Origin of the sequence: Paenibacillus sp. ATY16, from assembly GCF_003399985.2 — a bacterium.
GTDB lineage: Bacteria > Bacillota > Bacilli > Paenibacillales > Paenibacillaceae > Pristimantibacillus > Pristimantibacillus glycanilyticus.
In genome coordinates, this window is record NZ_NMOK02000053.1 from 57,672 (window position 1) to 115,342 (window position 57,671).

Here is a 57,671-nt window from a genome sequence, read left to right on the forward strand (position 1 = left end):
TCCACTTATAATAAACCGACAACATGCGGAACACGATAACGATAACAAAGAGGAATAATAGCTGTATGGTCGTATGGAACCAGCCTTCGCCTACTGCCAGGCCTGCGAGCATCGCCCATACCGCATAGATTTCATCCTTCAGCACAAGCGGCTTCCTGCCTGCCAGCACATCGCGGATAATGCCGCCCCCGATCCCGGTCAGCATCGCGGCCACTAGAACAGCGCTGATCGGATGGTTCATTTCCGTAGCGTACAATGCACCTTGAATAGCAAATGCGGATAAGCCGATGGCATCAAAAAACGCTTCGCTTTTTTTCCATTTGTTAATCCAGGATACAGGCAGCAGAAACGCAATCGTCATGGCAATAACCGCAATTTCCAGCAAGCTCCCCTGGTTCCATAACGTTGTAACCGGCCGGCCGATGAGCAGATTTCGAATAACCCCGCCCCCAAACGCGGTCACAAGCCCCAGCACGAATACGCCCAGAATGTCATATTCTTCCTCCATGGCAACGATCGCGCCGCTGACCGCAAAGGCAACCGTACCGATAATACTGAAAACGCCAAAGATGTCCAACTCCAAACTCCTCCGCTTCCATGATGACCGTCCATTCGCGCATGCTCCGGCACTCCTGTCGGTATGTCCTTCATCATTTTAGCCGCGGATATCCGGTTTGACAATTGCTACTTTTGCCACTTCTTCTTTCTTTTTTCTCAAAAACCTAGTTTTATGCCCCGGCTTCGCATTATACTGGCTTCAGCACTATGCTGGCAGAAAGGAAGATTAACGATGAACAACCGGATAATGATCTGTACGGGAGGCCGTTTAGGCGAGTGGGTCCGTCCCTATATCCGTCCAGGCGATCGGTTAATAGGAGCTGACCGCGGCGCTTTGTTCCTCGTACAGCACGGATACACGCCGGATCTCGCGCTTGGCGATTTCGATTCCGTGACTCCCGATGAACTTGAGCTTATCCGTGCCGTCAGCCGGGAAACGATCACGTACGACCCGATAGACAAGGATTACACGGATACCGAGCTTGCCTTTCGTTACGCGCTTGAGCAATCTCCTGCCGAGATTCGAATGCTCGGGGCATTGGGGAGCCGGTTTGACCATTCCCTTGCGAATGTCCACCTATTGAAGCTTGCAATCGACCAAGGCATTCCGGCATCCATTACCGATGAGCATAATACGATTTCCCTTGCAGAGGAAGGAACTACCGAGCTGCATCAAAGCGAATACAGTCATATCTCGCTCCTCCCGCTGTCCGAAGAGGTAACCGGGATTACGCTGCGCGGATTCGTCTATCCGCTGCACGAAGCAACGCTGCGGATCGGCCAATCCCTCGGCATTAGCAATATTCTTGCTGAGCCCGCAGGCACCTTGACCGTCCGCACGGGTACATTATTAGTTGTCCAGAGTAAAGATTAACGGGGCGAAGCCTGTCATTCCCCGGTTACGTCAGGCTTCGTCTCGATCGTTAAGCCCTCTACATACTTGCGGCCCATCAGCTTCCGCTTCTTCCGGTTTTCCTTCGTATCGAATACGATATCCATATCATAATCCGCTCCTGGATACAGCTTCTCTCTGCTGATGTACGGTTTAATCCGTTTCCGGTTGAACGACATCTTTTTCCCCTGCACCTGAACGATTACTTCTCCCCGCTCGTCAGCGGGTTGAAATACAATCCCGGCACGTTTCAGCGGATAGATCCATACGGCGTCTCCCGTGGCGTAGACTGGAGCAGATGATTTTTCCTTAGAGTTGTTCGTCACGTCTGGCTGCTCTGCCTGTTTCGGCAGAGCATGACGTTCAACAATTGTCGTCTCCTCGTCATGACCTTCTTCATCGGCCGATTCATCCAATCGAATCTCCACTCTTCCCTCCGCAAGCTTCTCGGCCCGCTTCATCACATGCTCGGGAAGACCGAACCTTCTCGCAATCGCAAAAGCATGGCTCTCGCCCGCTTCCCCAATCTCCAACCGGTACAGAGGACGCAGCGTTTCGGAATCAAAGGCCATTCTGGCATTCATGCAGCCGCGCGTTCTGGAAGCAAATTTCTTAATCTCGTTAAAATGCGTTGTTGCCCCCGTTAAAGCTCCGCGTTTCAGCAGCTCTTCCAGCACCGCAATGGATAAGGCGATCCCCTCGCCGGGATCCGTACCCGCAGCGAGCTCATCCAGAAGAATAATCGTCCGCTCATCGGCAGAACGAAGCATCTCCTTCAGTACGGCGATATGCGAAGAAAATGTGCTGAGCGACTGCTCCAGACTTTGTCCGTCTCCTACGTCGGCCATAATATGGCGGAAGACGCCAAACCTACTTTGCGGGGAAGCCGGCACAAGCAGACCGGATTGCACAAGCAACGCCAGCAGGCCAATAGTCTTCAGCGCTACCGTTTTGCCCCCTGTGTTAGGCCCGGTAATAATAAGCTGTTTCCACCCGATACCCAGCTCGACATTAATCGGTTCGGCGTGACCTCCAAGAAGCGGATGACGGGCTTCTACAAGCTTAATGACCGGTTCTTCGCTAAGCGTCACGGGCTGGCCGTCATAGGACAGCGAGAGCTTGCCTCTAGCCAGCATGAAATCAAACGACGCCATCGCTTCGCGGTTTTGCAGCAGCTCATATTTATACTGCTCCGCTTCGTCCGACAATCTGGACAAAATAATCGTCAGTTCCCGCTCCTCCTCCGCCGACCATTCCTGCCACTCCTGCTGCAGCTCCGCAACGTCAATCGGTTCAATAAACAAGGTCTGGCCGCTTGCCGACTCATCCCATACGGTACCGGGTACCAGCTTCCGATGCTCCCGTTTGACGGATATAACGGATCTTCCTCTCCGCTTGCTGATAATCGGATCCTGAAGCGCCGACTTGTATTTGGAGAGCGAAGCTTCCAGCTTCTTGTGAATGCGGTCCTCAATCACGATGAGTTGGCGGCGGATGGTCCCGAGATCGGGACTGGCTTGATCCGTCAACCGGCCGTACCGGATACAACGGTCGAGCTCCTGCCTGAGATTCGGACAGTCATTCATCGAATCGGCATAAGCCGCAATCGTTGGGGCGATCATTCGTTTATTGTTCATGTAACGCTTCATTTGCCCGATGGAAACAAGCCATGCGAGCAGCTGGTCAAGCTCCGTTTCCGTATAAATCCTTCCTTTCCCAAGCAAGGCCAGGAACGGATCTATTCCGTCCATGGCCGAGAGCGGAACGCTTGCTCCGCTCGCCAGCAAAGCCGCAGCTTCCTCCGTCTCGTTCAACCATGCCCGGATTTGTTTCGGATTGGTGCTCGGGACGTGCCGCTCCGCCAAAAGGCGACCTGCGGGGGAAACGGTGTAGCCGATCATTTTGTCTTTCAATTTGTCATATTCCAGTCTTTTAAATACAGCCTCGTTCATGTTTAGATGCTCCTTTATCTGTTTTTGGGTATAAAAAAAGGAACAGAACGCAGAAGCGTTCCGTCCCTGTATCGGCTGCACCTATCCCGTCATAGGCTCCGCAGCGCACAAAAAAACCGTGCTGCAAGAGCACGGGTGATTGGCCGCTGCCGAATAGCATTCAGGCGGAAATCCTCATGTCCTTAACTCATGGCACCGGTCCTTGTCAAAAGACGTCGCAGAAGAAGCATGCGTAATGATGCAAATTTTGCATCCGCAAGCCGTTCAAGCTCATCTAACAAGACCGATTTATCCAATTAAGAGTTAAGAACACCAGCAAACATTAAAATTTCCCCTTTCGGAATAAGCAAAAAAGCTATGAAATAGCTAAATCCGTTAGCTATACACACAATGTACGCTAACGGATTACCATTTGTCAATCTATTTACCTACAGAAACTTCCATACCGGTTAACGCAAACTCCGCAAAGGTAGGCAGAGGGTACGATTTTCTCAGATCAATATCATGCGACATATGCGTAAACAAAGTCCTCTTGGGTTCCCACACGGGAAGGAGCTCAAGCGCCTCCGTCACATCATACACAGACCGCGATTCGTATAGGAAGTTCTCTTTGTAAAAACTAGTGCCGAGCACCAACAGATCGAGTCCGTAAAGCGGCTTCTGCTGCTCGCCTGTCAGTCCGATGGAATCGGAGCAGTATGCCCATGCCATCCCCGAATCCTTCTGGTCAAACCGGAACGCATAGGCGTATCCGTTCTTCCCGTGATTCACTTTCCAGGCGGATACCTCCCAGCCGCCGAAGGTGCAAGGCTGATCAATCGGTATAAAAGACATGTTCCGACCCAGCCAAGGAAAACGCTGCAGGATCTCCGCGATAACCTCGGCAGGGGCGTATGCTTCCCCTTTTACCCCTAACCACCGGCAGGCATCCGCCCATTCGGGCAATCCGCCGATATGGTCGAAATGGGCATGCGTGATAAGAATGCGGTTCACGAACCGGAGCCCCGCAGCTTCCATTTGTCTGCCCCAATCCGGTCCGCAGTCGATCATCATTGTACCAAAGTCGGGCGAGTCAAGCTGGATAAGGGAGCGGTACCGGCGGTTGACTCCGCCTGTACGCGCCTCCCCGCAAACCTCGCAGTCGCAGTAGACGCGGGGCACCCCCATCGCATCTCCCGTTCCGCGGAACGTAATGGTGATCATATCGGCAGCAGCTCGAGTTTATCGCGTCCGCGAAGCCCTTCCACCATATCAAGCCACTGCTGGGGCTTGTTAGGCAATGCCGAGTAGTAGATCTCGAGGAATTGAACAACGAGGGCTGCAGGAATTGCAGCTAATTCTTCATCGGCCGGCAGGAAGCATAGATTAAGACCTTCAACCGCTTCCCCGTTATGCTCCCAAGACGGATGCACGTAAGGGAAGTTAATCATTTTATAGCCGATATGCGATAAAACCTCGCGGCGGACGAACGGATTCATCGGCGTTACACCGCCGAATTCATGCTCGCCTCTCTCGTAAGGGTTATAGATTTCGGCAAACATGCCGATTGGAGCCGTGCCGGATTCGCGGGCAAGTCTCGCCAGGTCCTTCTCGCGGCTCCGCATCAGGAAACGGCCGATCCCCTTATTCGCCACGCCGATAATCGTAAAGTCGGTCATCGCAACGCGAAGCTCAGGATAATAGCGGTATTCGGTCGACCCCACGACTTCGCCGTTGTCTACTGCGACATAGACATGAATGCTTGGATCTTCAAGCGGCTCTCTCCATAGCTCGTAAGCCAGTACCTCTTCAGGCGGGAAAATGCGTTTGAGCAGCTCGTGAAGCGATGCGAAGTAAGGATCGTTGATGGATGTAATGCGGTGGTATTGCATGATTATTCTCCTCTCACTATGGATAGCCGTGGGCTGGCACTATGAGAAAGCTCGGGCTTTCTCTCCGTGCCTGCACGGACTATAAAATTCGAAGTCGAAAAAATAATGGCACTAACCTAGAGAAAAGGATTGCGCCATTCCATCAGAGCCGCGTAATTACAGGACTCTTCGTCGTCCAGATAGTCGGACGCAATTCCGACCGGCGTTCGGCCGCAGCGCAGAAGGAACGTAATGACCGGATCCTTGTAGACCCCCGTCATCACCTTGCCCAGGTATTGCTCCGGGGTCTCTTCCGCCGCGTACTTATGGTAGCCCGGCATTCTGCCGGCTCCCAGCAGGCGCTTAAGCTGCAGATGCACAACGGTCTCGTACATGGACTGAAGCAGCCATTTGCCGATACCCGCTTTACGGTAGGCGGGAATAACGCAAATGTCCGCAACGTATAACGTATCCCCTTCGGGATTGTGGTTGCGGATATAACCGCTGTCCGTAATCTGCTCCCAGCTGTGAGATTCATAATATTGATTCATATCCACGATAAGCCCGGTCATGGATCCGATCACTTTGCCTCCGATTTCGCAGCACAATGCGCCTTCCGGGAACCGGGTAATATGCTCATTCAGCTGCTCCTCGCTCCACCATAGCTCCTCCGGATAAGGAGGCGGGAAGCATTCGCTCTGCACCGCAATCAAGCCTTGGAAATCTTCCTTCGTATACGAACGTATTATAGCTTCCGTTGGGACTCCGTCATGAATGACATATAATTGCTTGCGCATTTCAAGCCCTCCTTCCGCCGCCGCAGCTTATGCCCAGTCCGTATACAGATCCGTACGACGGTCTCTCCAGGTCGTTACGGAGCCGGCATTACGAACATCTTCCAGCAGCTTCAGGTCAAGATCCGCTACGATTAGCATGTCGTCGTTAATGACGCCTTCGCTCAAAATCCCAGCAGGCGGGAACGGTATGTCGTTTGGCGTGATCACCGCGGCCTGACCATAGTTCGCGCGCATAAAGTCAACCTTGCGCAATGCCCCTACCGTACCGGTCGTTACGATGTACACCTGATTCTCCACCGCTCTTGCATGGCAGCAGTACCGGACGCGGTAGAAGCCATGACGGTCATCCGTGCAGGATGGGCAGAAAATAACGTCCGCGCCTTTAGCGCGCGCCATCCGGACAATCTCCGGAAATTCGATATCATAGCAGGTCAGCATAGCGATGGTGCCAAACGGCGTCTCGAACACCTGCAGACCGTCGCCCGGCGACATATTCCATTCGCTGACTTCGGTAGGCGTAAGGTGGATTTTCGCCTGACGGTCAATCTTCCCGCCTGGATGGAACAGATGAGCCGTGTTCTGGCGCTTGCCGTCACCGGCATCCACCACATGCGTCCCGCCAACGATATGCATGTTGTATTCGGCAGCGAGAGACCGGAACAAGCTTTCATACTGCTCCGTGAATTCAGGCAGACGGTCAATCGGCAAAGCCTTGCCGGTATCGTCGCCAATCGATAACAGCTGAGTAGTCAGAAACTCCGGAAACAAAATAATCTCGGTTCCGTACTCGGACGCATTTCGAACATAATGCGTCACCTGCGCTGCAAATTCTTCAAACGAACCAATGTCCTCAAGCTTATATTGCACAGAGGCAACCCTGTATTTCAACGAACCTCTCCCCTTTGCTCCCTTACTTTCTTTGTTTGAACTGAAGCGTAATGGTTGTCCCTAGATCCGGCAGGCTGAATACGTCAATCTTGCCTTCATGCAGATCCACGATACGCTTGGCAATCGAGAGCCCAAGTCCGGCTCCGCCAGTCGCGCGGCTTCTTGCCCCGTCTACGCGGTAGAAACGCTCGAACATATGCGGAATCTCATTTTCCGGAATGCCGATCCCCTTATCCTTCACTTCAATCTTCACGATATTTTTCGCCACGCTGAGGGAAACATCGATCGGATCTTTACTGTATTTAATCGCATTGTCCAGCAGGATGACAAGCAGCTGCTGGATTTTGTCCTTATCCCCGTACATTCGGATGGATCTCGACAAGGCTTTCACCCGTATCGGACGTTGGAAGGTCGTCTGGAGCATAACCGCCAGCTCTTCGACAACCAGCACCACGTCGAACATTTCTTGATTCAGCCAATCTTCCTGCTCGGCTTCCGCCAGCATCAGCATGGACTTCGTCAAGGTCTGCAGCCGGCTTGCTTCTTTATCGATGGCTTCGATAGCCTCGTCGCGAATGCTCGCGTCGTCGCGTCCCCAGCGCTTCAGCATACCCGCGTAGCTGCTAATTACCGTAAGAGGGGTTTTCAGCTCGTGGGAGGCATCGGCCACAAACTGCTTCTGCCGCGCGAACGTTCGGTCAAGCCGGTCGATCATCTGGTTAAAAGCACGCACCAGCTGCTGCAGCTCTGCCGATTCCTCGTGACTGGAAGGCTCGATTTTACGCAGCTTGCCGCTTCTGTCGATCTCGCGCATCGTATTAATCATCTGCTGCATCGGCGAAGTGAGCCGCGAGGTGAACCAATACGTCCCGAAGATGGCGAACAGAATAGCCCCGGCACTAGTTACCGACAAGGCTGCGACAAGGATTTGCAAATAATCGTCCAATTCATTCAGCACCCGGTTGATTTCCAGCATTGCTACCACGTTTGGCCCGTCATAGATCGGCACGCGCATGTACATGATGCGCTCGCTGCCTTTCTTGATCATCCCGGTATCATGATGGCCCTGGAAAGACGCCGGAAGGTTGAGAAGAACGGGATCCGAACCGGTAATATTGACGATTTTGTTATCCGGCCTAATAATTCGTATCATTTCATTGACATTGTAATATTCGCTTAGAAGATCGGGATCATAGATCCCTTTGCCATCCTGTATCTTCGGATTTTCCAGCATCAGATTCACTTTATTCCCGATTACGCGCTGTTCGCTTTCCGTCGTAATCTTGATCACGTAGAAATAAACAAAGATATTAAAGAGAATAAGAATAAAAATGAGCCAGAAAATCGTAAAAAGCGTGAACCGTTTGCGAAGCGTCATGCGTCAGGCTCCTTAATCATATAGCCGACGCCCCTTACGGTATGAATCAGCTTGTGACGGTAGCCCTTATCCAGCTTTTGGCGCAAGTACCGGATATAGACGTCTACCAGGTTGGTTTCCCCGATAAAATCGTAACCCCACACTTCCGATAAAATGTCTTCCCGCGACTTTTCCTCGTTCTTGTTCTCGACCAGATAGACAAGAAGCTCGAACTCGCGCGGCGTAAGCTCAATTACGATTTCCTTCCGGTACACCTTGCGGGTACGCAGCTCGATCGTCAAATCCCCAACCTTGATCAGGTCGGAGCCTTCGGATTCCTTCGGGTACTGCTGGAATATACGCAAAATGTTGCGGACACGGGCAAGCAGCTCCTCCATCGCAAACGGCTTTGTTATATAGTCATTTGCGCCATGCTCAAATCCGCTGACCTTATCAGGTACCGTATCTCTTGCCGTCAGCAAAATAACGGGAACCGGGTTGCCGGCCTGCCGCAGACGGCGAAGCACCTCGATACCGTTCAATTCGGGAAGCATCACATCGAGCAATACCAGCTCCCATTCGCCCGTTGAGGCCATTTCATAACCTGTCCGTCCGTCGGCTGCTGTACCGACCGTATATCCTTCATGCTCTAATTCAAGCTGTAAAATGCGGGAAATACCCGCCTCGTCTTCAACTACCAGAACTCGTTCATTCATTGCGAACGTCACCTGCTTCTAAATATGCTATGGACTCGTATTCATCATAAAGAAGGTTTATTTCAATTGCAAGCAAGGTCAGCGCCCAAACCTGACATGAGCAGCATTCCTTTGCGTTTCTTGCGAGATAAAATCAAGCAAAGGCTTATAAGCCTTCTCCAGTGCCTTGCCCATCCCTTTTATATCCGTGGCCCATTTTCCGCGCCATATCGCATCAAGCCACTCGGCTGCCGGCAGCAGCGGAACAGCTGCAACCGGAAGTTCCGGCAGCATTCCGATCCATTCTCTCCTGCCCGAAAATTTGGCATCCTTGTTGGCGATCCACTTCAGGGAAGCGCCGCGAGCTTCAAGCTTTTTGCTCATTTGCTCCAGCTCCAGAATGTGATCCGCCTTCCACCTCGAAGGATAAGGATCGGCAACAACGAGTACAAGGTCCGAATCAAGCAGCCATTCCTTGCGCCAGCTTAACGCGCCGCCGGATACATCGGCAACGGATACGGCAATCTCCTTCTCTCTCAAACGCAGCCTGAGCTTATCCATTTCATCTCTATAGTCTTGGGTAGCCGGATGCTTCTGGGCATGCCACCATACCCCTTGCTCGTTCCAGCTGTAATACCTGTCTTCCCGTTGATCTCGTCCACTCATATTACTTCGCAGCAATGCCGCCCATTCAGGCCGTTCGGATGGAAATTCCGCGGCAGCGCAAGGGATTCCGCCAGCCGCAAGCAGCTTAGCCAGGGTGATCGCCACAAACGTTGCTCCTGCTCCGGATGAGACCGGAACGACGGCAATCTTCAACGTACGGCAGCCTTCCGGATTGCCTCCTTGCGCATTAGAAGTTCTGGCGAATCGTACAGGAGTCTCTGTATTTGAGGCAATGCTGGCAAAAGCATGAAGCTCCCTCTCGACCTCAGCCATCGAATTGTACCGATCCTCGACACGAGGCTGTACCATTCTCCTCAGCAAATCCGCGAATCGGCTTGGCACATCCGTCCGTAATCCCCGGATAAAGCTGCTGTTCCGGTTCACCATGCCTGCATCGTTTGCGTAGCTCCCTTCGCTGAGCAAGTAATAGAGCAAAGCTCCAAACCCGTAGATGTCGGTCCGAACCTCGCTCCGTCCCAGATGCTGCTCGGGGGCTGCAAAGCCCGGCGTTCCCAGCTTCATTGTCGACTGCGTCTGCAGGGCGGTTTTCGATTTGGCGATTCCGAAATCGATCAGCCGAACATGTCCGTTATTTTCAACCATAATATTGGATGGCTTCAGATCGCGATGGATGATTGGCGGAAATTGGCTATGCAAGTATACAAGCGCCGAGCAAATCGGCAGCGCAAGCCTTAATACTTCCCCGAAAGAAAGCTGCCGTTTATGCCGGTCGAACAACTCTCCAAGAGTCAATCCATAGATATAGTCCATAACGATGGCTTCAGCTCCGCAACACGTTAACGTGAAGCTGTCCATAATATGAGGCAGATTCGGATGACTGAGGCGCATCAGCATTCTAGCTTCTTCTGAAGCACGGTCCGAATCCGTCACTTTGATTGCCCGCAGTTTCCCTTGGAGCTTCAAATCCTCGGCGGCGTACACATCCCCCATCCCCCCGCTGCCAAGCTTACCTACCAGCACGTACCGCTCTCCGATTACCGTCCCGGATTCGAGATGATTCAGCCTGCCTTCATTTTGCATGATAACAACCCCCTTATGATAAAAACATGATTAATTACAAAAAAATCCCGGCTTGAAACAAAAGTCCAATTGGACTCCTGTTCAAACCGGGATGCTTTCCCTCTTCTATTCCGTTATATCACGCTTAATGCTTCTTTTCCAAGTATAACGTAATCTCCTCGCGGTTATGGAATAACTGCTTGGCGCGTTTAATGATAAATGCGGTCGAAAAGCGCTCCTTGACCTCTCGAATGGTCTGAAGCGGCTTTTTGTGCATCAGCTTTATCGTAATAATAGCCGTGGCATGCGGGGCAAGCGTCTCTTCCAAATCCAGCACCAGACGGCACATCTGCATAGGGCTCCAGCTCATATCGCAGACAAGCAGGTCAAAGGAGCCCGGCTTGAACTTGACCTCCGATGCATTACGTTTGAGGTACGTCAATGCGGGATGTCCGGCCAGCGACGGGTGCATCTCTCCCGGATCAATCGCCGTTACCCGCAAACCTCGTTCAAGCAGTAAGGATGTCCAGCCGCCCGGAGCCGCTCCAATATCCACCGCGTTCCGGAACTTGGAATAATCAAGACCAAATTCCCGCTCCGCTTCAAGAAGCTTGAATTTGGCGCGCGAGATTTGCCCTTCCTCCCGTTGGAAGCGTATCGCTCCCCCAGGCCAGTCGGACAGCATGTCCACCGGCCGGCCAAAGCCGACATACAGCTCGCTTGCCGCGGCATAAATGGCAATGATAAGATCCGGATTCTGGACGACGGGTTCAGCATCCAGCTCCTCCAATACCGCATCCAGCACAGCCTTTGTGTCAGAAGCGGAATACGGGAACGCCGTCTTGTTCGAGCGGCGGACATGGATAGCCACCTGCTTGTCCTCGAACAGCAGACGAGAACGTCTTATCGTCTCCGACAGCTCCTGCAAATCATCCGCATTCCCTTTGATCTCCACCGTACGATCAACAGGCTGAAGATGTCTCAGGAAAATCGGCTTGTCCGCCGCCACAGCGGCGGCAACGTCATCCGCAGACCTCTCGCTGTCGAATAAAAAAGTTTCTCCGGCGGCAAGCTGCGTTACTTTAACGCCGTCTAAAAGCCGCCGAAGCTCTTCAATTGCATAGGGAGAATACCCCTGATTAGCCGTACCAATCCATCGGCTCACTTCAACACCTCCGTTGTTACACCAAACCAAACCAAACCAAACCAAACCAAACCAAACAAGCGTATATGATCAACTGCCGGCCGCAATTTCGTCAAGCAGCGAGTCCGGCATTGGCCCGTTCATAATTTTCATTTCCATCGGCGCATGGGTCGACAGCATATGATACATGTGCATTCTTCCCGCCGTGCTGGAAGTATGCAGATAGACTTTTTTCGGATAACGGGCCGATTCCACCATATGACGGACGACCTCGTAACCCGTCGGCTCGTTCCAGCCGAGATCATAGTCCAGCGACAAGATATCTATGGCTTCGGAATCAATCAGAAGCTTGCATTCCTCCGCATTCCGGGCGAGCACGAAGCCTTTCGGACAAGGGCGATAGTCATCCAGATATACATGTATCATTATTCATGTCCCCCATTCTCGCATCAGGTTTAATTGCCTTCCATAGGTACCGTCTTCGTCTGAAGGCGTTTCCAGTATAAAAGGAACATTCGCAAGCGCGGGAACGGACATCAGCCACTTCATTCCTTCCTCGCCGATATGACCGCTTCCAAGCGCCGCATGCCGATCTCGTCGAGCGCCAGCCGCGAACATCGAGTCATTGAAATGCACAGCCGCGACATGCTCCAGTACGCCTAATGAGCCGGCTTTCTTCAGCCACTCCGCATCCGTCTCCCCATGCCATAAACCGCTCGCAAACATGTGGCAGGTATCCAGGCAAAAAGCCAGCTTTGCAGGCTCCGCGCATAATCCCCGGATTTGGGCCAGCTCCTCGATGGTCGTCCCCATAAACGTATGCTCGCCCGATTGAATCTCAATCAGCAGCTTGGCATCCCCGTTCCAACGGCTAGTCACTTCATTCAGCGATTGAATAATCGATTGGTAACCGGCAAGCGGTTCCTTCCCTTTATACACGCCAAAATGAACGACAACGCCAATCGAGCCGCAGTTGTTTGCAATATCCAGATCGTTAAGCAGCGATTCAACGGTACGCTGACGGACATCCTCCCGCTCCGAAGCAAGATTCGTCGGATAAGGGGAATGAGCGATGGTCCGTATATCGTACTGCCTGCACAGTTCCGCGCAGCGCTCGGCCTCTCTCCGGTCGAAAGCCTTGATTCCAAGGCTGCGAGGGTTTTTCGGAAAATACTGAAAAGCACTAATGCCGCCCGAATAGGCGGCTTTGGCGGCGGAGGCATAACCTTCTTTTATGCTGAGATGGCGGCCGATGTACATCGCTCTACTGTTCCTTCTGGCAGACCGGGCAGAAGAAAGCTTTGCGCGACGAGATCTCGAACTGCTCGATAGCGGTGCCGCAGACAAAGCATGGCTCTCCCCCGCGATCATACACCTGACAATGATCGTTGAAACCGCCGGTAATCGTATCCCCAGCCGTTAACGGCTGCTCCATGTAGCCACCTTTTGAAATCGCTTCCTTTAACACGATATGCATCGAATCATAGACTCGTTCCCATGTTTCGTCTGTCAAGGAAGGAATTTTTGCGTCCGGGCGAATTTTTGCCGCGAAAGCAATTTCGTCCGCATAGCAGTTGCCGATCCCTGACAACACATGCTGGTCCACAAGCGCTGTTTTGAGCGCGCCTCTCTTCTTATCGAAGCGTGCTTTGAAACGTTCAAGCGTCAATCTTTTATCGAACGGATCCGGCCCAAGCTCGGAGAGCTTCGCATCCGCTTCCTTCACGGACATAAAATGCAAGTAACCGAGCCGCAGGCCGATAAAATACAAATTGCCCGTCGCAAAGCGGATCGTTACCTGTACCGTGCGGTCAGGACGTTCTTCGTCGCTGCCGAAAAAGAGCGTCCCTCCAAGCATCAGATGAAGCACGAGACGCTTGCCGTTATCGAGGTGGAATAACAGGTGTTTGCCTCTGCGTTCCACAAACCATATCGTCCGGCCGACCAATTCCCCTTCGAATTGCCCGGCGTTAATATTAATCGATTTGTCGCGGGTAACTTCCGTACCAGTAATCGGCGAGCCGATAATCAGCTCCGACAATCGTAATCGGTAATGTTCCATTTCCGGTAGTTCCGGCATGCAAGCTCTCTTCCTTCCTGTCCGCTCTATTGCTTTCTCTTATATCCCGATTGAGGACGAAATATACGATACCAGCTTATGCAAATCGTCGCAGACGACGTGAGGCCTGCAGCCTGCGCGTTCCGCGTAATAGTCCAGATTATCCTTCGTCGTTAATCCGGTTAGCACAAGTACCGTTCCGCAGCCCGAAGCATGGCCGGCCGCAATATCCGTTGCCAGATTATCGCCGATGACCCAAGTCTCTTCCGCGGACAAACCAATCTGGCGCAGGGAATAGTCCATTAGAATCTTCGACGGCTTGCCGATCAGCGTAGGCTCCTTGCCGCCAGCCGCCGTAAGCATGGCGCCTATCGATCCGGCGCCGGGAAATAAGCCGCCTTCTCCGGGAAGCAGCAGATCCGGGTTGGTCAACACAAATTCGGCTCCCTGAAGTATCGATCTAACCGCTCTTGTCAACTGTTCGTACGACAGCTGCCGGTCCAGACCCTGCAGGACAAAATCCGGCTGCTCTTCGGTAATCCGCAAGCCCGCTGCTTCCACGGCTTCAATGAGCCCGCTTTCGCCGATAACCAGCACAGAGGCGCCGGGTTTTTGGTTTGCTATGTATTGCGCCGCAGCCTGCGCGGAAGTGCATACGTCGCGCGGCTCGGCGTCGATCCCCATTTGGCGAAGCCGCTCGGCAACGGTTTCCGGGGATACGGTCGAATTATTCGTTACGAACCGGTAAGGCAGCTTCCATTCCCGAAGCTGCCGGATAAGCTCCTCCGCACCGTCAATTCGCTGGGTGCCATGATATAAAGTACCGTCCAGATCAAGGAGCAAGCCCTTCATCGGCGCTGATTGTTCGTTCATTCCGCAAGCTTCCTTCCCGTCTTGCGCAGAAGCCGCTCCCTCCTCTTGCGAAGGCCCTCGATTTCGGCGCGGCGCTTCGCGTCCCTTCTCCCGAGAGGATCGATAAGCGCCAATTCCAATGCTTCTGACACATATGATAAAGCTGAATCGTAGTCCTTCAGCTTATGCTCGTAATACATAGCCAGTTCAATGCTTGCACTCAAGCCAGCCGATCCATGCTGGACCGACTGTATAACAGCCTTCTGCCACAATAACACAGCTCGCTGCCAATTGCCAGCTTTCTTGTCTCTTGCCGCCAGCATGTTCAAAGTGGCGGCTGCGGTGCGTTCACAGCTTAACGCCGCTTCGAACATAAGCTCCGCCCGGCCGACATGTCCCATCTTCTCCAGCCATAAGCCGGTACGGATAAGCTCCTCCGACTCCGCCGGCATCGGCAACTGATAGCCGCCCTCCGTGTTCCCGTTCAACAGATGGCCGAATCGGATGGACAAGCATACCAGCGACAGCATATCAATCTCATTATGCTGATAGACGCCTCGCAGCGGCTCCGGATCGCCGTCGGCTAGAAATTGAAAGTAGAGCTGCGGCGCAAGCGAGCCGGGTACGTCGTCGATCCGCTCGATTCCGAGCCGTTCCTCTTCCACATGGCTTAACCGGAGCGACGCGAGCGTGTTCTTCCATATGCTGCGGGAGGGATGCAGAAAATCAAGATGAAGCGGCTCCCACAGCTTCCGGTTGTATCCGTGCAAAATGAACCGGGTCTGCATAACCGGCCAGTCGAAGGTTTTGCCGTTATAGCTCACCAGATAGCGGTAGCCGCCTAATTTGCCGTTGAGGTAAAATAGCATCGCCCGCTCCTCGGCGGGGTGGCGGATCACCGCTTGCTCCACGATCAGCCCGGAGCCCGACCAATAGGCCAAGCCAACCATAAACGGCACGTTGCCCGTGCCAACGCCAAGCCCCGTCGTCTCAAGGTCGAGATACAATAGCTGTTCGGCGTCAATCGGGACCTCATGGAATGCCCTCAATCCGGCAGAAGCGGAGGGCAGCTCGCCCAAGCAATGAATGCCATGCTGGTGACCGGCAGGGTATACAAGCCTTCTCATCAGAAAACTGCCCGCTTCATTATGAAGCAGCTTCACTCCCATGGATGACCATTCTTCCGACAAGGTTTCCAGATGCTCCGTATCCGCCGCAGGCGGCGGCTCCGGTGCTTGCACGGCCGGTGCGGCTAATTCGGAAGGAGAAGCCGGGCTGCTGCTTCCGCGAAGCCGGTTCATTTTATCGCGAAGACTGCTCATTTCCCGTTCCTCCTCCCTTTTACTAGATCAACATGCAGATTTATAACAGGGATAATAGCTGAACGCTTTTCTGCTTCCCGTTGATTCCTTCGATTTCGTTTCCGATACATGATGGACATCCATCCTTGCATGAGCATTTTTTGATTAGATTGGCGGCGGCCTGCTTCACATCGTCAAACCGTTTGTACACGTCGTCGGCTAGCCCGATGCCGCCCGGATAATGGTCGTATATAAAGATCGTCGGCAGACCCGTATGGGCGGCCTTGATCTGGGAAGTAACGTGAACGTCGCTCCGGTCGCACATCACCATGACCGGCACGATGTGCTGAATGACGTTGGCGATGCCTAGCAGCAATTGCTCCAAGACCTTGGTTCCGAGCTCCGGATCGGTATCCTTCAGTTCAAGCCAGGTTGCGCGGGTATGAAGCTCCTGCTCAGGCAGATGGATCGGTCCGGATCCGATATTTTCGAACGTGGTAAGCTTGATCTTCTTGAAAATCGTCGGGATCATCGTAACCGCCACATCCCCTTGATGAACGGCGCCGCTGCCGGAGATTCTGGACTTGTCGATCTCCAGAACCTTCAGATTCACCGCAAGATTGGCGTCGGTATAGTACTCGACATCCACCTCTCGCACGTAGGCCTTCTTATGGTCCCAGTCCAGCTTCTCAACCTGATACTGCACTCCTTCGTGCAGGTAGATAGCTTCGTCATGAAGAAGCGTCATCGCGCTGAACCGGTCCATCTCGCCAATAATGCGGACATCGGCCACGCTCGTCTGATCCACGATCACGACGTTTTCCTGCGATGCGGAACGTAGGCTGATCTCGCTTGCCGGGAAAGCTTGGTTCGCCCAATAAAACGTGTCGCCGCTTCTGTGAAGCACGCGTTCCTCTTGAAGGTATTCGAGAATCTCGCTGATCTCAAGCGGCCCGAATTCCTCCGTATTCTTGAACGGCAACTCGTATGCCGCGCAGCGGACATGATCGACGAGAATAATCAAATTCTCCGGATTAATCCGCGCGGATTCCGGATTGCGGTCGAAGAAGTATTCCGGATTCTGGACGATATACTGATCGATTGGCGTGGAGCTGGCCACCATCAGAATAAGCGCTTCGCCATGCCTTCTTCCTGCCCGTCCCGCCTGCTGCCAGGTACTCGCGACGCTGCCCGGGTATCCGGTCATCACGCAAACTTGAAGCTGCCCGATATCCACGCCAAGCTCCAGGGCATTGGTGCTCACGACTCCCAGAATCTCGCCTTCCCTGAGACCCTTCTCGATCTCCCTCCGCTGCTTCGGCAGGTAGCCGCCCCGGTATCCCCGGATCGACTTCGTGCCGATTTCATTTTTGACCAGCTCTTGGATATGACTGAGGATAATCTCCACCCTTACGCGGCTGCGGGCAAATACGATCGTCTGAATCTTGTTCTTCAGGAATTCCCTCGCCAGATGATTCACTTCAACGGTCGCGCTTTTCCGGATGTTCAGAGGCACGTTAACGATCGGAGGGTTGTAAAAAACGAAATGCTTCCGGCCCCTCGGCGCTCCGTTATCGTCAATTAGCCGCATCGGGCTGCCGGTTAACTGCTCCGCCAACTCTTTCGGGTTCGCAATAGTTGCGGATGTGCAAATAAAGGTCGGATTGCTCCCGTAAAACTTGCAGATACGCTTCAGCCTGCGAATGACATTGGCCACATGGCTGCCAAATACGCCGCGGTAGGTATGCAGCTCGTCAATGACGATATATTTCAAATTCTCGAACAGACTGACCCATTTGGTGTGATGCGGCAGGATGGCGGAATGAAGCATGTCGGGATTCGTTATAACGATATGGCCGGCCTTGCGGACGATCTGGCGGATCGTAGGCGAAGTATCGCCGTCGTAGGTATAGCTCTTGATGTCGATGCCCATCTCGCTTATGATCTCGTTCAGCTCGCTCTTCTGGTCCTGCGCGAGCGCTTTGGTCGGAAACAAATACAACGCGCGGCTTGTATCGTCCTTGGCAATCGCCTGCAGAACGGGCAGGTTGTAGCATAACGTCTTGCCGGATGCCGTTGGCGTTACCGCGACGATATTTTCCCCTCGGGACGCAAACCGGAACGCCGTTCCTTGATGGGTGTACAGCTCGGCAATCCCGCGTTTCTGCAGTGCCTCCCGGATCCGCGGATCCACGCTGTCGTCGAAAGGCGTTGTTTTGGCTTCCTGCGGCTCCATTTCATGCCAATTCACTATATTTTCATTTGAGCGTAATTCCTCAATTAGTTCAGGCAAAGTTTTCTTCTTGAACATAAACGTTCGTCACCCCTTGATACCAACAGTTTAGCGAATATTTGTTCGATTGGCTAGAGGATTCAAGGAAGACATATTTTGGCGGCAGATAAAAAAACCGCCTTCCGTTAGAGGCGGGTCATGATTATGGATTATACATGAGGCGATTCCCAGGAACGCTTGCTCCAGCCGACATGATGGCCAAGCACCTTCATATTCCGGTCCAGTTGAACATCAACGCCAAATGCCATTTGATTGTCCCGCCAGAACCGTACGTCTTTCCAGGATACCTCGCCTCGTAGCCGTCCTGTTTTTCCTCCACCTGCAAATGCACCTGATCCGCAAAGCCTAGGAAGGCTTTTACCCCGTCGGCCTCCAGTGCGGCCTTTACGGCCGGAACATGTTCGCTTGGCTTATATTTGACCACCGTGGATTCCAGACGGATCCGGCTGGCGGTTACCGTGCCCGTGCGATAGCAATCCCCGCAGTCGGCGGTAAACTGCCAGCTCCTGCCCGACATGCTGGGTACAAGCGTGATGGCCGTGACCCTGCCAAGCTGGAGCTTAAGCCTTCTTTTGATCCGCCAGCGCAGCCGCAGACGTATGGCGATGTAGAGAATGGTTGCGGCGTAAATCCCGGCAAACATTGGTCCCGGCGGGAAGATGCCACATATCCAGAAGAGCAATCCGATCGCATGAGCTCCGAACAAATAAGGATCAAACAGGCAAAGGGCATCCAAATGCCACCATTTCCTGGAGAACGGCCTTAGGCATTGGACGCCATACGTGTTGAACAGATCTAGAGCAATATGGAAGCATACGGCGGCAAGCGTCCATACCATGACCAAAAGGACGTGATCCAGCACGCCGAACAGCCATGCGAATGGTCCGCCAATCCCGGCAGCCCAGACAAGCGGAGCCGGCACGGAATGCGTAATCCCCCGATGATTCCTAATATAGGCGGCTTGCCCCTTCAACCTTGCAAATACGTCAAAATCCGGCGCATGGCTGCCCAGCACCGTACCGGCCAGAACCGCATACCCGATCTCCGGATGAACCGAAATAACCGGATCCAGCATGGCAAGACCGCCAAGTGTTGCGCCAAACAGCAAATGACTTCCCGTATCCACCTGACCTCATCTCCTTAGCCGCAGATTTAGTACCAGCATAATACGGGACCGTTATGGGATTATTTTCGAACCGTGTTGATTTTGTAAGGGGCTGGCTCGCTACTCTTTGGAACGGGGAATTTCGGTGTGATACAGGTCGTGGGCGGCATAGGATTCCGGGAAAATCTTCCTTGCTTCCTCTTCAAGGCCCGCAAGATCCTCATCCACAAACCTTGTGCTGAAATGCGTCATGATCAGCTTTTTGGCATTGGCGTTACGCGCGGTAGTTGCCGCTTCCACGGTTGTGGAATGCCCGTACAAATGGGCTTTCTCTTCCTGACCGGCCGCAAAGGTGGCTTCATGCACGAGCAGATCCGCATTTCGAGCCAGTCTTAAAGCATTGTCGCAAGGCTTGGTATCGCCTGCAATGGTAATAATCCGGCCGCATTGCGGTTTTCCCGCTACGTCTGCCGCTCGGACGAGCGTTCCGTCAGGCAGCGTAATATCTTCCCCTTTTTTAATCCGTCCAAACAACGGACCTGCCGGGACGCCCAACTGCCGCAGCCGCTCGACATTCAGCTTGCCCGGGCTTTCGCATTCGGTAATGCGGTAGCCAAAGCAAGGAACGCGGTGCTCCAGCGGCAGTGCTTCAACCATGTAACGCTCGGTTTTATAGACAATTCCTTCGGACACTTCATGGTAGGTAATTTCGTAATCAATTCGGGTACTGCTGAGCGTAAGCGCTGTCTCAATCATCTCGCGGATACCCGGGGGACCGAATAGCTGGAGCGGACCGTTGCCTCCAACGTAGGACCGGGTGCTGAGCAGCCCGGGAATCCCGTATGTATGATCGCCATGCAGATGGGTAACGAACAGCGCCTCAAGCTTGTTAAGCTTAAGCGGCGTATGCATCAACTGATGCTGAGTCCCTTCGCCAGCGTCAAACATCCATAACGAACAGTCCGGATCCGGCAGCCTGAGCGCGATGGACGTTACGTTCCGATGCTTCATCGGGCGGCCTGCGCCTGTTCCAAGAAACCATATTTCCATTGTGCTGCCACCTCCAGATCACCATATGAATAGGATGAAAGCCCCCGCTAGCCGGGACTGGTTGGTCAACCAGCCATTGCTTACGGAGGCTTAGCTTGCATCTATCGTTCTACTTTTTCAACGTTGAAATATTGCGCTTCCGGATGAGCGAATACCATTGCGGATACGGATGCTTCCGGCTCCATCATGAACCCTTCCGTCAATTCCACGCCGATATCTTCAGGCTTCATCAGCTCGAACAGCGGTCCTTGGTCTTCCAGGTTCGGACATGCTGGATAACCGAAGGATACGCGAATGCCTTGATAACGGGCGCCAAAGCGCTGCTTCATCGTCATTGTCGCCGGATCCGGGTACCCCCAAATATCGCGCATCATATGATGGACGCGTTCCGCCATCGCCTCGGCTACCTCCAGGGCTACCGATTGCAAGGCATGCGAGCGAAGATAATCGCCTTTTTCCTTCCACTCGTTTGCCAGCTCGCGTACGCCTTGACCGGCTGTAACGACAAGGAAACCGACATAGTCCATAACGCCGCTATCCACCGGCTTCAGATAATCCGCCAAGCAAAGGAATGGCTCTACCTGCTGGCGCGGGAACGTAAACCGCTTGATCTCCTTCGTATGATCCTGAGGATCATAGATGATGATATCATTGCCGGACGATTGCGCCGGGAAGAAACGGTACATGCCATGTGCCTTAATAATACCGTTTGTTGTGCCTTCCTGCAAAATCCCATCAACGGTTTCTTTCAATTGCACGGCCTTCTCGTTGCCTTCCTGGAGAAGGTTATCCACGTTGCCCTTCAGACCCAGGTGATGACCAAGCAGCATTTGCATGTTCACGTAAGGAATGATATGCGGAATCGGAACGTCCCGCAGAATATGTCTGTCCGTATCCGGCGGGATATAGACCGGGGCATCCACGGAGATTTTCGATCGTTCAACCCGGGTTAACTGAGGCTGAGGTTTTTTCTCCTCTTCCACATCGCCGCCGGATTCCTTGTAAATCCGCAATTCCTCTTCCATTTTGCCGCGATGCTCTTTATCCATCAGCTTGTTCGCAAGATCCAGACCGTCCATCGCATCCTTCGCATACAACGTCAAGCCATCGTATTCGGGGCCGATTCTCGTCTTCGTGAATTTACGCGTAAGAGCTGCGCCGCCAACCATGATTGGAGCGGAAATACCCGCGTTACGCATATCCTGTGCGGTTACGACCATCTGTTGGGCGGATTTAACGAGCAGACCGGAAAGACCGATAATGTCGGCATTTTCCTTGCGCTGCGCTTCAATCAGCTGTTCAGGCGGTACTTTGATGCCCAGGTTGATAATTTTGTAACCGTTGTTAGACAAAATAATTTCGACAAGGTTTTTGCCGATGTCATGCACATCGCCTTTAACCGTAGCCAGAATGATCTTGCCCTTCACTGAGGTTTCATTCTTTTCCATGAACTGTTCCAGATGGGCTACCGATGCCTTCATTACCTCGGCGCTTTGCAGCACCTCCGCTACGATGAGCTCGTTATTGTTGAACAGGCGCCCTACTTCTTCCATCCCGCGCATCAACGGTCCGTTGATTACTTCGAGCGCCGTATATTTCTTGAGCGCTTCGTCAAGGTCGGGAATAAGTCCTTCCTTCGTGCCTTCCACGATGTAAGAAGCAAGACGCTCCTCCAGAGAAAGATTCGATACCTTCTCCTTCTTCACGACTTTCTTCTCGCGGAATGCCGCAACGAACGCAGCAAGCGTATCGTCATTCGTGTTATAGATCAGATCTTCCGCCAGCTTGCGCTCTTCCTCCGGAATGGAAGCATACCGCTCCAGTTTTTCCGTATTTACGATCGCATAGTCAAGACCGGCTTTCGTACAGTGGTACAGGTAGACCGAGTTCAGTACCTCGCGGCCCGCGTCAGGCAGACCAAACGAGATGTTGCTCAGACCCAGAATCGTCTTTGCTTTCGGGAACTTCTCCTTAATCATCCGGATGCCTTCGATCGTCTCAACAGCGGATCCGATATATTGCGGGTCGCCGGAGCCAACCGGGAACATGTTCGGGTCGAAAATGATATCTTCCGGATTCATGCCGTATTTATTTACAAGGAGATTATAAGAACGTTCGGCCACTTCCATCTTCGCTTCGCGGGAAACCGCCTGTCCGCGTTCATCGATCAGGATCATGACAACCGCGGCACCGTATTGGTGAATGAGCGGCAGGATCTTCTCGAACTTCGATTCGCCGTCTTCCAGGTTAATCGAGTTGATGATGGCTTTGCCTTGCGAATACTTCAGACCAAGCTCGATGATATGGTCATACGTCGAATCGAGCATTAACGGCACTTTAATCTTCTTTACGACCTGCGGCAGGAACTCATGTACCGCATAAGCTTCGTCAATGTCCGTATCCTGCAGGTTGATATCGATAATATGAGCTCCGCCTTTAACCTGGGAACGCGCGATTTCCGAGGCCTCGTCGAACTTGCCTTCTTTAATCAAACGTTTGAACTTCCGGGATCCGGAAATATTAGTCCGTTCGCCGATCATAATCGGACGGTTGTCGTCTTCGATAAACACCGTATCGATACCGGACACAGCAGCCGGATGAGTACCGTACTGCGTACGCGGCGCGTAATTCGCCATCGTATCGTGCAAAGCTTTAATGTGCGCCGGAGTTGTGCCGCAGCAGCCGCCCGCAATGTTAAGCCAGCCCTGCTCGGCAAATGCCGACATTTTTCGCGCCAGAGATTCGGGTGATTCATGGTAATGACCGTTCTCATCAGGCAGGCCCGCGTTAGGATAACAGCTGACAGCCGAATCGGCAATTTCGCTCAGCGAGCGGATATGGTCGCGCATGAATTCCGGTCCCGTTGCGCAGTTCAGTCCGATCGAAATCGGTTTCAGGTGTTCCAGGGAAATGTAGAAGGATTCAATGGATTGACCGGCAAGCGTCGTGCCCATCGGCTCAATCGTACCCGAAATCATAATCGGAAGCTCGCGGTTCATAGCCGCAAATGCCTTGCGGATCCCGATGCTTCCCGCTTTAACGTTCAAGGTATCCTGCGATGTCTCCAGAAGGATAGCGTCTACGTCGCCTTCGATTAAGGCAACGGTTTGTTCATAATAGCTGTCTACAAGTTCGTCAAAGGTAACTCCGCCTGTTACGGACAAAGTTTTTGTAGTTGGCCCCAAAGCGCCGGCTACATACCGAGGGCGGTCAGGTGTCGAAAATTTATCCGCCGCGTCTCTTGCCAGCTTGGCGGCAGCAAGGTTAATTTCGCGGGCTTTTTCCGGAATGTCATATTCCGCCAATACGACGCTAGTCGCGCCAAACGTATTGGTTTCCAAAATATCGGCGCCGGCTTCCAGATACTTCTCATGGATCATCGAAATAACATCCGGACGCGTTAATACGAGCATTTCATTACAGCCGTCAAGCTCTTCTCCGCCAAAATCATCAGCAGTCAAATCCGCCTGCTGAATCATTGTTCCCATCGCTCCGTCCAGGATGAGTATCCGCTGCTGCATCAATTCTTGTATGGTCGGTTTCAACAAATTTCGTACACCCTTCCTCCGAAAATCATTAACAAATAGTGTAACAGAATAGCCGCACTCTGAAAAGGCAGTCCATCGACATTTGACTACATTTGCTATATAATTGGACTTATCAGTTAATTTCTATAGGGAAAGAGGGATTGAGAATGGCTGAAATCCGCATTCGCAATACTAATGAACGTATTTCTGGTGAACAGAACGTTCGTGAATTTTTAGACAAACAAGAAGTTCTTTACGAACATTGGGATGCAACTAAACTCCCCGCGCACCTCAAAGAGAGATTTGTTCTTTCCGATGAAGAGAAAGCAGAAGTTCTGTCCACTTTCAATGCTGAAATTACGGATCTTGCCGCTCGCCGCGGTTACAAAACTTGGGACATCATTACTTTATCCGATGCAACTCCAAACCTTGATGAACTGCTGAAAAAATTCGAGTCCGTTCATACACATACAGAAGATGAAGTTCGCGCGATTACAGCCGGCAAAGGCATCTTCGTTATCAAAGGCACCGAAGAAGTCGGTTACTTCGACGTTGAACTCGAAGCCGGCGACGTGATCTCCGTTCCGGAAAGAATCCCTCATTTCTTCACGTTGATGGATAACCGTGAAATCGTGGCCGTACGCCTGTTCATTGAAACAGAAGGCTGGATTGCGCATCCATTCGAAGATCCTGCTTTCGTTAAGTGAGACCTGTTCATAAAATTAAGCCCCTCGTTCCATCTTCCGATGGCGAGGGGCTTTGTCTTGTCCATTATTGCTCGAGAAGCAGCAGCAGCTCTTCCAAATGGGCAATTTCATGCGAAGGAATGATTTCGTCATTGCGCACCGCACCGTGACGGTTCACCCATACGGATGTCATGCCAACCGTATTCGCGCCGAGAATATCGGTAGTCAGCTTGTCGCCAACCATAATGCCATGATCCGGCTCGATTCCGAGACGTTCCATCGCATGACGGAAGATGGAAGCGGCAGGCTTGCCCTCACCGTACTCGCCCGAGATAATGATGTGATCGAAGTAAGGAGTCAGCTCAGGAACGCCGGCAAGCTTCTCGCGCTGCAGATCCGGAGAACCGTTTGTCAGCAGGAGCAGCTTATACTTTCCTTTAAGCGCATCCAGCACGCGGAACGTTTCGTCATAGACAAAAGGACGTTTGCGGCGTTCCGCTGGGAACTGCTCTGCCAGCTTAGCGCCAAGCTCTTCGTTATCAACGCCAAGCGCGCGCAAGCCGCGAGTCCAAGCTTCCTTGCGGTAGCCCGGCGCAAGCTGCTCCAGCTTGCGGAACTCTTCCTGCTCGCCTTCGCGGAAATTCGCCCAGAGTCCTTCAAACGGGTTAATACCGATCATCTTCGTGAACGGGAACGTCTCATAGGATTCATAAAGAGCGCGCGCTTCTTTGCGTACGGCTTCTTCAAGCTGCTCCGGATCAACGCCGGCAGCTTCCGCACCGGCTTGGCATGTTGCTTCAAATGCTTCTTTTACGCTGCGGTCATCCCACAACAACGTATCGTCAAGATCAAATAGTACCGCTTGCTTCCCCATAATTCGCATAACTCTCCTACTCTTTTTCTATTTTTGTTCGAAAGGCAAATTGTGTGTTTTGGCGAAATCCTGCAGTCTGCTGCCGATCTCATCCGTTGGGTAACGGTTAAGCAGCCGCGAGAATACCCAGTTTGCGCCTTTTTGCTGCATGATCACGACCGCACCGTTTTGAACGCTGATCCCTTTAATGTTGGAAACGTGCAGCTGCTTGTCCCCCGTCATTTTACGGGTCTGGATATAATCCTTGCCGATTGAAATGTAAGGACGGCGCAAGAAGAAAATAAGCGCCAGGAAAATGTAGCAGCCGATCGTTACCCAGAACATAGACGTAGGCTCAAAGGAAGGATCCGTCGTAACGAAAACCGTATACATACTGATCAACAAAATGAGCACAATCGGGAATATGTAGTTACGGCCGGTAAACCGGTCTACCTTGGGTTTCGATGAAGTGCCAATCTGCGATGCTCCGTGCTTTTTACGCGCTTTGTTGATTTGGTTCGTATTTTTGCGCACTTTGCGCTCCCACGTGCGTGACAAGCTTATTCCTCCCATTGTATATTGCAGACGCCGTTCATGGAACGGCGCCAACGCTAGTTATATAGTTGTATGACTTAATTAATGAGCAACATCGTTAGGATCGCCGTCTACAATCTCGATCGAATCCAACTGCTGGCGGAAATTCCTTTTGAAATTCTCCAAATATTTCTGGCGCAATACGGCACGCTCCGCAATTTCCTCTTCGGTCAAACCTACCGTTTTATTTTTACGGGATAATTCGTTAATACGCGCGATGACTTCTTCCACTGCCTTCACCTCATTTGCTTATTACTCATCCTTCTTACCTATTTTGACTTTTAACGCGAGCAATTGTCAAGGCAATGATAGAAGAATAACAAAAGGACAGGCAATTTCGAACATCCTGTGTCCGAATAGCCTGTCCTTCCGATTATATGGCCTATTGAGGAATAATTAATACCTGTCCTGGCCGAAGCTCAACCGAGCTTAACTGGTTGCGTTCCTTAATCTTGTATATGTATTGTCTTATGTCCTTGGAGCCCTCGGAAAAACGATCTGCAATCCCCCACAGCGTATCCCCCGTCGTTACGATAACCGTTTGCTCATTCGCTGCAGCCTCTTGAATATGATCGGACGATGCATTCGTACGCATCATAAGGAAGCTTGTAAAAAGAAGAACGAACACTGCAGCACACACAATAAGTTTAAAAGCATGGCGTTGAACGTGATGACCCCGCGATTTGAACGATTTAGCGGTTTTTTCCTTATGGATACTTTTATAAAAAGATGGATTCATGATCATTATTATCGCTCCCCGAACGTTTGTTCTGTTTTCTTATGTTCTTAGAATAACACGAACAAATGTTTGCAGTCAATAAAAATGCGAACTTTTGTTTTTAAGAACTTATGTTTGTACGAACTCCGGTTCTATGCTATAATTTTCTACAAATATTATATTGGAGTGATTCACGTGTCTAAGATTTCGAACCGCCAACAGTCGATTCTTGAATTTATTAAGAATGAGGTTCGGGACAAAGGATACCCGCCTTCTGTTCGCGAAATCGGCGAAGCGGTTGGCCTGGCGTCAAGCTCCACCGTTCACGGCCATCTGGATCGGCTAGAGAAGAAAGGCCTGATCAGACGAGATCCAACGAAACCTCGGGCGATCGAAATTTTGGATCAAGACGGTGTTGACGGCATTATCCTCCCCGCTGTGGCTCAAGTGCCAATCGTCGGCAAAGTAACGGCAGGCGTGCCGATTACGGCGACTGAGAATATTGAAGAGTACTTCCCGTTATCCGCACACTTCGTTGGCGACGACGAGGTATTTATCCTGAATGTCGTTGGCGACAGCATGATTGAAGCCGGCATACATAACGGCGACTATGTTATCGTCCGCCAGCAGCAGACCGCCAACAACGGCGATATCGTAGTAGCCATGACGGAAGATGACGAAGCGACGGTTAAGACCTTCTATAAAGAGAAGGATCATATCCGCCTTCAGCCGGAGAACTCCACCATGGAGCCAATCCGTTTGAACAATGTCACCATTCTTGGCAAAGTAGTTGGCTTGTTCCGTGACTTTCACTAATCTGTTCGCATAAAAGAGGCTGTTCCCGCTAATCCGATTTCGCATTCGGTTAGGGAGAACAGCCTCTTTTTTACCTGATTATGGTATTATCGTATTGCTTCATCTTTAGGCGACGAGGTGGTTAAGCATGAAGAAAAAATTAACGAGGTCTTTATTCGATAAATCCATTGCCGGAGTTTGCGGAGGAATCGCCGAATACTTCAACCTTTCCTCTTTGTTTGTAAGACTGCTGTTCCTCCTCTTTGTCCCCTGCAATCTTGTTGTTTACATCATCCTTGCGAACGTTATCCCAGCCAGCCCTCCGTTGTTATATAAGAGATAGAAAAAAATCCCCTGACGCTTAGAGCGCCAAGGGATTTCCATCTTAGTACAGCGTCAGATACTGATCGCGTTCCCATTGATGAACTTGTGTTTTGTACATGTCCCATTCGATTTCTTTCAGTTCGTAGAAATGGGCAAGAGCATGTTCGCCAAGCGCATCGCAGATCACGTCGCTGCGAAGCATTTCGTCGAGCGCTTCCTTCAGATCGGAAGGAAGGCTTGGCACGCCGGACTCCAGGCGCTCCTCTTCCGTCATGATGTAGATGTTGCGGTCTACAGGAGCCGGAAGCGCCGTTTTGTTTTTGATGCCGTCAAGGCCGGCTTTCAGCATTACGGCAAGAGCCAGATACGGGTTGGCAGCCGGGTCCGGGTTGCGAACCTCGATACGCGTGCTAAGTCCGCGGGAAGCCGGGATACGGATCATTGGCGAGCGGTTGCTTGCCGACCAAGCTACATAGCAAGGCGCTTCATAACCGGGAACCATCCGCTTGTACGAGTTAATGGTAGGGTTCGTAATAGCCGCCATCGCGCGAGCATGCTCGAGGATGCCTGCCATATAGTAACGTGCGGTTTGGCTAAGGCCGAGACGATCCTTCTCGTCATAGAATACGTTTGTGCTGCCTTGGAAGAGCGATTGGTGACAATGCATACCGGAACCGTTTACGCCAAACAGAGGTTTCGGCATAAAGGTGGCATGGAGGCCATGTTGTCTCGCAATCGTCTTAACAACAAGCTTAAACGTTTGAATTTGGTCTGCGGCTTTGATCGCATCCGCATATTTGAAGTCGATCTCGTGCTGGCCTGGAGCAACCTCATGGTGGGAAGCTTCAATCTCGAAGCCCATTTCTTCCAGCGTCAATACGATTTCACGGCGGCAGTTCTCGCCCATGTCCATTGGCGCAAGGTCGAAGTATCCGCCCTGGTCATTCAGTTCGGTTGTAGGCTCGCCGCGCTCATCCGTTTTGAACAGGAAGAATTCCGGTTCCGGACCAACGTTCATCGCCGTAAAGCCCATTTCTTCCGCCTCTTGCAGCGCACGCTTCAGAATACCGCGCGGGTCGCCCGCAAACGGAGTGCCGTCAGGCATATAAATATCACAGATCAGGCGGGCAACGCGGTCTTGCGCAACCCATGGGAATACGACCCAAGTATCCAGATCAGGGTATAAGTACATGTCAGATTCTTCGATACGAACGTAACCTTCAATGGAAGATCCATCGAACATCATTTTATTGTCTAATGCTTTATCCAGCTGGCTTACCGGAATCTCTACGTTTTTGATCGTTCCGAGCAAATCGGTAAATTGAAGACGGATAAATCGAACGTTCTGTTCCTCCGCAATGCGTTTAATATCCTCTTTTGTGTAGCTCACAGCATTCATCTCCTTTAAAAGAATTGCGAAGCTATTCTTACTTCGTAAGCATACGCTTAAAGAATTGTGAAGCAATTCTTGCTTCGTAAGCATCAGCTTTAATAGGACATGCTAGCGCTTGTTCAAGAAACGGGACAACTGGCCTTGAATAAGCGAAGCCTGACCAGGGCGTTTCTCCAGCAATTGCTGCTTGAGAAGGCGGTGCAGCTGCGCATCGGATAGCTCCTTGCGCTTCACTTCGGATTGCTCGCTTACGATTGTTGCATCATCCGATTCTTTTGAAACCGGATTCATGACTTGCTTAATGCCGGCGATATTAACGCCTTTTTCGATTAACGCCTTAATTTCCAGTAACCGTTCAACGTCATTAAAAGAGAACAGTCGCTGGTTGCCCGCCGTTCTGGCGGGAACAATCAATTCATGCTGCTCATAATAACGAATTTGACGCGCCGTTAGATCCGTCAGCTTCATTACGATACCGATCGGAAATAAGGCCATGTTTCTACGAATATCGTCACCCATGTCGCATCAACCTTCCAGTCGCTCATTTATACACCTATCATAACGCCCTACCAAAAACGTGTCAAGTTGTGTTAGGTTTAATTACGTTTAATTATGATAAGCCCGTTGTTAATGAGTCGACGTAACGCTGTGAGAACACCAAACTTCGCATGGGCAAACGTCAAACCGCCTTGCATATAAGCGATATAAGGCTCGCGGATAGGCGCGTCCGCAGACAATTCAAGGCTTCCGCCCTGAATAAACGTCCCTGCCGCCATAATGACGGGATGCTCGTATCCCGGCATGTCCCATGGCTCGGGCACAACATGCGAATCTACCGCCGCAGCCTTCTGAATACCCTGTACAAAAGCGATCAACTGCTCCGCACCGCCAAAACGGACAGCCTGTATAAGGTCAGTACGCGGCTCAGACCAATGCGGTTTCGTTTCAAAGCCAAGCTGCTCGAACATTGCCGAAGCAAATACGCTTCCTTTAACAGCTTGTCCAACCAAATGCGGCGCCAGGAACAAGCCCTGATAAATACCTCGCAGCGTGTCAAGCATAGCGCCAACTTCCCCTCCGATGCCAGGCGCCGTAAGACGGAAGGCAGCCTGCTCCACGGCAGCGGCAGTACCAACGATGTATCCCCCGGTCGAAGCAAGGCCTCCTCCGGGATTTTTGATAAGCGAGCCCGCCATGATATCAACCCCAACCTGGGTTGGCTCCAGAAGCTCGGTAAATTCCCCGTAGCAGTTATCTACAAATACAAGCACATCCGGCTTGATTTGCTTCACGCGCTGAACCATATCGCCAATCTCGGCAACGGTAAATGACGCCCTCCAGCTATAGCCTCTCGATCGCTGAATGCCGATAACCTTCGTCCGCTCGTTAATGCCGGCTTCAATGCCGGTCCAATCCAGACTTCCGTCCTCGTGCAGAGCCACCTCGTTATAGCGGACGCCCCAATCCTGAAGAGAGCCCGTCCCGTCTCCGGGCTTGCCGATCACCTTGTGCAGCGTATCGTATGGCTTACCTGTAATGTAAAGGAGCTCATCCCCCGGCCGGAGCACGCCAAATAACGCGCACCCGATGGTGTGCGTACCCGATACGAAATGCGGACGCACAAGCGCCGCTTCCGCTCCAAATACATCCGCGTAGACCAGATCAAGCACTTCACGGCCCCGGTCATTATAGCCATACCCCGTTGAGCCGGTAAAATGAAAATCGCTGACCTGGTGCCGCTGAAACGCCCGGATCACCTTCCATTGATTTTTTTCGGCGATGCGGTCAATGGAACGAAGCTGGCCTGCAGCCAGCTCCTCCGCTTCGTCCGCTAATTTTTCAAGTTCATCCCATACGGATTCATTGTCTTCCTGCGCATTGTAACTCATTCTAAGCCTGTCTCTCCCTTAAGTTAACGTAAACCCTATTCTATTATTCAATATACGGCTGAAGCTTATAACCGTTTTGTTCGTATGCCTGACGGCTTACCTGTACGGTCAGACGCAAGGATTCGCCATCCTCGCTCACTTCGTTGCCCACTACTTCCCCGCTGCGGTAAGCAAGCGCAATCAGGTCTCCGCGATCGGCCGGCAGGATAAACGCAACCGTGTCGCCGGTCAATTTATCCTGAATTTTATTCCGCACGAGCTCGAGGTCGTCTTTTTGATACGCGCTGATAACAAGCGTGTCCGTGCCCGGCGTCGGCAATTCCACGTGATTTTCTTCGCAAAGGTCTTTTTTATTGTAGATCGTTAAGCTAGGCGTTCCCGCCGCTCCTAGATCGCCAAGAATTTGTTCCACGACTCTCATCTGCTCCTCGCGCATTGGCGAGCTGCCGTCAACGACGTGGAGTACCAGATCAGCTTCCAGTACTTCCTCCAGCGTAGCGCGGAATGCCGCGACAAGGTCATGAGGAAGGTTCTGAATAAAACCAACCGTATCCGTTAGAACGACCTCTCTGCCGTTCGGCAGCTCGAGCGTACGGGAAGTCGGGTCAAGCGTGGCGAACAGCTGGTTCTCCACATAAACGTCAGCGCTTGTCAGTTCACGGAGCAGCGTAGATTTTCCGGCATTCGTATAGCCTACAAGCGCAACTTGAATAACGCCGGATTTCTTCCTTCTCTCCCGGTGCAGCTTCCGGTGGCGAACCACTTCGTCGAGCTGCGCCTTCAGATCGGAAATACGGCCTCTAATATGACGCCTGTCTGTCTCGAGCTTGGATTCGCCCGGACCTCTCGTTCCGATCCCGCCGCCAAGCCGCGACAGATTCTTGCCGTGGCCCGACAAACGCGGAAGCAAATAGCTGAGCTGGGCAAGCTCAACCTGGATGATGCCTTCGCGAGTCTTCGCCCGCTGCGCGAAAATATCCAGAATAAGCTGCGTCCGGTCCACAATTTTCAGATCCAGCGTTTCCTCCAGATTCCGAACCTGCGCACCGGACAGCTCTTGGTCAAATATCGCCGTTGTCGCTCCCAACTCGTCGGCAATCGCTCTTAATTCTTCGACCTTGCCTTTGCCGATAAACCATTTGGTATCGGGGGCTTCTTTATTTTGCACCATCGTAGTCAGCACTTCGGTTCCCGCCGTCTCGGCAAGCGCAACAAGCTCCTCGAGCGAATGCTCCGGATCGCTAATGCCACGCTTAATATTCGGGGTAACCAAGCTGACCAATACGGCGCGTTCCAGCATCGTAGCCGTCGTATTAAATGTTTTTTCTCGCATGTTTGCTCCTTCTAGAGTGGAATTATTTGGTTTCCCATTTGAAGTCCTCCGGCTTGATGGCCATCAGTTCTTGCTTGGGGGGAATGCTGTTGGAATATTGGTTCAGAAGCCTGACAGCCTGGTAACGGATCGATTTCTCAATAATATTCCGCACGTACCTGGCATTGCTAAACGAAAATATGTCGCTCATCTTCTCTTGAATCAAATGCTGCCTTAACTTAAATATGGACTGTGGCATTAAATTATAATCGCGTTCCTTCGCCATCAGCTCGGAAATTTGGATTAATTGGTCAATGGAATAGTCCGGAAAATCGATTTGGATCGGAAAACGCGAAGGCAGACCGGGATTGGTCAGCAGAAAATGATCAATCTCCGCCGGATACCCCGCCAGAATCAGCACAAACTGATTGCGGTGATCCTCCATCGCCTTTACGAGCGTGTCAATGGCCTCCTTGCCGAAATCCTTCTCTCCGCCGCGCGCAAGGCTGTACGCTTCGTCCACGAATAGAACGCCGCCAATCGCCTTCCGTACCATATCCCGCGTCTTCTGAGCCGTATGCCCGATATATTCGCCAACCAGATCAGCCCGCTCCACTTCGATCAGATGCCCCTTCGAGAGCACGCCCATCTTCTGGAACAGCTTCGCCACAATTCGGGCTATCGTTGTTTTGCCGGTTCCGGGATTCCCCTTAAAGATCATATGATAGACATGGGAACCGCCGGACAAGCCGGCCTCCGAACGCATACGGGTTATATATAAAAGCGCATAGACTTCGTAAATAAGGGCTTTTACATTGTCCATCCCCACCATCGGCTCAAGCTCTTTCTGAATATCGGCAAAATGGTCTCCCGGCGGGAGCGGCTTGACGGCTGGCAGAGGTTCATTATCCACTACAGGCGCGGAAGCCGTCATTTGGACCGGTTCCTGGCTTCTCAACACCACATTAATTTGACGGGACGGCCTTGCTCCGTTATTCGATCCCGACATGACATGTCCGCTCATCTATTGCATCACCTATCCTTCGCACCGTCACTAGCGTTTGGCATGCCGGTAAGATAAGCCCGGCATATCCCGCTCTAACAAGTGTATTCTATCGGAATCGGTCATATTAACAGATTTTATTACGGATAGTCAGGAGAACGGTAACCGAAATGCAGCAGGACGGCATCCACCTTCCACTTGGCGTACGCCAGCACTTCGCGCGACTGGTTCTTGAACGGACTCAGCACTTCGGAGTGAAAGGCGGCGGCCTGAACGTTCTCGTAATCGAGATAACGGGCCATCTCCATCGCTCTTGGCGCATGATAGTCGTGAGTTACGATCAAAAGCTTATTCAAGCCGTGCTCCGCGGCGATTACTTTACTGTTCAGCAGATTTTCGTATGTACTTCGCGCCGCGTTATCCAGGAGCATCTTGTCCTCCGGAATTCCCTTGGCAAGCAGATAGACCCGCATCCCTTGCGCTTCGGTCAGCTTGGATCCGTTGCGGTCAAGCCCTCCGCTCAAGATAAGCATCTTCACCTTGCCGTCCTTGTACAGCTTGTCCGCAAAATCGAGACGTTCTTTCAATGCCGGACTTGGCTTGTCCGACCACAAAGAAGCGCCAAGCACGATAGCGGCATCGGCTTGTTCAACCGGCTTGGAAGCGTCATAGCTGTTAATCAGCCATAACAGGTACCCGCAGCACAATACCCCTAACAGACATAAACCTACAAAGAGACGAAACAGGAGCAGCCCGCGCCGTTTGCGTGACTTGCTCCCCGTCTGAACGATACTTTTCATGATTCTCTTAGCTCTCTCTCCGTCAAGCTTTTGCGATGCTTCAAGCTGAGCGTGAAATACCGGAACCTGCCGTTCCGGATACTGGAAAGCAATCTTCCTGCTGTTTTGCGGGCGAGCGCCGCTTCTTTCCCCGTTACCTCTCCGTCACGGAGAGCTTCCTCCAGCTCATCCTCATCGAGAAGAAAAACTTCCCCGCTTGGCAGTACAACCACGTCCAGATAAAGGTCGTCAAACCAAGGCACATGCTGATCCGTCAGCCCTTGCGTTTTGCAAATATCAATGTACCATTGCACCACACGGCCTTTATCGTCAAACATCGTTGTTACGACAAAATGCTCGCCGCGCGGAAAATGCTGCATCCATAAATACCCGCGGTCTGCCAGACACAAACGCCGCCCGTTGTATTCCTTCCATAGCGGCTCACGCAACTCATGAATCCGGTAGAACGTGACAAGACCTTTGAATTCATCATTGTCGAGCGCCAGACAATTGTAGCTTTTGCGTATAATGCGACGCCAGTTTGCCCGGTCCGAAAATTTTCGTTTCATACGGAACGTACCTTTCCGTTGAGATAAGCCTGTAATACTTGGCTTTCGATGATGATGGATAGCGTTGTAAAAAGCTTACCATAACTTAACGCTCATCTCCACTACGCATGAAAAATAAACCAAGCTTTTCACGGGATTTATGTGCCGCCGGGCAAAAAAACAAAAAACGGGACAAAGCGGACGAACCGCTGCATCCCGTTGATACTAGCCTAACTCTTACGTTTCCACGATCGTAACCGATTTGATAGTGACCTTATCTTTCGGTACATGCTTGTCGTTCACCGGCGTCTTTGCAATTTCCAGAACCGTATCCATACCGCTGTCCACCTTGCCGAAGATGGAATACGTAGGCGTCTGGTTCAAATTCAAAGAGTCGGGACCGGTACAGATAAAAAACTGGCTACCTCCCGAATTCGGCTTCCCGCTGTTCATCATGGCCATGACGCCCGGCTCGAATTTCAGGCTGGTATCAAATTCATCCGGTATCGAGTAACCGGGATTGCCTGTTCCATCGCCCTTCGGGTCCCCGCCTTGAATCATAAACGTTTCGATAATGCTGTTGAACGTAAGGCCGTCATAATAACCGTTACGCGCGAGAAAAACAAAATTGTTGACCGTTACCGGCGATTCCTCCGCGTAAAGCTTTACGGTGAAATCGCCTTTGCTTGTCGCAAATTTCGCGGTGTACTGCTTGTTTAAGTTGATCGACATCTCCGGCATCTTATCCCATTTCAGTCCGGGCGAGCCGCCGGATGAGCCGCAGCTGGTTAACAATACGGCTACTGCTGCGATTATGATGATGCTCCAGCTAAATTTCCCCAGCTTGCCCATACCTTAAGTCCAGCTCCTTACGCTTTGCCGCCTGCACTTCCGGCTTCGTTTTTGTCAGTGGTTCCCTTGCCCGTTACCGTTCCGTTCCCGGTGCCCGGATCGGTCGATTCGACCGGTCCCCCCGCACCTTGGTCAGGTCCCACAGTTCCGTTGCCATTTCCGTTGCCTGATCCGTTCCCGTTATTTCCGGGACCCGGCGACACCGCGCCTCCGTTGCCAGGGGACTCCGATTCAACCGGCTGATTCGGATCCGTGGATGGCGGTGGCGATACTTCTCCTCCGTTATTGCCATCGCCCGGAAGCTCGCCGTCGGACGGCTGATCCGGCTCCATAGGCTGCTCCGGTATATCCACTTCGGTCTTCGGCACGTCAATCGTAATCGTCTCCGAAGGCTTGCTTTCCTTATCTTCTTCCGAGTTATAGGCAACGACGTAGTATTGATACTTCATGCCCGGGAAGACGGTCATATCGTCTACCGTCGGATTAGCTACGTCTACAAATACGGAGAATTCCGATTGCTCCGAGTCTTTGCGGTATACGCGGTAAGTGACGCCTTTGCTGTTCTCCGGCGCAGTCCAGGACAATTGAACCTTCGCCTGGTCTTCCAGGAACACCGCATTGAAGTTCGTCACCGGCGCTTGTTCCTTCACTTCCTGCTTGATGCCTTCAGGCTGCTTGAACGAAGATTTCGGTACGTTCTTCATCGCCTGCTTCATTACTTTGCCGAACATTGCCGCAGCCTGCGAGCTGCTCTTCTTGATGACATGCTGCTTGTCGGTTTTATCATAGCCCATCCAGACGGCAGCAGTCCATTCCGGCGTGTAGCCCACAAACCAGGCATCCCTGTTCGCGCTGGAATTAAAGTTAGGAATCCCGTGCTGGGACGTCCCCGTCTTTCCGGCTACCGGACGGTCGATTCGCGCTCCCGTACCCGTACCGCCGCTTTCAAGAACGGTTTGCATCATCTGCGTCATATACCACGCGGTCTCCGGCTTCATCAGTTGCTTCGACGCCGGTGCGTGATACGTATAAACCTTCTTGTTCGCCGCAGTTTCAATCTTCGTAATCGTATGAGGATCAACCGATTTGCCGCCGTTTGCGAATACGCTGTAGGCTTCCGCCATTTGCATCGGCGTTACCCCTTGCGTCAGGCCTCCAAGAGCTATCGCAAGGTTGCGGTCTTCCGGAGCCAGCTCGATTCCAAGCTTCTTGGCAAAAGCAATACCGTTGCTGATGCCCACCTGATTAAGCGTCCATACTGCAGCCAGGTTGCGGGATTCCTTGATTGCTTCTTGCATAGTCACCGGACCGGCTCCATGAGGATCCCTTGGGCAATAATTGCCGAAGCATTTTTGCGAATCCTGATTCAGAACCGTCCAAGGATAATAATCACCGGTTTCGAGAGCCGGACCGTATGAAACGATTGGCTTAAACGATGAACCAGGCTGACGTTTCACTTCGACGCGGTTAAGTCCTTTACGAACGTAATCACGGCCTCCGGCCATCGCCTGAATGGTTCCGTCGCGGTGGTCCATAATAATCATGGCGCCTTGCGCCTTCTGATCGTCCGGACTCTTCTCGAAGTTGCCGTCGTCCGCGAATTCTTTCTCTACCGCTTGCTGAGCTGTCGTGTTGAGGGACGTGTAAATGCGGTAGCCGCCAATGCGAAGCTCATCCTCCGTCATACCCGGCATTACTTTGATTGCCTCTTCTATCGCATAATCCACATAAGCTTTATAGGGATCGCTTTTCTTTTGATCGATATTGGCCGGCGGCTCATAAACTACCGCTTTCGCTTCTTCCATTTCCTGCTGCGTAATCAGTTTTTGATCATACATCAGCTTTAAAACGACAGCGCGCCGCGTCATCGATGATTCGGGATCATTAATCGGATTGTAACGGTTTGGAGCTTTAGGCATTCCCGCAAGCGTTGCAATCTGCCATAGTTTCAAATCTTTAAGATCCGTATCGAAATAATAATCCGCGGCGCCTTTAATGCCGTAGATCCCTTTACCGAATGTAATCCGGTTCAGGTACATCGTCAAAATTTCCTGCTTGGAATATTTATTCTCAAGCGCTACCGCAATGGAAGCCTCCGTCGCTTTGCGGAAGAAGGTTTTGTCCGCGGTCAGGAATATATTTTTCGCCAGCTGCTGCGTGATGGTGCTTGCGCCTTCCACTTTGCTTCTGGCGATAACGTCCTTCACGACGGCGCGTCCGATGGAGAAAAAGTCAATCCCGGAATGCTCGTAGAACCGCTGATCCTCCGTTGCCACGAAAGCATCGAGGAGCAGCTTCGGCATTTCTTCATACTCGGCAATTTCCCTGTTCGCGCTAGAGTCGTACAGCTTTGTAACCTCTTTGCCGTTTGCATCATATATAATCGACGCTTCGCCGAGTTCAAGCTTATCCGCATTTTCCGTCAAGATCCGTTCGCCGTTCAAGGTAATAAACAAATAACCGATGATTCCGCAGACGATGGCAAACACGATGGTGAAGAAAAACGCGAAAAACCATTTACGGGGCGTCATTCTTTTCTTTTTCTTGACGGACCCGCGCTTCGTCTCCTTTGGTTTGCTTCGTCTTGGTTGTTCAGCCATTAGGTTCCCTCCAGTTGTTCCAAAATCTGTTTTCTCTACCCTTCAATATACCCCGGAATGAAAAGAACAACCCTGCTGGAGCGGGTTGTTCTTGCCTTCCGCTATCAAGTTAAACGTTACCTGCAAGTAGAAGGTTTCACAAATAACGTTACGTTCTATGCTTCCGAAGCACTGTTGTCTTGCATTAATGATACGTTACGCTGAGGAGTAAACGTCGAAATCGCGTGCTTGTACACCATTTGCTGACGACCTTCGCTGTCAATGATGATCGTAAAGTTATCGAACGCTTTAATAACGCCTCTGATCTGAAAGCCGTTCATTAAGAAAACCGTAACCGGAATGTTGTCTTTACGCAGTTGGTTCAAGAAAGTATCTTGAATATTGATCGATTTGTTCATTGGACGTTACCCCCGTCTAAAAAAGATTGATTAGAAGTATATTCAAGATTGACTTGAAACTTTCCTGCTATTATACCATGAATCCGCCGCAAATTGTTGTGAAAATTTTCCCCCATGTCGATCCACTCGATATCCTTCATGTGCCGGAACCAGGAGAGCTGGCGTTTGGCGAACCTTCTCGTATCCCTTTTCAGAAGCTCTACTGCCGCCTCAAGCGTGCATTCGCCGCGCAGGTACATGACGATTTCCTTGTAGCCAAGCCCTTGCATGGCAAGGCTGTCCTCCGTCACGCCGCGCTCCAGCAGTCCTCTTACTTCCTCGACGAGTCCATCCTCCAGCATTTGATCAACCCGCTGTTCGATGCGGGAGTAGAGCACTTTCCTATCCATGGCGAGACCCAATATACACAATTCGTAGGGCGATTCTTTTTTTTGTCTTTCCAGCTGGGCCGACATCATCTCGCCCGACAGATGAAAAATTTCAAGCGCGCGAATAATACGGCGCTGGTCATTCGGATGCAGCCGCTCGGCGGACTTCGGGTCTACCTCCGCAAGCCTTGCGTGAAGGGCTTCGGCGCCGTGCTCCTCCGCATAACGCTGCTGCTCGTCCCGAAAGGCGGGGTCCGAACCGTTTTCGTTAAATTCAAAGCCATAGCAGACGGATTCAACGTAGAGCCCGGTACCTCCCACGATAAAAGGAAGCTTGCCCCTAGCCGAAATATCGGCAATCGCCTCCCTGCAATGCACTTGAAAGTCGGCGACCGAATAAGCCACGTCCGGCTCGCAAATATCGATCAGATGGTGGACAATTCCCTGCCGCTCGGCCAGCGGCAGCTTGGCCGTGCCGATATCCATCTCCTTGTACACCTGCATCGAATCGCCGGATATAATCTCGGCGTTCCATGCTTTGGCAAGATCGAGGCTGAGCTGCGTCTTGCCTACAGCCGTCGGTCCAACCAGAACAAGCAGCGGCTGCTTGCGTTCCTTATTTGCTGCTTCCTGCAACCTCTATCACTCCATAAGCTATTTTCGACGTATTCACATGCCGCCGTTCGAATCCAAGCCGTTCGAATTCCCCGCTCTCGCGATGCTCCTTCATTACGACGGTCTTGCGCGCGACCCTGATTGCTTCCTGCACGGCTTTCTCCGTCAACGCGCTGTCGTTAGCCAGCTTGCGCAGCGGCTCCAGGGCGCTTGACTCGTGAATCGGCTGGCGGAACATCGGATCGAAATAGACGATGTCAACGCTATTATCCGGAAGTCCCGCCAAATATTCGGCATGGTTAACGTTGATCATATTGATTCTGCGCATGGCTGCGTCCACATCCGGCAAGCCGGATTGATAACCCGCCAGCCCTTCGCGCACAACCGCGCACAAGATAGGCTCGCTCTCTATGGCGGTCACCGCTCCCGATTCGCCTGCCGCGTACGAGAATACAAGCGAATCCGCCGCAAGCCCCGCGGTGCAGTCTATGATGCGGTCTCCCGGCTTGCAGCCCGTCAGGTCAAGCAAGGGATCGCTTTCTCCGCGCCGCAGCCTTTTCACCCTTACGAAAGCCATGCTGGGATGAAAATAGAGCGGCGACTCCGTCTGGCCGTCGTAATAACGGACTTCCTTCTCCGTTACGACAATCAGACGGATCTCCTCCATCCTCTCGGCCATCTGCCGAAGCGTTTGTTTGCCTCGCGGAACGTACGGAGCGGATAGCTCTCCCGCAAGCCGTCTGGCGGTCGCTAATGCCCGCTGAGAAGGCTTGTCCGCGGTTGTTACGATCATGACATCACCCGTTTAAACATTTTTTCTAGCTGATAGGTCGAAAGATGAACCACGATCGGACGGCCGTGCGGGCAGGTATAAGGCTGATTGCACGCCGCAAGGCGGGCCAGCAGCGCCTCTCCCTCTTCCCGGGTCTTCCGGTCATTGGCTTTAATCGAAGCTTTGCAGGAGCACATAATCGCCGCTTTTTCCCTGAGCTTCGCAATATTAATGGACTTGCGCTCGCTTAGCAAGAGTTCCGCCATTTCCTCGATAATGGCCTGCTCCTCGCCTTGCGGGAACCATTCCGGATAAGCGCGCACAAGAAAAGTCTGCGCCCCAAACGGCTCCAGCTCAACGCCCGCTTCCTGGAATAAACCTGTCATGCCGCGCAATTGCTCAGCTTCGCCTGAAGTAAATTCCAGGGTGAGCGGAACCAGCAGCTGCTGGCTTGCCGCTTGCGGATTGCCGAATTTCCGGAAGTAATACTCGTAATTAATGCGTTCATGGGCCGCATGCTGATCGATCAGATACAGTCCTTCCTCAGCCTGCGCCACGATATACGTGCCATGAAGCTGTCCGATCCAGTACAGGTCCGGGAAGGCCGGCGTACCGTCCGGACGTTCGTTCGCCTCGCCCGCAGGCAGCTCAGAATCCGGTGCCGGAGGCGTTGCCGCCGTTGCTTCCGCCGCCTGAAGTGCCGGAGCGGCTTGCTCCCACGGAGCAACTGCTTCGCGCACGGATGCTTCGCGCTGCTCGGCGGGCTTGTACAGACGTTCCGTCGCATCCTTAGGTACGTAATCGCGCTTCGGAGGCTGAGGGAAGGAAGAATTATTATACGATGTACCCGTGCTGGCAGCAGCAGACGTTGACAGTCCGGCTGGCCTGCCTGGGTTAAAGCCGCTTCCGGGCAAATTAGTTGTACCGCCGGGAGTTCCCGAGCCGTTAGGCTGGGAAGTGCTTCGCTCCTGTCCCCAAGGCATGGATAGCGGATCGGGCCGATGGAAGGAAATCGCGTCCTGTACGAACAACGGCTTCTCACGCTCCGGCTTTTCGGCCGGCCCCGGAATATGCCGTACCTGTCCAAGCGCTCCTTTTACCGCCTGCTCTACCAACGTTCTCAGCTCGTTTTCCTTGCTGAACCGGACTTCCATCTTGGAAGGATGAACGTTCACGTCAAGCAGGCTTGGATGCATGCCGATCTCCAATACGACAATGGGAAAACGGTTAATCGGCAGCAGCGTGTGATAAGCCTGCAGAATAGCCTGATTGACCGCATGGCTTCGAATATAGCGGCCGTTCACGATGACGGTCATGCCGTTGCGGTTCGCCCGCGTCAGCTCCGGCTTCGATATAAACCCGCGCAAATCGTAATCGGACGTCTCGCCTTCCACCTTCAGCATCGCCTTAGCCGTATTCGTTCCATACACGGCCGCAATAACTTGAAGTCTATCGCCGGTGCCAAGCGTCCGAAGCAGCACCGAGCCGTTATGCTTCAGCGTGACCGCTATTCCCGGATGCGCCAAGGCGATCCGGTATACGTAATCTGTTATATGTCCAAGCTCCGTCTGGATGGCTTTCATATATTTCAGCCTTGCCGGCGTATTGTAAAATAAATCCCGCACCGACATGTCGGTGCCTTGAGGGGCATTGGCAGGCTCATTGGCCGTAACCGTTCCGCCTTCTATTAAAAGGCGCTGGGCTAAGCCCGTCGAATCGATCGACGACACGCATTCGAGCCGCGATACGGCCGCGATACTCGGCAGCGCTTCGCCGCGGAAGCCAAGGCTTGCGATTTTGAACAGATCGCTGCTGGACGAGATTTTACTCGTGGCATGCCGTTGAAACGCGGTTTCCATATCCGCCGGCTCTATGCCCGCGCCGTTATCGGTAACCCGAATAAACGACAATCCGCCTTCTTCGATCGTAATATCGATAACGGAGCTTCCGGCATCAATCGCGTTCTCGACCAGCTCCTTAATGACGGACGCAGGCCGTTCCACAACCTCGCCTGCCGCAATCTGGTTGGCAAGCTGCTCATCCAATACCTGGATTTTCCCCATGCGAACCCCTCCTTGCTTCTAAAACGACTTCAAGCTAATCGTTCAGCTTCTGCTTCATTTCGTTAAGCCATTGCATCGCTTGCATCGGCGTCATATTGAACAAGTCCAGCTTGCGGAGCTGGTCGGCGAGCTGCTCGGCCTTCGGCGAGGCTTTGCGGCGCCCTTGCTCCTGTACCGGCTGAACAGCCGGCGCTGGCGGCTCGTCAAAGATGGAGAGCTGCACGGCGGCCGCCGTTTCCTTGAATGCCATCCCGGACTCGGGAACAGCCGCATAAGAAGGAGCTGAGGAAGCTTCAGCCGCTAAACTCGCGGTCGCAATGGCTGCGTCTGCCGGCGACTTCTCCGATGCCTCTTCCTCCAAATGCTCAAGCAGGACGTAAGCCCGGTCAATAATGGAATTCGGAAGCCCCGCCAGCCTTGCGCAATAAATCCCGTAGCTTGTGCTTGCCGCTCCGGGAATCAGCTTGCGCAGGAAGGTCACATGGTCGCCGCTTTCCTGTACGGCCATGCAGGCGTTCGCCAGCTTCGGCAGGGAAGCCTCCAGATGCGACAGCTCATGGAAATGCGTGGAGACAAGCGCTTTGCAGCCGATATGGTGATGCACGAACTCGATGACCGCTTGAGCGATAGACATTCCTTCGCTTGTTGACGTACCCCGACCAAGCTCGTCAATGATCACGAGACTGCTTGCCGTCGCCTTTTCCGTCATGAGCTGAATATCCTTCATTTCTACCATAAAGGTACTTTGACCGCCGATAAGATCGTCGGCAGCGCCAATCCGGGTAAAGATGCGGTCGATCATCGGAATTTCCGCCGTTTTTGCCGGCACAAAGCAGCCAATCTGAGCCATGATGCAAATTAAGGCCACCTGGCGCATATAGGTGCTTTTACCCGCCATATTCGGGCCGGTAATAAGCAGCATCGACTGGTCCTCTTGGCGCAGCGAAGTAGCGTTGTTAATAAACGGTACGCCGTCCATTACCGCTTCAACTACCGGATGTCTTCCTTCTTCGATAACTAGATTATATTGATCGGTTATAACCGGACGGACAAATCTTCTCTCCGCGCTGACCGTAGCGAGCGACTGGTAGACGTCCAGTTCCGCCACAACCTCGGCCAGACGTTGCAGACGATGAAGCTGCAGAGCCAGATGATCCCGAAGCTCGATAAAACGGGCATGCTCCAGGTCAACCATCTTATCCTCGGCTTCGAGAATAAGCCGTTCCTTCTCCTTCAGCTCCGGCGTTACGAAGCGCTCCGCGTTCGCCAGCGTCTGCTTCCGTTCGTAACGGCCTTCGGGCAGCATGCCCAAGGCGCCTTTGGATACCTCAAGGTAATAACCGAATACTTTATTGAAGCCGATTTTAATCGTTTTGATGCCGGTTGCTTCGCGTTCCCTGCGTTCCAGCTCCGCAAGCCATTTCTTGCCGTTCGTGCTGGCTTCGCGAAGCTGATCAAGGTAATCGTCGTAACCTGCCCGGATCAATCCGCCTTCCCGTATCGATACGGGAGGCTCGTCCACGATAACCGTCTCGATCAGATCGGACAGATCGGAGCAGTCGTCCAGCCCGTCAACAAGCTGGCGAAGCCGCTCGGAGCCGGCTTGACGCGCCAGCTCGACAAGCTGAGGCGTGCGGCGGATGGAGCTTTTCAGCGCATTCATATCCCTGCCGTTCGCGCTTCCGAAAGCGACCCGGCCAACAAGCCGCTCGAGATCGTAAACATGGTTCAGCTCCGAACGGATATCGTCGCGGGCAATCAAGTTCCGGTAGAGCGAATCAACCGCTTCGTACCGTTCTTCAATCTTCGAACGGTTCAGCAGCGGCTTGTCGATCCAGCGTCTAAGCAGCCTTGCCCCCATTGACGTCTGGGTCCGGTCGAGCAGCCATAGAAGAGAACCTTTTTTGCTCCGGTCGCGGACCGTCTCGGTCAGCTCGAGATTGCGGCGCGTGTAATGGTCCAGAATCATATATTGATTCGGCTCATAAGCGCGGATTGTACGGACATGGCCAAGGGAACGCTTCTGCGTCTCCTCCAGATAACCGGTCAAGAGGCTAACGGCGCGGTAACGCGTTTCGTCAAGTCCTTCCAGCTGTTCGTCTTCGAACTGCTGGCGGAGCTTGTCCTCGGCCATAGGCTCGCGGCTTGTCAGCAGTACGGGACGGTTCCATACCGCCTGCTCCTTGAGCTGAGCCAGCAGGCTTTCGTCGCCCACGATTTCGGCAGGCTGATAGACGTTAATCTCGTCTATTAGCGTATCGATATTGAAAGCCAGCGATGTCGCATACAGCTCGCCTGTGGACAAGTCGCAGGCCGCCATGCCGATTGCCGCCGTAGAGACCGACCCGACGGATACGATAAAGTTGTTGGATTTATCGGCAAGCGACTTCGATTCCATAACGGTACCCGGCGTAATAACGCGGACGATCTCCCGTCGCACAACGCCTTTGGCTGCGCTAGGATCCTCCACCTGCTCGCAGACCGCTACCTTGAAGCCTTTTTCGACAAGCCTAGCAATATAGTTTTCCGCAGAATGATAAGGAACGCCGCACATCGGAATTTTCTCCGACACGCCGCCCTCTCTGCCCGTTAATGTAATTTCAAGCTCGCGCGAAGCATTTATAGCATCGTCAAAAAACATCTCGTAGAAATCGCCGAGACGGAAGAAAAGGAACGCGTCTTTCGCTTGCTCCTTGATTGCGAGATATTGTTGAATCATCGGGGTATAACCAGCCACTGTTGCCCCTCCCAGGTACATAGCATTCGAGTTTCTTACTATTCAATATTTAAAAAACATCATTCTGCTATTATACCAAGCCGATTGCCGCGCGCCAACCTGCATAACCGAAGCCGCGCAAACAACCGGAAGAAGCCGGAAGAAAAAGCCTGTTCAGCTAGGCGAAGCCTATAACGGCACCTTGTGTTCTAAAGCTTAGAAAGCATCATAAAGGCGATTAGGCATGTTGGACGGTAAGCAAATGGCGCATCCCTTATTAACGAGGGATGCGCCATTTGACGCGGATGTCAGCCCGCTCATCCCAGGCGGCGCCGCGCCTCGCCGCATCGAGCAAAGGCTCGATGTACGGCGCCAGCGCGGCGTAGCTTGCCGTCGCCGCCATCGCTGCGGCGACGCCGTCGAGACAGCCGGCGAGCTCCGCGCGGTCGCCGGCGTAGTAGGCTGCGACATACCGCTCGTCAAGAGCCGGTATGTCGTGCAACGCATCCGCCTCGCGCGCGCAGAGAAGCGCAAGCGCGAAGGCGGCTTTGGCCGCGGCCGGCGACACGAGCCAGCTCGGCAGCGTCCGGTATTCGAAGCCGCCATGCGGCTGATGGCGGTAATCGCCCAGGACGCCGTAGCGGGGGCGCCTCCCGCGGCCGGCGGGATCCTCGACCAGCGCCAGCGGGAACGCGGCGTAGCTGTCGAGCAGGCGCAGCAGGCGCGGCGTCAGCCGCACGCCGCTGAGATGGATATGCCCGCCGAGCGCAAGCCCCGGCACGGGCATGGCACCCGCGGCCCAGCGAAGGCTCGGGTCGCGGACAAGCCCGGCGGCGCGGAGCAGCAGCCGCCGGATGTTAGCCGTGAGCCCGGCCGGGTCGGCGGCCGGCTCGGGCCGGAGCTCGGCGACGGGATACATCAGCCGTCGCCCGATCAGCATGGCGTCGCTGCCAGCGGCGCCGCCGACGCCTCCCAAATACCGGGAGGCCGGAGCAACCTTGCCATCCGGCCGAATAAACACAAACTCCGGATCCGCTCCGATAAGCATTGGCGCTTCCTGGAGCCCCGCTTCAGCCTCTGGCTGCTGCAGCGGAGCTATTTTGCGCCTCCTTGCCGCTCTCATCGATACGCGGCCGTCCGTGTCCAGCGCAACATCCGCTTCTCCCGCATCCATGCCTGCTGCGTAAAGTCCGGCGATCGCTCTACGGATCACCCGCCGGAGCACGGGATCCGCCGGCCATTCGGCCGGATGTCCACCAGTGGCGGCGGCAATCGGTTCTCCGCTGCCTAACGTCCTGCCTGCCCCGTTAATCCGCTTAAGCTCAATCAGCGCAAGATCGGCTGCTTGAACGCGGTATAAACGTTCATCCCCCTGCTGCTCCCGGTAAAGACCGGCCCGAAGCCACCTTGCCTGCATCTCGTCTTCCGTCAAAGCAATTACCCGCCGTTCGTTCTCAAGCCGGTTCAGCCGGTTGCCAGCCATACCCGCCACCTTCTTTTACTTGGATTCGATAACGACTAAGGGCATGCGGCGAATGCCCAAATTAAATGAATTCAACAAAAAGAGGGCTTTCGCCCTCGAATTTGCCGCCTTGGCGGCATATCTTACAGTACAGAAGCGGATATGGGCTTCCGGCTTACAGATCGTCGTCCAGTAAGTCGGGATCCAGATCCTCGTAATCCCCGTCGCCGAGACCGAACTCAAGTTCTTTGCCGTCGTCGTAGCCGCCCGGGAAGCAGGCTACCCAAACTTTAGTCTCGGCGATCATTTCAACCGCATACTCGCGCTCAACGCGAACGACAACGCCGGAACCGCTTGACGAGATGTTGGCCTCAATGCAGTTAGGCTCCTGAATGCAATCGGCGGATACCTCTTCCGTAGAAGACCGATGCTTAGGATCCAGGTAAGAAAGAGGCACATGCTCTACGTAATGCACGGTTTCTTTTGCTACGTCCGTTTGCGAATTCTTGCTATACGAATACCAAATGTTGAGATCGTAAGTACCAATTACCTCAATTCCGTCGCCCGATCGAACCGCTTCATATTGGTGGTTGATTACCCACGCACCCAATATGCTGGTCGGGTGATGAGGCGGTGTTACGGTATGAGAGACAGTGGAAAACTTACGACCTTTCCCGCAGACAGCTTTCGTTATAATCTCTCTACCTTGTAGCTGTTTATCTGCAAATGTCATCGATTTAACCTCCTCCATACAATCATTCATTTAAAGTGTATGCAGGTCATTCGTCTAGGGTGACTGAATCTTTCCCGCGCCGCCACGAATTTTATCCCTCTTTATTTTATGGCTCCGCTTTGTCTAACATGACATTTCTTTTCTTTAATCGTTTGGCGATTGCCAAATATCTTTCAAGCTCCATCGTCATCTTCAATATAGCTGCGCGAAGCTCGAACTCATCCCGTGTGCGCGGAAGCTCCATCGACTTGTAAAGCTGCCTCAATTCGGACAAGCGTTTCTCCGTTATCCCGCGGTACACCTCGGATTTCACTTCCCCGGACAGAAGCTCCAGCAGCTCCGCAAGCGGTTCGTTCTGCGGCAGCTTCTCGTAGACGAGCGCCAGCTCCTCCAGCATCGCCTGCACCGACTCGAGCTGCAGACGCCGCATTTCGAAGTATGTGGACCAATAATGCTCCTGCCCGAAAAGCCGGTTCTCCTTGTTCAGCACGGCCCGGCGGGCCCCTTCATTTATAATCCGGTGAACCTCCAGCAGCTCACTGCCATTCCAAATATGCGAAGGGTCGCGCAGCGTACTGCCCATCTCGGTGAAAATATCGCCAAACAGCTTTTCGACGGAAGCTTTGAGCGATTCGAGCAGATGCTGATCCTTCGGCATATAGATGAAGTTGATCACGGTTGCCCAGCCCAGACCGCAGATCATGAGCAGCACTTCGTTTTCCAATACGTCAACGGTGACTTCCCCATGAGCGAACAGCTGGAATACGATAACCGCGCTGGTTACGATGCCGTCCTTTAGTTGAAAACGTGCCAATACCGGGAACGTCATCAAAATGAATAACGCCACTACCCAAATATGAAAGCCAAAGATCGTAAAGACCAAAGAGGCAAAAAAAAGTCCCAGCGAAGAAGCGACGAAGCGCTCAACAGCGCTCTTCAGCCCTTTCATCCGGCTGACTTCTACACCGAGAATAGCAAGAATACCCGCACCAAGCGGCGGATCCAAGTTCAAATATACAGCCGAATAAATGGCGATAATGGCTGCTAAAGCTGTTTTGATAATGCGAATGCCCACTTATTCCCCTCACGTTCGGATAGATTAATACGCTTAATCCTAACGCTCCCGCCAGCCTGACGTCAACTTACGTTCCAATATCGCCACAAGTTGATACATAATCGTTGCGACTACGGCAATGACAATCAAAGTGGATAAGACGAGGGTGAAATTAAATACCTGGAAGCCGTAAATCATCAGATAGCCGAGTCCAAGCTTGGCGACCAGGAATTCGCCGACGATAACCCCGATCCAGGCGAGACCTACATTGACTTTTAAAGCCGATATAATGACCGGAAAAGAGGCAGGCAGAATGACAAGCCGGAACAGCTGCGCCCTGCTCGCGCCAAACAGCCGGACCACCTTGATATAACCCGCTTCAATCTCTCTGAACCGGTTGTATATATTAATCGTTGTGATAATAACCGTTACCGACAAGGTTACCGCCACAATCGAAGTAAAGCCCGGTCCGAGCGTAACGATGAAAAGCGGACCAAGCGCAACCTTCGGCAAACTGTTTAAGACGACCAGATAAGGGTCCAGTACTCTCGATAAAAAAGGAAACCACCACAATAGCGCCGCGATTCCGGTACCGACCAGGGTACCGAGCAGGAATCCGATAATCGTCTCGGACACGGTCATTCCGATATGCGGCCAGATCGAGCCGTCCGCCATCGAATTCCATAGTTGATTGATGATTTTGGTCGGGTAGCTGAAAAGCAGAGGATCGATCCACTTTTGTCTGCCTGCCGCTTCCCATAGGGCAATGAACAGCAGCAAGATCGTAATCTGTGTTGTGCCTACTGCCGCAGTGACCCGTCTAGCTTTTTGCTTGAACTGCGAATGAAGCTGTTTCATACCGCTCTCGCGGTCTTCCTCAACGCCGGATAACCATACGTTCTTGCCCGATTTCTCTTCCTTAGGCATGCCCTCCGCCTCCTTCCGCCCGGTTAAGCTCTGCCCACAACTGATCGAATACGTCCTGAAAGCCCGGAAGCTTGCGCGCCTCCATCGGCCTGGACTGACGGATTTCGTCCGGCACCACAAGCTCCTTCACGATTCTGCCCGGGTTAGCGGCCAGCACGATTACCCGGTCGCTCATGGCCGCGGCTTCCGCCAGGTCGTGAGTAACGAGAACGGCTGTTTTGCCAAGACGCTTAAGCGTTTCGTCTACCAGATCTTCAAGCTGAAGCTTGATATGCAGATCCAGCGCGGAAAAAGGTTCATCCAGCAGCATCACTTCCGGATTAGTCGCCAGCATCCGGGCCAAGGCAACACGCTGCCGCATGCCGCCCGAAAGCTCATGAGGGTACTTGCCGCCCGAACCAGGCAGCCCCAGCTCCGTCAGCAGCCGGTCTACTTCCTTCATCGCCGCGGCCGTCTTCCCGCCGGCAATTTCCAGGCCGATTGCGGCATTATCCCGGATCGTCCGCCACGGGAACAGGAAATCCTGCTGCAGCATATAGCCGACGAGCCTTGACGGGCCAAGGACAGGCGCTCCCGCGAGAAGCACCTGCCCTCCGGTTGGAGGAAATAAACCCGCAAGCATGCTGAGAATCGTTGTTTTACCGCAGCCGCTCGGACCGACGAGGCTGACGAACTCACCGCGCCGAACCGTCAAATTCAAATTCTCGACGGCCAAGGAAGCACCCTTTTCGTTGACGTAGACATGGGACACATCCTTCAGCTCCAGCCGATTATCTTCGCCAGCCATCGAAATTCCCCCTTACTTTATTTCTTTACGTCTTCTATCGATTTCTCGGCAAAGCTGTTATCCACGATTTTGCCGTACTCGGTACGTTCCTTCAGCTCGCCGGCCTGAGTCATCACGTCAAGAAGGTTATTCCATTCGCCTTCGTCAATTACGGGATCGGTTGCGTAGGAGCCTTGTTGTTTGTAGCGGTCAATGGAGCTGACCAGGATGTCTTTATCCACGTTGTCAAAGTAAGGGGCTACAACGTCCGCAATCGTTGCGGCATCGTTTTCCTGTACCCACAGCTGCGCGCGGTGTACGGCATCGGTGAACGATTGGATCGCGGCGTTATTTTTCTTGATATAGCTTTGTTTCGCCATAAAGACGGTGTAAGGCAGATGTCCGCTTTCTACGCCAAAGGAGGCAACCACCTTGCCCGTTCCTTGCTTCTCGAATACGGAAGCCGTTGGTTCAAACAGCTGTACATAGTCGCCCGTGCCGGAAGCGAATGCAGGCGCGATATTGGCAAAATCGACGTTTTGAATCAGCTCCAGATCCGCATGCGGGTCAATGTTATGCTTTCTTAACGTGAATTCGCCCGCCATTTGCGGCATTCCGCCTTTTCTTTGGCCGAGGAACGTCGCGCCTTTCAGGTTGTTCCAATCAAAGTTTGCATCATTCCGGGCAACCAGGAACGTACCGTCGGTTTGCGTCAATTGAGCAAAGTTGATAACCGGGTCGTCAGAGCCCTGTTGGTACACATAAATCGACGTTTCCGAACCGACAAGCGCAACGTCAATCGTGTTGGAGAGCAGCGCGGTCATCGTTTTGTCCCCGCCTGCCGTTGTTGTCAGCGTAACGTCCAGCCCTTCATCGGCAAAAAATCCTTTCGCCAGAGCTACATACTCCGGAGCGTAAAAGACCGACCTCGTTACTTCGCCGATGGTCAGCTTCACCTTCTCCGAGCTTCCCTTGCCGCAGCCGGCCAGCGCGGCTGTTGTCGTCAGCGCCACAATGAGGAGCAGCGACAGCCATAGCTTCCTTCTCATCCGTTAACCTCCCGTGATTACTCAAATAAAGTAAGTAGTAAGTACGATAGCCTATGCAGGAGCAAAAAAGTCGGTGCATTCCGAACAATGGAGACCCTGTATAGCAAGTGGGCACTCCGAAGTTGTGATCCTTAAACAAAAGCTAACGGAACACAAAAAAAAGAGCCGCCCCAACAAGGGACGGCTGCTTTCCATTACAGCTTATAAATATCTTTATATTTGCGCTCGAGATAAGTGACCAGATGCTGAGGATCCAGCGGCTTGCCGGTAACGCTTTGGATCAGCTCCGACGGCGACTTCAGCTTGCCGTACTTGTAGATGCGCTCGGTGAGCCATTCCTTAATCGGAAGCAGCTCGCCGCGGCCGACCAGATTCCAGAAGCCGTCAAGCTCGCGCTCCATTGTGTCCGCGATTTGCGCGGCGTACATATTGCCGAGCGAATACGACGGGAAGTAGCCGAACGCGCCGCCGGACCAGTGAACGTCCTGCAGCACGCCTTCCGCATTAGACGGAGGAACGATGCCCAGGTACTCTTTGTACTTGTCGTTCCAGATCGCCGGCAGATCGGCTGCTTTTGCGCCTTCATTAAAGATCATTTTCTCGATCTCGTAACGGATAATAATGTGCAGGTTGTATGTCAGTTCGTCCGCTTCGATCCGGATCAGGGAAGGCTGAACGACGTTGATGCCGCGGTAGAACTGTTCCACCGATACATCGAGCTGGCCGGGGAATTTCTCCTGCAGCTTGCCGAAATACTGCTCCCAGAACGGCTTGCTGCGGCCGATGACATTTTCCCAGAAACGCGACTGCGATTCGTGGATTCCCATCGAGGTGCCCGTGCACAGCGTAGTGCCGATCAGCTCGGGCATAATATTTTGCTCGTACAAGGCATGCCCGCCTTCATGAATGGTACCGAACAGCGCGCTGGTCACATCGTCTTCCAGGTAACGGGTCGTAATGCGGACATCGCCCGGGTTAAGCCCGGTTGCAAACGGATGAACGCTTTCGTCGAGGCGGCCGGCTTCGAAGTTGTAGCCCATCTGGTTCAAGATATACAAGCTGAACGCTTTTTGCGCTTGCTTATCGTATTTTTGCCCGAGGAAGGAAGTATCCGGCTGATGCGGGGACGCCGCGATTGCCGCAGCAAGCGGCACCAGCTGCTCGCGCAAGCCGCCGAATACGCGGTCCAGCTCAACCGTCGTCATTCCAGGTTCATATTGGTCAAGCAAGGTATCATAACGGGTTGCCTTCGGCCCCCACAGATCAATAAATTGCTGCGTATAATCGATTACTTTTTCGAGCAGCGGCTGGAAGCTGGCGTAATCGTTGCTTGCTTTGGCTTCCTCCCACTTGGATTCCGCCTGCGAAGCAAGCACAACGTATTCTTGATAGAGCTTTGGTGGAATTTTGACGCTACGATCGTAGTCTTTGCGCGTTTCGCTAACGAGCTTCCGTTCAATATCGGATAATTGCTCCCGGGCAGCAGGCTGCTCCAGCTCGTTCAAATATTCGCCAAGCTCGGGCGAGGTCGAAAGCTTGAACATGTCGCCGGACAAAGCGCCGATAACCTCCGAGCGGGTATCCATTCCTTTTCGCGGCGCCCCGGTCCGAAGATCCCAATACAGAACGCCTAACGCTTCCTCGTAGCTTTTAATTTTACGGATTGTCTCCAAAAATTTTGCGGTTGTTTCCTTATGTACGGTCATTATTCCATCCACCTTCCCTATTCCAAATTTGCTCATTTTGAACGGAGCCTATCTTGATCTTAACGATTACAAAACGTATAATCAACTTTAACCTTTTTTTGTCGTTAATAGAGTAGAGAGAAGGAGAGAATACTACATGCGCATAACCTTTACTCCTGCTGCCGCTAAGTCGCTGACCCCTTACATAGAGGATGGCCGCAAGCAGCTTAAGCTGCTTCATGATACCGAAGGCTGCGGCTGCGTCGTCAGCGGCGTTCCAACCCTTCAGCTCATTGAACAAGGCGGCCCGGATGACCGGCTTGCCCAAGGCGACCCGTTCCCCTTCTGGTACGAGCCTCGTCACGAAGTGTTTTTCGAGCCGGAGCTCCGCATTGATTACGATGCCGCGCGCGATGCGTACAGCCTCAAGAGCGACAGCCAGATCTATACGCTTGACCTTCGTTTTCTGAAGAACTAATATTTAATCGTTATTATTTAGGAGGTAATTCACATGAACAATCTGGAAAAAATCTTGAACCACAACAAGGCTTTCGTCGAAAACAAGGAATACGAGCAATATCTTACGGATAAGTTCCCTAACCGCAAAATCGTTGTAGTCACTTGCATGGATACCCGGCTTGTCGAGCTGCTTCCTAAAGCCTTGAACCTGAAAAACGGCGACGCCAAAATTATCAAAAACGCCGGCGCGATTATTACGCAGCCATTCGGCAACATTATGCGCAGCGTCCTTGTCGCGCTGTATGAGCTGAAAGCGGACGAAGTATTTATTATTGCGCACCACGGCTGCGGCATGACCGGCATCGATCCGGATACTGTAGTCGGCCATATGCTGGAACGCGGCATTTCCGAGCAAACGATCAATACGCTCCGTCATTCCGGCGTAGACCTTAACCGCTGGCTGACCGGCTTTGACAACCTGCGCGACAGCGTTGAGAAGAGCGTTAGCATCGTGCGCAACCACCCGCTTCTTCCGCCGAACACCCCGGTGCACGGCCTTGCCATTCACCCGGACACAGGCGCTCTTGACCTGATCGTGGACGGCTACCAAAAATAGACCAATCAAAAAAGGAACCGAAACCGTGGTTATTCCGCGGTCCGGTTCCTTTTCTTCGTTTCGATGGCTGCTGCCCTCTCCGCCAAAACGTCACTGCGGTCTCGCAATTTGTGACGGTGAATTAACGCATCCGCATCCATGGGACTGCTGCTTCCCCATTCCGCTTGCAAGGATTGGCAAAGCTGAATGCATTGCCGCTCAAGCTCGGGGTCTTTTACGATAAGCGTTATGTCTTGGTAAGGCAGCGATTGACCCATTTGCAGATAGTCGTATCTGCGCGACAGATCCGCGATAGCCCGCGTTCCATCCAGTCCTAACCGTTCAAGCGAGGTTCGATCCAGCTTTCCGAGCGCCTTTTCATACATTTTTAACGCACCCTTCGCATTGCCCCGCCGCTCATGATATTGCCCAACCGCAAGCTGGATGAGTCCCACCCAGAGCAATGCCCGCGGATCGCCCGGATGCTCCTTCCAGTACTCCTCCAGAAGTTCATGGCATTCGAAGAAATCCCGCGTCCCGTTAAACTCCGCTAAGTACGATACGTAGGCAGATGGATAATTCATAGGGGTTCTCTCCTTTGCATATATATGTTTTGGTACATTGTGTACAAAAATATTTTGAAACCTCCGTTAATATTAGCCGTAAATGTGTATCATAGCAATGATTGAGCTACACATTGAAGCAGGAGGAGACGTACACAATGAAAAAAGGGTTACTGGTCATCATGGCTTTCGCTTTGTTCCTGACATTTGGTCTAGGCCAAGCGGATGCTGCAAAACGAGGCGGCGGATTCAAATCGCCAAAACAAAGCTACACGCAAACGCCTAAGAAACAAGCAAACGTACAGGAGTCGAATTCCGGTACCAAGGCTGGCGCAACAACGAACAAAACCGGCGCAGCAACAACGAACAAAGGCTTTTTCAGCGGCGGCGGCTTTATGAAAGGGATGTTAATCGGCGGTCTCGCGGGCATGCTGTTCGGCGGTCTGCTTGGCAATATGGGCGGCATGGGTCAATTTTTCGGCCTCCTCATTAACCTGATTGCGATCTTTGTTCTGGTAAGAATCGTTATTTCGCTGTTCCGAATGTTCAAGAAGAAAAACAATCCCGATACGCGGAGACCTTACTAAATGATACGAATTTACACGGACGAAATTATTAATGCCGTTTGTCTGCATATGGCAGATCGAAGAGGCGTGCAACCTTCGGACGTGGAGGTGCAGCTGGCTTGGGACGAAGAGTACGGCTTCACCGCGGAAGTATGGGTTAGCGGTCGGAGCCAATATATCATTGAAGCGAATCTGCTCGAAGCCATCGAGCAATATATGTACCGGCAGTACAACCGCCGAGTCTTCCGAACCAACATTAAGCTGGATGTGGACGAAGAGGAAATGTGGGCGGATATCGAAGACTAACCGGGCATGAGAAAGCCTCCAATCCTTAAGGGTTGGAGGCTTTTCTACTTCAATCAAGCGCAAGAGTTTCTAAGCGTCGCCAGACTGCTTCTCCTCTTGTCTCTTTCGGTCATTCGCCCATGCCTGATCAACGGCTTCTTGCGCAATATCCCGCTTCGGCAGATTCAGGTATATAATGAGCAGCAATATCGAGTTCATCAAAGTTAATAGGAATGTCAGCACAAGCACGAGCGCTTTCCTCCGGTTCGTTTAAGCTTGCATTTACGTTTTCTCTCACAAGCCGCATTTTCCTATATCTTCTATCCTGTCCTTACATATTCCTTCTGTACTGGCCGCCAACTTCAAATAACGCATCCGTAATTTGGCCAATCGATGCGCTTTTTACGACCTCCATTAAGGCTTCGAACAGATTGCCTCCGGATACCGCCGCCTCCTTCAAAGCCTCCAAGGCGCCCGAGCATTCCTCCTGGTGTTTCATCTGAAAAGCCTGCAATTGGCGGATTTGAGCCCGCTTCTCTGTTTCCGTCGACCGTGCCAGCTCGATATCCGTGCGTAACTCTTCGGGGTTGGGATTGAGGAACGTGTTCACTCCGATAATCGGCAGCTCCCCGGCATGCTTTTTCTGCTCATAGAATAAGGATTCTTCCTGGATCTTACCCCGCTGATACTGGGTTTCCATTGCGCCAAGAACGCCGCCGCGCTCATGAATGCGCAAAAATTCCTGCAGCACCGCTTCTTCCATCAGGTCGGTGAGCTCCTCCACGATAAAAGAGCCCTGCAGCGGATTCTCGTTCTTCGCCAGTCCAAACTCCCGGTTGATAATAAGCTGGATCGCCATCGCCCGGCGGACGGAATTTTCCGTAGGGGTGGTGACCGCCTCGTCATACGCATTGGTATGCAAGGAGTTGCAATTATCGTAGGTAGCCATTAACGCCTGCAGCGTCGTCCGTATATCGTTAAAATCCATCTCCTGCGCGTGCAGCGAGCGGCCTGATGTCTGGATATGGTATTTCAGCTTCTGGCTGCGTTCGTTAGCCCCGTATTTAAATTTCATGACGGTTGCCCAAATGCGCCGCGCCACGCGCCCCATAACGCTGTATTCGGGATCAAGGCCATTGCTGAAGAAAAAGGATAGATTCGGAGCAAAATCATCGATAGACATGCCTCGCGCCAAATAATACTCGACGTAGGTGAAGCCGTTCGCAAGCGTAAACGCCAGCTGCGTGACCGGATTGGCGCCGGCCTCCGCGATGTGGTAACCGCTTATGCTGACGGAATAATAATGCCGTACGCCGTGATCGATGAAATATTGCTGGATGTCTCCCATCATTTTGAGCGAAAATTCCGTACTGAAAATGCAGGTATTCTGTCCCTGGTCCTCCTTCAGGATATCGGCCTGCACCGTACCGCGAACGGATCGCAGCGCTCCAGCCTTAATGCTCCGGTATTCCGCTTCATCGGGCTGACGGCCGTTCTCCGCCGCGAATTTTTCCACCTGCTGATCGATCGCCGTATTCATGAACATGGCCAGCAGGATAGGCGCCGGTCCGTTAATCGTCATCGATACGCTGACGGAAGGATGGCATAGATCAAAGCCTTCGTAAAGCTTTTTCATATCCTCAAGGGTACACACATTAACTCCGCTATTACCGATTCTTCCGTATATATCGGGCCGGTCGCTCGGATCCTGGCCGTATAAGGTTACGCTGTCGAAGGCTGTGGATAACCGCTTGGCTTCGTCATTCCGGCATAAATAATGGAACCGGCGGTTCGTCCTCTCGGGTGATCCTTCTCCCGCAAACTGGCGTTTAGGCTCTTCGTCGGTTCGCTTGAAGGCAAATACGCCAGCCGTATAAGGAAAATACCCGGGCAGGTTCTCCTTCAGAAGCCAGCGGAGAAGCTCGCCCGACTCATGGAATTTGGGGAGACTGACTCTGGGCACCGCGCTGCCCGAAAGCGATTCCAGTACAACCGGCCGGTAAAGATTGCGAATGGTCGGCCAATCGGCCAGCTGCTTTCTGCAATCCGGGTGCAGCTGTTCTTCCCATTCTGCTGCCATCGCATCAAGCTTATCCGCGAAGAGAGCCGTTTCCTCTCTCGTTAGAATCCGTTCCTGATTGGCATAAATCAGCTGCCTCGTGCCCTTCAGCTGAGCAAGCGTGCGGACAACCGCAACCTGATCCTCGATATCCTTCTTATACTGCCGGACCGTCTGAACAATC

55 protein-coding genes (2 of these 55 cut by a window edge) are annotated in these 57,671 nt (G+C 52.6%); 8 read left to right on the forward strand and 47 right to left on the reverse strand.

The genetic code is table 11. The annotated features are described in order from the left end of the window. On the reverse strand, positions 1-577 hold the 5' portion of the coding sequence (locus CFI03_RS28405; RefSeq protein ID WP_127491246.1) for a trimeric intracellular cation channel family protein. 47 nt of this gene lie to the left of the window's left edge; 577 of the gene's 624 nt are visible here — the first part of the coding sequence; its start codon is at positions 575-577; the stop codon falls past the left edge of the window. 213 nt (positions 578-790) lie between these two features. On the opposite strand from CFI03_RS28405, the gene CFI03_RS28410 reads away from it, so the two are divergent. After that, positions 791-1,432, forward strand: coding sequence for a thiamine diphosphokinase (locus CFI03_RS28410; protein ID WP_248762501.1), 642 nt, complete (start codon positions 791-793; stop codon positions 1,430-1,432). Between the two features lie 14 nt (positions 1,433-1,446). On the opposite strand, the gene CFI03_RS28415 is transcribed toward CFI03_RS28410, so the two are convergent. From CFI03_RS28415 to metH, 18 genes are all read right to left on the reverse strand, one after another. After that, positions 1,447-3,402 carry an endonuclease MutS2 gene (locus CFI03_RS28415; protein WP_248762503.1) on the reverse strand — a complete coding sequence of 652 codons (1,956 nt, stop codon included), beginning with the start codon at positions 3,400-3,402 and terminating at the stop codon, positions 1,447-1,449. A 420-nt stretch (positions 3,403-3,822) separates the two neighbouring features. Further along, on the reverse strand, positions 3,823-4,605 hold the full coding sequence (locus CFI03_RS28420) for an MBL fold metallo-hydrolase (protein WP_248762504.1): 783 nt from the start codon (positions 4,603-4,605) through the stop codon (positions 3,823-3,825). Further along, positions 4,602-5,273 carry a GNAT family N-acetyltransferase gene (locus CFI03_RS28425; RefSeq protein WP_248762505.1) on the reverse strand — a complete coding sequence of 224 codons (672 nt, stop codon included), beginning with the start codon at positions 5,271-5,273 and terminating at the stop codon, positions 4,602-4,604. Before CFI03_RS28425 ends, CFI03_RS28420 begins: the two co-directional genes overlap by 4 nt. Positions 5,274-5,389: 116 nt before the next feature. Then, positions 5,390-6,049 carry a GNAT family N-acetyltransferase gene (locus tag CFI03_RS28430; RefSeq protein ID WP_248762506.1) on the reverse strand — a complete coding sequence of 220 codons (660 nt, stop codon included), beginning with the start codon at positions 6,047-6,049 and terminating at the stop codon, positions 5,390-5,392. Positions 6,050-6,076: 27 nt separating this feature from the next. Further along, positions 6,077-6,937 carry a carbon-nitrogen hydrolase family protein gene (locus CFI03_RS28435; protein ID WP_248762507.1) on the reverse strand — a complete coding sequence of 287 codons (861 nt, stop codon included), beginning with the start codon at positions 6,935-6,937 and terminating at the stop codon, positions 6,077-6,079. A 22-nt stretch (positions 6,938-6,959) separates the two neighbouring features. Further along, positions 6,960-8,315 carry a HAMP domain-containing sensor histidine kinase gene (locus CFI03_RS28440; RefSeq protein ID WP_127491260.1) on the reverse strand — a complete coding sequence of 452 codons (1,356 nt, stop codon included), beginning with the start codon at positions 8,313-8,315 and terminating at the stop codon, positions 6,960-6,962. Then, entirely contained in the window at positions 8,312-9,010 is a 699-nt protein-coding gene (locus tag CFI03_RS28445; RefSeq protein WP_015844236.1) for a response regulator transcription factor, read from the reverse strand. The genes CFI03_RS28440 and CFI03_RS28445 overlap by 4 nt, the downstream gene beginning before the upstream one ends. 78 nt (positions 9,011-9,088) lie before the next feature. Beyond that, entirely contained in the window at positions 9,089-10,696 is a 1,608-nt protein-coding gene (locus tag CFI03_RS28450) for a serine/threonine-protein kinase (RefSeq protein WP_248762508.1), read from the reverse strand. 124 nt (positions 10,697-10,820) lie between these two features. Then, positions 10,821-11,840, reverse strand: coding sequence for a 23S rRNA (cytidine(2498)-2'-O)-methyltransferase RlmM (locus CFI03_RS28455; RefSeq protein ID WP_248762510.1), 1,020 nt, complete (start codon positions 11,838-11,840; stop codon positions 10,821-10,823). Between the two features lie 69 nt (positions 11,841-11,909). After that, positions 11,910-12,245, reverse strand: coding sequence for a cyclic-phosphate processing receiver domain-containing protein (locus CFI03_RS28460; RefSeq protein ID WP_248762511.1), 336 nt, complete (start codon positions 12,243-12,245; stop codon positions 11,910-11,912). A gap of 3 nt (positions 12,246-12,248) precedes the next feature. After that, positions 12,249-13,079, reverse strand: coding sequence for a deoxyribonuclease IV (locus tag CFI03_RS28465; protein WP_248762512.1), 831 nt, complete (start codon positions 13,077-13,079; stop codon positions 12,249-12,251). 4 nt (positions 13,080-13,083) lie between these two features. Further along, positions 13,084-13,899, reverse strand: coding sequence for a DNA-formamidopyrimidine glycosylase (gene mutM / locus CFI03_RS28470; protein WP_248762513.1), 816 nt, complete (start codon positions 13,897-13,899; stop codon positions 13,084-13,086). A gap of 39 nt (positions 13,900-13,938) precedes the next feature. Then, positions 13,939-14,751, reverse strand: a complete 813-nt coding sequence (locus tag CFI03_RS28475; protein ID WP_248762514.1) for a TIGR01457 family HAD-type hydrolase — start codon at positions 14,749-14,751, stop codon at positions 13,939-13,941. Further along, entirely contained in the window at positions 14,748-16,052 is a 1,305-nt protein-coding gene (locus CFI03_RS28480; RefSeq protein ID WP_248762515.1) for a ribonuclease H-like domain-containing protein, read from the reverse strand. Before CFI03_RS28480 ends, CFI03_RS28475 begins: the two co-directional genes overlap by 4 nt. A gap of 40 nt (positions 16,053-16,092) precedes the next feature. After that, positions 16,093-18,342, reverse strand: a complete 2,250-nt coding sequence (locus CFI03_RS28485; RefSeq protein ID WP_248762517.1) for a DEAD/DEAH box helicase — start codon at positions 18,340-18,342, stop codon at positions 16,093-16,095. 190 nt (positions 18,343-18,532) lie between these two features. Further along, positions 18,533-19,450, reverse strand: a complete 918-nt coding sequence (locus CFI03_RS28490) for a metal-dependent hydrolase (RefSeq protein ID WP_248762518.1) — start codon at positions 19,448-19,450, stop codon at positions 18,533-18,535. 99 nt (positions 19,451-19,549) lie between these two features. Continuing rightward, positions 19,550-20,479: a ribonuclease Z gene (rnz, locus tag CFI03_RS28495; protein ID WP_248762519.1), complete on the reverse strand. Its 930-nt coding sequence runs from the start codon at positions 20,477-20,479 to the stop codon at positions 19,550-19,552. 101 nt (positions 20,480-20,580) lie between these two features. Further along, positions 20,581-24,027: a methionine synthase gene (gene metH / locus CFI03_RS28500; protein ID WP_127491283.1), complete on the reverse strand. Its 3,447-nt coding sequence runs from the start codon at positions 24,025-24,027 to the stop codon at positions 20,581-20,583. Between the two features lie 146 nt (positions 24,028-24,173). On the opposite strand from metH, the gene CFI03_RS28505 reads away from it, so the two are divergent. Beyond that, positions 24,174-24,713, forward strand: coding sequence for a 1,2-dihydroxy-3-keto-5-methylthiopentene dioxygenase (locus tag CFI03_RS28505; RefSeq protein ID WP_248762520.1), 540 nt, complete (start codon positions 24,174-24,176; stop codon positions 24,711-24,713). A 64-nt stretch (positions 24,714-24,777) separates the two neighbouring features. On the opposite strand, the gene CFI03_RS28510 is transcribed toward CFI03_RS28505, so the two are convergent. From CFI03_RS28510 to CFI03_RS28525, 4 genes are all read right to left on the reverse strand, one after another. Further along, complete coding sequence (locus CFI03_RS28510) at positions 24,778-25,566, reverse strand: HAD family hydrolase (protein ID WP_127491287.1); 789 nt, start codon at positions 25,564-25,566, stop codon at positions 24,778-24,780. Between the two features lie 27 nt (positions 25,567-25,593). Next, entirely contained in the window at positions 25,594-26,103 is a 510-nt protein-coding gene (locus tag CFI03_RS28515) for a hypothetical protein (RefSeq protein WP_127491289.1), read from the reverse strand. A gap of 78 nt (positions 26,104-26,181) precedes the next feature. Beyond that, positions 26,182-26,370, reverse strand: coding sequence for a DUF896 domain-containing protein (locus CFI03_RS28520; RefSeq protein ID WP_015844221.1), 189 nt, complete (start codon positions 26,368-26,370; stop codon positions 26,182-26,184). A 151-nt stretch (positions 26,371-26,521) separates the two neighbouring features. Then, positions 26,522-26,737: a LysM peptidoglycan-binding domain-containing protein gene (locus CFI03_RS28525; protein WP_164775355.1), complete on the reverse strand. Its 216-nt coding sequence runs from the start codon at positions 26,735-26,737 to the stop codon at positions 26,522-26,524. Positions 26,738-27,052: 315 nt separating this feature from the next. On the opposite strand from CFI03_RS28525, the gene lexA reads away from it, so the two are divergent. Beyond that, positions 27,053-27,673, forward strand: coding sequence for a transcriptional repressor LexA (lexA, locus tag CFI03_RS28530; RefSeq protein WP_248762521.1), 621 nt, complete (start codon positions 27,053-27,055; stop codon positions 27,671-27,673). A gap of 127 nt (positions 27,674-27,800) precedes the next feature. Beyond that, positions 27,801-27,995 carry a PspC domain-containing protein gene (locus tag CFI03_RS28535; protein ID WP_248762522.1) on the forward strand — a complete coding sequence of 65 codons (195 nt, stop codon included), beginning with the start codon at positions 27,801-27,803 and terminating at the stop codon, positions 27,993-27,995. A 42-nt stretch (positions 27,996-28,037) separates the two neighbouring features. Here the strand turns inward: CFI03_RS28535 and glnA are convergent, their stop codons facing one another. The 21 genes from glnA to CFI03_RS28640 form a co-directional block, all read right to left on the reverse strand. Further along, positions 28,038-29,366, reverse strand: a complete 1,329-nt coding sequence (glnA, locus tag CFI03_RS28540; RefSeq protein ID WP_132304996.1) for a type I glutamate--ammonia ligase — start codon at positions 29,364-29,366, stop codon at positions 28,038-28,040. A 111-nt stretch (positions 29,367-29,477) separates the two neighbouring features. After that, the gene (locus tag CFI03_RS28545; protein WP_015844216.1) at positions 29,478-29,888 is read right to left on the reverse strand and encodes a MerR family transcriptional regulator; all 411 of its coding nucleotides are present in this window, start codon (positions 29,886-29,888) and stop codon (positions 29,478-29,480) included. Between the two features lie 77 nt (positions 29,889-29,965). Then, positions 29,966-31,258 carry a methionine gamma-lyase family protein gene (locus tag CFI03_RS28550; protein WP_248762523.1) on the reverse strand — a complete coding sequence of 431 codons (1,293 nt, stop codon included), beginning with the start codon at positions 31,256-31,258 and terminating at the stop codon, positions 29,966-29,968. 43 nt (positions 31,259-31,301) lie between these two features. Further along, positions 31,302-32,591 (reverse strand): GTPase HflX, encoded by a 1,290-nt coding sequence (hflX, locus tag CFI03_RS28555; protein ID WP_127491394.1) that lies wholly within the window; start codon positions 32,589-32,591, stop codon positions 31,302-31,304. Between the two features lie 22 nt (positions 32,592-32,613). Beyond that, positions 32,614-33,594 carry an AAA family ATPase gene (locus CFI03_RS28560; RefSeq protein ID WP_127491396.1) on the reverse strand — a complete coding sequence of 327 codons (981 nt, stop codon included), beginning with the start codon at positions 33,592-33,594 and terminating at the stop codon, positions 32,614-32,616. 119 nt (positions 33,595-33,713) lie between these two features. Then, positions 33,714-34,373 carry a YdcF family protein gene (locus tag CFI03_RS28565; protein WP_248762524.1) on the reverse strand — a complete coding sequence of 220 codons (660 nt, stop codon included), beginning with the start codon at positions 34,371-34,373 and terminating at the stop codon, positions 33,714-33,716. Then, on the reverse strand, positions 34,370-34,921 hold the full coding sequence (locus CFI03_RS28570; protein ID WP_015844211.1) for a ribonuclease FAU-1 family protein: 552 nt from the start codon (positions 34,919-34,921) through the stop codon (positions 34,370-34,372). Before CFI03_RS28570 ends, CFI03_RS28565 begins: the two co-directional genes overlap by 4 nt. Before the next feature lie 216 nt (positions 34,922-35,137). Continuing rightward, positions 35,138-35,752 (reverse strand): peptidylprolyl isomerase, encoded by a 615-nt coding sequence (locus tag CFI03_RS28575; protein WP_248762525.1) that lies wholly within the window; start codon positions 35,750-35,752, stop codon positions 35,138-35,140. Between the two features lie 17 nt (positions 35,753-35,769). Continuing rightward, complete coding sequence (locus CFI03_RS28580; RefSeq protein WP_248762526.1) at positions 35,770-38,352, reverse strand: penicillin-binding protein 1A; 2,583 nt, start codon at positions 38,350-38,352, stop codon at positions 35,770-35,772. A 155-nt stretch (positions 38,353-38,507) separates the two neighbouring features. Next, positions 38,508-38,750: an RNA chaperone Hfq gene (gene hfq / locus CFI03_RS28585; protein ID WP_015844208.1), complete on the reverse strand. Its 243-nt coding sequence runs from the start codon at positions 38,748-38,750 to the stop codon at positions 38,508-38,510. Beyond that, positions 38,747-39,754: a tRNA (adenosine(37)-N6)-dimethylallyltransferase MiaA gene (gene miaA / locus CFI03_RS28590; protein ID WP_248762527.1), complete on the reverse strand. Its 1,008-nt coding sequence runs from the start codon at positions 39,752-39,754 to the stop codon at positions 38,747-38,749. The genes hfq and miaA overlap by 4 nt, the downstream gene beginning before the upstream one ends. Continuing rightward, positions 39,735-40,526, reverse strand: coding sequence for a class I SAM-dependent methyltransferase (locus CFI03_RS28595; protein ID WP_248762528.1), 792 nt, complete (start codon positions 40,524-40,526; stop codon positions 39,735-39,737). The genes miaA and CFI03_RS28595 overlap by 20 nt, the downstream gene beginning before the upstream one ends. Next, complete coding sequence (gene mutL / locus CFI03_RS28600; RefSeq protein WP_248762529.1) at positions 40,523-42,568, reverse strand: DNA mismatch repair endonuclease MutL; 2,046 nt, start codon at positions 42,566-42,568, stop codon at positions 40,523-40,525. The genes CFI03_RS28595 and mutL overlap by 4 nt, the downstream gene beginning before the upstream one ends. A gap of 34 nt (positions 42,569-42,602) precedes the next feature. Continuing rightward, positions 42,603-45,305, reverse strand: a complete 2,703-nt coding sequence (gene mutS / locus CFI03_RS28605) for a DNA mismatch repair protein MutS (protein ID WP_248762530.1) — start codon at positions 45,303-45,305, stop codon at positions 42,603-42,605. A gap of 256 nt (positions 45,306-45,561) precedes the next feature. After that, complete coding sequence (locus tag CFI03_RS28610) at positions 45,562-46,767, reverse strand: putative amidoligase domain-containing protein (RefSeq protein WP_248762531.1); 1,206 nt, start codon at positions 46,765-46,767, stop codon at positions 45,562-45,564. Positions 46,768-46,921: 154 nt separating this feature from the next. Further along, positions 46,922-47,479: an outer spore coat protein CotE gene (locus CFI03_RS28615; protein WP_127491414.1), complete on the reverse strand. Its 558-nt coding sequence runs from the start codon at positions 47,477-47,479 to the stop codon at positions 46,922-46,924. 106 nt (positions 47,480-47,585) lie between these two features. After that, entirely contained in the window at positions 47,586-48,554 is a 969-nt protein-coding gene (locus tag CFI03_RS28620) for an aromatic acid exporter family protein (protein ID WP_127491416.1), read from the reverse strand. A 39-nt stretch (positions 48,555-48,593) separates the two neighbouring features. Next, on the reverse strand, positions 48,594-49,460 hold the full coding sequence (locus tag CFI03_RS28625) for an ABC transporter permease (RefSeq protein ID WP_248762532.1): 867 nt from the start codon (positions 49,458-49,460) through the stop codon (positions 48,594-48,596). Beyond that, positions 49,453-50,247, reverse strand: coding sequence for an ABC transporter ATP-binding protein (locus tag CFI03_RS28630; protein ID WP_248762533.1), 795 nt, complete (start codon positions 50,245-50,247; stop codon positions 49,453-49,455). The genes CFI03_RS28625 and CFI03_RS28630 overlap by 8 nt, the downstream gene beginning before the upstream one ends. A gap of 17 nt (positions 50,248-50,264) precedes the next feature. Beyond that, positions 50,265-51,275 (reverse strand): ABC transporter substrate-binding protein, encoded by a 1,011-nt coding sequence (locus tag CFI03_RS28635; RefSeq protein ID WP_201003363.1) that lies wholly within the window; start codon positions 51,273-51,275, stop codon positions 50,265-50,267. Between the two features lie 194 nt (positions 51,276-51,469). Then, positions 51,470-52,981 (reverse strand): carboxypeptidase M32, encoded by a 1,512-nt coding sequence (locus CFI03_RS28640; protein WP_248762534.1) that lies wholly within the window; start codon positions 52,979-52,981, stop codon positions 51,470-51,472. 136 nt (positions 52,982-53,117) lie between these two features. Between CFI03_RS28640 and CFI03_RS28645 the strand changes: the two genes are divergently transcribed. Both CFI03_RS28645 and CFI03_RS28650 read left to right on the forward strand, forming a co-directional pair. Beyond that, entirely contained in the window at positions 53,118-53,438 is a 321-nt protein-coding gene (locus CFI03_RS28645; protein WP_248762535.1) for an iron-sulfur cluster biosynthesis family protein, read from the forward strand. Positions 53,439-53,471: 33 nt separating this feature from the next. Beyond that, positions 53,472-54,035 carry a beta-class carbonic anhydrase gene (locus CFI03_RS28650; RefSeq protein WP_127491429.1) on the forward strand — a complete coding sequence of 188 codons (564 nt, stop codon included), beginning with the start codon at positions 53,472-53,474 and terminating at the stop codon, positions 54,033-54,035. Positions 54,036-54,064: 29 nt separating this feature from the next. Here the strand turns inward: CFI03_RS28650 and CFI03_RS28655 are convergent, their stop codons facing one another. Beyond that, positions 54,065-54,598 (reverse strand): DUF309 domain-containing protein, encoded by a 534-nt coding sequence (locus CFI03_RS28655; RefSeq protein WP_248762536.1) that lies wholly within the window; start codon positions 54,596-54,598, stop codon positions 54,065-54,067. A gap of 137 nt (positions 54,599-54,735) precedes the next feature. Between CFI03_RS28655 and CFI03_RS28660 the strand changes: the two genes are divergently transcribed. Together CFI03_RS28660 and CFI03_RS28665 are read left to right on the forward strand one after the other, a co-directional pair. Continuing rightward, positions 54,736-55,164 (forward strand): hypothetical protein, encoded by a 429-nt coding sequence (locus CFI03_RS28660; RefSeq protein WP_248762537.1) that lies wholly within the window; start codon positions 54,736-54,738, stop codon positions 55,162-55,164. Next, entirely contained in the window at positions 55,165-55,449 is a 285-nt protein-coding gene (locus tag CFI03_RS28665; RefSeq protein WP_248762538.1) for a YxcD family protein, read from the forward strand. A 69-nt stretch (positions 55,450-55,518) separates the two neighbouring features. Here CFI03_RS28665 and CFI03_RS28670 read toward each other — a convergent pair whose 3' ends face one another. Both CFI03_RS28670 and icmF read right to left on the reverse strand, forming a co-directional pair. Next, positions 55,519-55,677, reverse strand: coding sequence for a hypothetical protein (locus CFI03_RS28670; RefSeq protein WP_164775362.1), 159 nt, complete (start codon positions 55,675-55,677; stop codon positions 55,519-55,521). Between the two features lie 82 nt (positions 55,678-55,759). Further along, positions 55,760-57,671, reverse strand: partial view of a fused isobutyryl-CoA mutase/GTPase IcmF gene (icmF, locus tag CFI03_RS28675; protein WP_248762539.1) — the 3' portion only. The gene runs 1,319 nt beyond the window's last position; only the last 1,912 of its 3,231 coding nucleotides appear in the window; its start codon lies beyond the right edge, outside the window — the gene reads right to left on this strand; the stop codon is at positions 55,760-55,762.

Excerpts from the sequence above, each read along its gene's own strand:
- CFI03_RS28450 (WP_248762508.1), bottom strand. The coding sequence starts at position 10,696 with ATGCAAAATGAAGGCAGGCTGAATCATCTCGAATCCGGGACGGTAATC.
- CFI03_RS28580 (WP_248762526.1), bottom strand. The coding sequence starts at position 38,352 with ATGGCTGAACAACCAAGACGAAGCAAACCAAAGGAGACGAAGCGCGGG.
- CFI03_RS28595 (WP_248762528.1), bottom strand. The coding sequence starts at position 40,526 with ATGATCGTAACAACCGCGGACAAGCCTTCTCAGCGGGCATTAGCGACC.
- hflX (WP_127491394.1), bottom strand. The coding sequence starts at position 32,591 with ATGCGAGAAAAAACATTTAATACGACGGCTACGATGCTGGAACGCGCC.
- CFI03_RS28610 (WP_248762531.1), bottom strand. The coding sequence starts at position 46,767 with ATGGCTGGCAACCGGCTGAACCGGCTTGAGAACGAACGGCGGGTAATT.
- CFI03_RS28460 (WP_248762511.1), bottom strand. The coding sequence starts at position 12,245 with ATGATACATGTATATCTGGATGACTATCGCCCTTGTCCGAAAGGCTTC.
- CFI03_RS28640 (WP_248762534.1), bottom strand. The coding sequence starts at position 52,981 with ATGACCGTACATAAGGAAACAACCGCAAAATTTTTGGAGACAATCCGT.
- CFI03_RS28625 (WP_248762532.1), bottom strand. The coding sequence starts at position 49,460 with ATGCCTAAGGAAGAGAAATCGGGCAAGAACGTATGGTTATCCGGCGTT.
- CFI03_RS28630 (WP_248762533.1), bottom strand. The coding sequence starts at position 50,247 with ATGGCTGGCGAAGATAATCGGCTGGAGCTGAAGGATGTGTCCCATGTC.
- CFI03_RS28415 (WP_248762503.1), bottom strand. The coding sequence starts at position 3,402 with ATGAACGAGGCTGTATTTAAAAGACTGGAATATGACAAATTGAAAGAC.
- CFI03_RS28510 (WP_127491287.1), bottom strand. The coding sequence starts at position 25,566 with ATGGGGAAGCAAGCGGTACTATTTGATCTTGACGATACGTTGTTGTGG.
- CFI03_RS28465 (WP_248762512.1), bottom strand. The coding sequence starts at position 13,079 with ATGTACATCGGCCGCCATCTCAGCATAAAAGAAGGTTATGCCTCCGCC.
- CFI03_RS28485 (WP_248762517.1), bottom strand. The coding sequence starts at position 18,342 with ATGTTCAAGAAGAAAACTTTGCCTGAACTAATTGAGGAATTACGCTCA.
- CFI03_RS28650 (WP_127491429.1), top strand. The coding sequence starts at position 53,472 with ATGAACAATCTGGAAAAAATCTTGAACCACAACAAGGCTTTCGTCGAA.
- CFI03_RS28665 (WP_248762538.1), top strand. The coding sequence starts at position 55,165 with ATGATACGAATTTACACGGACGAAATTATTAATGCCGTTTGTCTGCAT.
- CFI03_RS28535 (WP_248762522.1), top strand. The coding sequence starts at position 27,801 with ATGAAGAAAAAATTAACGAGGTCTTTATTCGATAAATCCATTGCCGGA.
- CFI03_RS28505 (WP_248762520.1), top strand. The coding sequence starts at position 24,174 with ATGGCTGAAATCCGCATTCGCAATACTAATGAACGTATTTCTGGTGAA.
- CFI03_RS28635 (WP_201003363.1), bottom strand. The coding sequence starts at position 51,275 with ATGAGAAGGAAGCTATGGCTGTCGCTGCTCCTCATTGTGGCGCTGACG.
- mutL (WP_248762529.1), bottom strand. The coding sequence starts at position 42,568 with ATGGGGAAAATCCAGGTATTGGATGAGCAGCTTGCCAACCAGATTGCG.
- CFI03_RS28410 (WP_248762501.1), top strand. The coding sequence starts at position 791 with ATGAACAACCGGATAATGATCTGTACGGGAGGCCGTTTAGGCGAGTGG.
- CFI03_RS28475 (WP_248762514.1), bottom strand. The coding sequence starts at position 14,751 with ATGAACGAACAATCAGCGCCGATGAAGGGCTTGCTCCTTGATCTGGAC.
- CFI03_RS28545 (WP_015844216.1), bottom strand. The coding sequence starts at position 29,888 with ATGGGTGACGATATTCGTAGAAACATGGCCTTATTTCCGATCGGTATC.
- CFI03_RS28645 (WP_248762535.1), top strand. The coding sequence starts at position 53,118 with ATGCGCATAACCTTTACTCCTGCTGCCGCTAAGTCGCTGACCCCTTAC.
- CFI03_RS28550 (WP_248762523.1), bottom strand. The coding sequence starts at position 31,258 with ATGAGTTACAATGCGCAGGAAGACAATGAATCCGTATGGGATGAACTT.
- CFI03_RS28660 (WP_248762537.1), top strand. The coding sequence starts at position 54,736 with ATGAAAAAAGGGTTACTGGTCATCATGGCTTTCGCTTTGTTCCTGACA.
- CFI03_RS28575 (WP_248762525.1), bottom strand. The coding sequence starts at position 35,752 with ATGGGCAAGCTGGGGAAATTTAGCTGGAGCATCATCATAATCGCAGCA.
- hfq (WP_015844208.1), bottom strand. The coding sequence starts at position 38,750 with ATGAACAAATCGATCAATATTCAAGATACTTTCTTGAACCAACTGCGT.
- CFI03_RS28655 (WP_248762536.1), bottom strand. The coding sequence starts at position 54,598 with ATGAATTATCCATCTGCCTACGTATCGTACTTAGCGGAGTTTAACGGG.
- rnz (WP_248762519.1), bottom strand. The coding sequence starts at position 20,479 with ATGGAAATATGGTTTCTTGGAACAGGCGCAGGCCGCCCGATGAAGCAT.
- CFI03_RS28525 (WP_164775355.1), bottom strand. The coding sequence starts at position 26,737 with ATGATGCGTACGAATGCATCGTCCGATCATATTCAAGAGGCTGCAGCG.
- CFI03_RS28440 (WP_127491260.1), bottom strand. The coding sequence starts at position 8,315 with ATGACGCTTCGCAAACGGTTCACGCTTTTTACGATTTTCTGGCTCATT.
- CFI03_RS28430 (WP_248762506.1), bottom strand. The coding sequence starts at position 6,049 with ATGCGCAAGCAATTATATGTCATTCATGACGGAGTCCCAACGGAAGCT.
- CFI03_RS28425 (WP_248762505.1), bottom strand. The coding sequence starts at position 5,273 with ATGCAATACCACCGCATTACATCCATCAACGATCCTTACTTCGCATCG.
- CFI03_RS28420 (WP_248762504.1), bottom strand. The coding sequence starts at position 4,605 with ATGATCACCATTACGTTCCGCGGAACGGGAGATGCGATGGGGGTGCCC.
- CFI03_RS28480 (WP_248762515.1), bottom strand. The coding sequence starts at position 16,052 with ATGAGCAGTCTTCGCGATAAAATGAACCGGCTTCGCGGAAGCAGCAGC.
- mutM (WP_248762513.1), bottom strand. The coding sequence starts at position 13,899 with ATGCCGGAACTACCGGAAATGGAACATTACCGATTACGATTGTCGGAG.
- CFI03_RS28565 (WP_248762524.1), bottom strand. The coding sequence starts at position 34,373 with ATGAAAAGTATCGTTCAGACGGGGAGCAAGTCACGCAAACGGCGCGGG.
- CFI03_RS28445 (WP_015844236.1), bottom strand. The coding sequence starts at position 9,010 with ATGAATGAACGAGTTCTGGTAGTTGAAGACGAGGCGGGTATTTCCCGC.
- CFI03_RS28615 (WP_127491414.1), bottom strand. The coding sequence starts at position 47,479 with ATGACATTTGCAGATAAACAGCTACAAGGTAGAGAGATTATAACGAAA.
- CFI03_RS28570 (WP_015844211.1), bottom strand. The coding sequence starts at position 34,921 with ATGAAACGAAAATTTTCGGACCGGGCAAACTGGCGTCGCATTATACGC.
- CFI03_RS28560 (WP_127491396.1), bottom strand. The coding sequence starts at position 33,594 with ATGAGCGGACATGTCATGTCGGGATCGAATAACGGAGCAAGGCCGTCC.